Genomic DNA, 56,519 nt, shown 5'->3' with positions numbered 1-56,519 from the left:
GCGTGATGAACGACATCCGCAGGCAGGTGAACGACGAGGCGAAGCGCTTCGGCATCGAGATCGTTGATGTCCGCATCCGTCGCGCCGACCTGCCGGAGGAGACCAGCCAGTCGATCTTCGCCCGCATGCGGTCGGAGCGTGAGCGCGAAGCCGCCGAGGCCCGCGCCCAGGGTCAGGAGCAGTCGCAGCAGATCCGCTCCCGCGCGGATCGCGAGCGCACCGTCATCCTGGCCGAAGCGCAGCGTGATTCGCAGATCCTGCGCGGTGAAGGCGACAACCAGGCGCTGAAGATGATCGCCGAGGCGACGTCGCAGGACCCGCAGTTCTACAGCTTCTACCGGACGCTCGAAGCCTACCGGAAGTCGCTGAACAAGGACGACACCACCATGGTGCTGTCCCCGACCGGCGAGTTCTTCCGCTACTTCGGCGACATCACGGGTGGCGGCAACGGCCAGCCGGCGCCGGCCTCGGGCAACGGCCCCGTGCCGCAGCGGGCTCCGGCCCCGGCGACCGCCCAGCAGCAGTAAGACGTCGCGCTCGCTTCCCCTTCCCCCTTGTCCCGGGGGAGGGGATGGGGTGGGGGTTCCCGTTCTCCCACCCCAATTTTATCTTCCCGCCCCGCATTCCTTCTCTGAAATGCCGCCCGACCAATGACGGATTTTCTCACCGCGCTGGCCCTGGTCCTGGTGATCGAGGGCGTGCTCTACGCGCTGTTCCCGTCCGCGATGCGGCGTCTGATCGTCGAAGCGCTGACGATGCCGGAGAACCGGCTGCGCGCCGTCGGGCTGGTGACGGCGATGGCCGGGGTCGGATTCGTCTGGCTTCTGCGCGGCGCCTGACACCCTTTTGCCGCGCGCGCGTCGCTGGACCGCGCCGCCATTTTCCGGCCATACTCCGACTTCTATACTCGCGCGTCCTCCGTGGCGAATGGGACCCGTGCGCCTTTGCTTGAAGCGGTGACGCGCGGGGATTACATCCGGCACACGGATCGGTGAAGCGCCCCCTCGGACCGCGATTCGCATGAAGCCGCGAGCCGATTGGAACAGATGGCCGATTGGAACAAGAAGGTGCCGGATGTCCGGCAGGGAGAGCTGAGTTGAACCCGAACCACCCCATCCACCGCGCCGAGCCCGGCCGCGAAGCGGACATCCGGTCGCTGGGCCGCCGGCTGCGCGTCGTGCCGCTGATCGCCGCTCTCCTGTTGGGGCTGTCCGCCGCCGTCGGCACCCCCGCCATGGCCCAGTCGCGCCCGGCGCCGACCAGCTTCGCCGACCTTTCGGAAAAGCTGCTGCCCGCTGTGGTCAACATCTCGACCAGCCAAGCGGTGGCGCAGCGCCAGCAGGGCGCCCGTCCCGAGATGCCGCAGTTTCCGCCGGGCTCACCGTTCGAGGAGTTCTTCCGCGACTTCTTCGACCGCCAGCAGCAGGACCAGCCGCAGCAGCCGCGCAAGTCGACCTCGCTCGGTTCCGGCTTCATCATCGACGCCAAGAACGGCTACGTGGTCACCAACAACCACGTCATCCAGGACGCCGACGAGATCACCGTCATCCTGCAGGACGACACCAACATCAAGGCGGAACTGATCGGCAAGGACCCGAAGACCGACGTCGCCCTGCTGAAGATCACCACCAACCACCCGCTGGTCGCCGTGCCCTTCGGCGATTCGGACGCCATGCGCGTGGGCGACTGGGTGCTGGCCATCGGCAACCCGTTCGGCCTCGGCGGTTCGGTCACCGCCGGCATCATCTCGGCCCGCCAGCGCGACATCAACGCCGGCCCCTATGACGACTTCCTGCAGACCGACGCCTCGATCAACCGCGGCAACTCCGGCGGCCCGATGTTCAACCTGAACGGCGAGGTCATCGGCATCAACACGGCGATCTTCTCGCCGTCGGGAGGTTCGGTCGGCATCGGCTTCGCCATCCCGTCCAACCTCGCCAAGCAGGTGGTCGCGCAGCTCCGCGAATACGGCAAGACCCGCCGCGGCTGGCTGGGCGTGCGCATCCAGGGCGTGACCCCGGAGATCGCCGAGAGCCTGGGCCTGCAGGGCCACAAGGGCGCGCTGGTCGCCTCGATCACCCCGAACGGTCCGGCGGCCAAGGCCGGCATCCAGGCGGGCGACGTGGTGACCAAGTTCGATGGCAAGGAAATCAACGAGATGCGCCGCCTTCCGCGCGTCGTCGCCGAGACGCCGATCGACAAGGCCGTCCCGATCGAAGTGTGGCGCAAGGGCAAGTCGCAGCAGCTTCAGGTGAAGGTGGGCGAGCTTGAGGCCGCCGAGGAATCGGGCCTTCTCGCCGCCAATCCGGAGGAGCAGCGCCGCCAGCCGCAGCAGGCTCCGGCTCAGAAGCCGACCGAGACGCTGGGCCTGAAGCTGACCAACATCACCCCGGAGCTGCGCCAGCAGTTCGAGATCAAGCCCGAGCTGAAGGGCGTCGTGGTGACCGAGGTGGCGGGCAACTCCACCGCGTCGGAGAAGGGCATCCGCGCCGGCGACGTCATCATCGAGGTTGGCCAGGAGGAGGTCCGCAAGCCGGAAGACGTGACGGCGAAGATCCAGAAGGCCAAGGAGCAGGGCAAGAAGTCCATCCTGCTGCTGGTGGACCGTCACGGCGACCTGCGCTTCGTCGCCATCCCGCTCAGCCAGGGCTGATCCGGGGGGCTATCCCCAAACGAAAAGGGCACCGGCGGGAGACCGCCGGTGCCCTTTCGCTTTGTGAGGTTGCGGAGGTGTGCCCGTCAAGGGTGGGGGATCAGCCCTCCACGAACTCCCCGATCCGGTAGCCCTGGGCGAACAGCAGGGCGGTCAGGTCGCCGTGATCCACGCGGGCGCGGGCCTGGGCGGCCACCGTCGGCTTGGCGTGGAAGGCGACGCCCAGCCCGGCGGCCAGCAGCATCGGCAGGTCGTTGGCGCCGTCGCCGACGGCCATGGTCTCGACGGTCGGGACGTGGCGCTCCCCGGCGTAGGCGAGCAGGGCCTCCAGCTTGCTGTCCTTGTCGAGGATCGGCTCGACCACCGCGCCGGTCATGACGCCGTCCACCACCTCCAGCACGTTGCCGCGGTCGTCGTCGAAGCCGACCCACTGGCGCACCCGCTCCGTGAAGCAGCGGAAGCCGCCGGACACCAGCACGCAGGTCGCCCCGTTGGCGCGCATGGTGGACACCAGCGTCCTGGCGCCGGGCATCAGCGTGGCGCGCTGCCACACCTCGTCGACGACGCTCTCGTTCAGGCCCTTGAGCAGGGCGACCCGCTCGCGCACCGCGCCCTTGAAGTCGATCTCGCCGTTCATGGCGCGGGCGGTGATCGCGGCGATGTGGTCCTTCAGCCCGACGTAATCGCCCAGCTCATCCAGCATCTCCTGCTCGATGATCGTCGATTCCATGTCGGCGACCAGCAGGCGCTTCCTCCGATTGCCCGGCTTCTGGGCGATGACGTCCACGGCCAACCCGTCCAGCGCGAGATTGGCAAGCGCGCGGCGGACGGCGGCCTCGGCCTGCTCGGGCACGAGCCCTTCCTCGGCGATGTCGCAGGCGCGGTCCGGCGCCAGCCAGTCCGGCTTGGCGGTGTCGGCCCCCAGCGCGGTCAGGGACGCGCGGGCGGCCTGCACGGCCTGCTCGTCGAGAACGGCGGAGGCGGCGGCGATCAGCGTAACGACAGCGCTCATGGCGGGGCGATCCTGGAAGAGCCGTGGGGAAGGGCGCGCGCGCTCCCTAGCACAGCCGGGGGGAGCGCGCCAACCGTCGTGCGTCGAGCCAACGCCCGTGAGCCGTCTTGCATTGATGGGCCTTCCCCTGCCATACGCTGTAGCCGGAGGAACGTCAGGCAAGGCGACATGGTTAAGGACAGCCCGCGGAACCGGGATGTGCGGCACCGGCATGTGGTGGTGATCGGTGGCCCGACGGCCTCGGGCAAGTCGGGCATGGCGCTCGACATCGCCCTGGCGCGCAACGGCACGGTCATCAACGCCGACAGCATGCAGCTCTACGCCGACCTCGACGTGCTGACCGCCCGTCCGGGGGCGGACGATCTGGCGCAGGCCCCGCACCGGCTCTACGGCGTGCTGCCGGCGGCGGAGCGCGGGTCCGCGGCCCGATGGCGCGACATGGCGCTGGCCGAGATCGCCGAGGCGCACGCCGCCGGGCGCCTGCCCATCGTCGTCGGCGGCACCGGCCTCTACCTGCGCACGCTGATGGAGGGACTAAGCGCCGTCCCCGCCGTCCCGGACGAGGTGCGCAAAGCCGCCCACGCCCGTTTGCGGGACCTGGGCGGCGAAGCCTTCCGCGCGGAGCTGGTGGGCCGCGACCCGGCCTCGGCGAAGCTGAACCCCGGCGACACCACCCGCCTGACCCGCGCCTGGGAGGTGCTGGAGGCCACCGGCCACCCACTGTCCCATTGGCAGACCCAACAGGCCGAGGGCGCGCCGGAGGGGCTGCTGTTCTCCGTGCTGGTGATCGACCCGCCGCGCGACGCGCTCTACGCCAATTGCGACCGCCGCTTTCGCGTGATGATGGGGCAGGGGGCGCTGGAGGAGGTGCGGCGGCTCGACGCGCTCGGCCTCGACCCCGACCTGCCGGCGATGAAGGCGCTGGGCGTGCCAGAACTGCGCGACCATCTGCGTGGCGCATTGACCCTCGACGAAGCCATTGCGCTGGCTCAGCAATCGACACGCCGCTACGCGAAGCGGCAGGTCACCTGGTTCCGCCACCAGCTCGCGGCGCGGCCTCCGGCCTCCGCGCTGCATGGCTGCCATACGATCAATTCGCTCTACACAAGACCACTTAGTGAAGCAATACTGACCTATCTTGAAACGACGTTGCGTCGTTGACCCTCAGGAGGATTGAAAGTGACGGTCGATTGGGGAAACGTGTTTGCCGGTCGCGTCGCCGGTATGGGGGCTTCGGAAATCCGGGAGCTGCTGAAGCTGCTCGAGCGGCCGGAAATCATCTCCTTCGCCGGGGGCATCCCGGACCCCGATTTCTTCCCGACGGCGGCCATCGCCCGCGCCTATGAGAAGATCTTCCAGTCCAACAGCGGGGCCGGCGGCGCTCTTCAGTACACCATCAGCGAGGGCTTCACGCCGCTGCGCGAGTGGATCTGCGCCTACATGGGCCGCCGCGGCATCCAGGCCGGGCTGGACGAGGTGCTGGTGACCAGCGGCTCGCAGCAGGCGCTGGAGTTCGTCGGCAAGCTGCTGATCGGTCCGGGCGAGAAGATCCTGGTGACCCGCCCGACCTATCTCGGCGCGCTCCAGGCCTTCTCGCCCTACGAGCCGCAATACCTCTCCGTCCCCGGCGACGCGGAGGGGCCGGATTTGGCCGCGGTTGAGGCGGCGCTGGAGCAGAAGCCGAAGTTCTTCTACCTCGTCCCCGATTTCCAGAACCCCAACGGCACGACGATCTCGCTGGCCCGCCGCGAGGCTCTGCTGGACCTCTGCGCCAAGCACGGCGTGCCGATCGTCGAGGACGCCGCCTACACCGAGCTGCGCTACGAGGGCGAGGCGATCCCGTCCATCGCCGCGCTGGACGCCGCCCGCAACGGCGGCAAGATCACCAACGTGCTCTTCTGCGGCTCCTTCTCCAAGACGATGGTGCCGGCCCTGCGCGTGGGCTGGATCAACGGCCCGGCCGAGGTCGTCAACCGGCTGGTGCTGATGAAGCAGGCCGGCGACCTGCACACCAGCACCATCAACCAGATCGTGCTGCACGACGTGGTGTCGCAGAGCTTCGACAGCCACATCCGCCGCCTGCGCGCCGGCTACAAGGAGCGCCGCGACGCCATGCTGACCGCGCTGGCCGAGTTCGCTCCGGCCGGGGTGACCTGGACCAAGCCGGACGGCGGCATGTTCGTCTGGATCGAACTGCCGGAGGGCACCGACGGGGTGGACCTGCTGGCCCGCGCCATCAAGGAGGCCAACGTCGCCTTCGTCCCCGGTTCGGCCTTCCACGCCGACCGCTCGGGGAAGAACACGCTGCGCCTCAGCTTCTCCAACAACAACCCGGAGCGCATCCGCGAAGGCATCCGCCGCCTCTGCGGCCTGCTCCAGACCGTCGCGGCGTAACCTCCGCCACGTCTTGCGCAACGGCCTGCCTCCGCACCCGCGGGGCAGGCCGTTCGCGTTTGCGGCGGCTTCGCGGGGAGGGCGGTCTTTCCAGCTTGCGAAATATTTGGAAAAACTGCGGCAAAAAATCTTTTCGATCATTCGCAAAATGGGTTGACCGGTGACCGGCGGATTGTCTAGTTTGCCGGTCCCGGCCTTCGCCTTTGGGGATAACCCCTTGTTTTCCCAGCAGGCCATCGCCGGGGTTTGAGAAGGAACAGGGCCGCCCGTGAAAAGAGGGGCCCCCATTGGAAGGTCGTGAGCTATGCCCGAACAGAAGCTGACCGGCGCGCAGATCGTCATCAAGGCCCTGAAGGACCAGGGCGTCGACATCATCTTCGGTTATCCGGGCGGCGCGGTACTTCCGATCTACGACGCCATCTTCCAGCAGAACGACATCAGGCACATCCTCGTCCGGCACGAGCAGGCCGCCGTGCACGCCGCGGAAGGCTACGCCCGCTCCACCGGCAAGGTGGGCTGCGTGCTGGTGACCTCCGGCCCCGGCGCCACCAACGCCGTGACGGGTCTGCTGGACGCGCTGTGCGACAGCATTCCGCTGGTCTGCCTGTCCGGGCAGGTGCCGACCCACCTGATCGGCAACGACGCCTTCCAGGAGGCCGACACCACCGGCATCACGCGCCCCTGCACCAAGCACAATTACCTGGTGAAGGACGTCAACCAGCTCGCCCGCACCATGCACGAGGCCTTCTACGTGGCGCGCAGCGGCCGTCCCGGCCCGGTGCTGGTCGACATCCCGAAGGACGTGCAGTTCGCCGACGGCACTTACGTCCCGCCGACCGAGGTGAAGCACAAGACCTACCGCCCGCAGGTGAAGCCCGAGATCGCCCGCGTGGAGGAGGCCATCGAGCTGATCGCCACCGCCAAGCGCCCGATCTTCTACACCGGCGGCGGCGTGGTGAACGCCGGCCCGATCGCGGGCAAGCTGCTGACCCAGTTCGTGAAGATGACCGGTTTTCCGATCACCTCGACCCTGATGGGGCTGGGCGCCTTCCCGGCGTCGGACCCGCAGTGGCTGGGCATGCTGGGCATGCATGGGACGTACGAGGCGAACCTCGCCATGTACAACTGCGACGTCATGATCAACATCGGCGCCCGCTTCGACGACCGCGTGACCGGCAAGCTGTCGGAGTTCGCTCCGGGCTCGAAGAAGATCCACGTCGACATCGACCCCAGCTCGATCAACAAGAACGTCGCGGTGGACATCCCCATCGTCGGTGACGCCGGCGCCGTTCTGGAAGACATGATCCGCATCTGGAAGGCCCGCCAGAAGCGCGCCGACCAGACCGCCCTGAAGGAGTGGTGGGGTCAGGTCGAGGGCTGGCGCGCCCGCAACTGCCTGAACTACAACCGCACCGAGGCGGTAATCAAGCCGCAGTACGCGCTGGAGCGGCTGCGCGAGGCGCTGCGCGGCAAGAACCATTACGTGACGACCGAGGTCGGCCAGCACCAGATGTGGGCCGCCCAGTTCCTGCCCTTCGACGAGCCGAACCGCTGGATGACCTCCGGCGGCCTGGGCACCATGGGCTATGGCCTGCCGGCGGCCATCGGCGCGCAGCTCGCCCACCCCGACGCCATCGTGGTGGACGTGTCGGGCGAGGCGTCCTTCCTGATGAACATGCAGGAGATCGGCACGGCGGTGCAGTACCGCGCCCCGGTCAAGATCTTCATCCTGAACAACAAGTACATGGGCATGGTGCGCCAGTGGCAGGAGCTGCTGCACGGCTCCCGCTACTCCAACAGCTACTCCGAGGCGCTGCCCGACTTCGTGAAGCTGGCGGAAAGCTGGGGCTGCGTCGGCCTGCGCGCGACCACGGTGGCCGAGGTGGACGAGGTCATCGAGAAGATGCTGGCCGTCACCGACCGCCCCTGCATCATCGACATCGCCGTGGACCCGAAGGAGAACTGCTTCCCGATGATCCCCGGCGGCAAGGCCCACAACGAAATCCTGTTCGGTCCGGAGGACAGCCCGTCCGACGCCACGCCGGAGGACGGCATGGTGCTGGTCTGATCGCGGCGACCAAGACGAACGGTTGAAGGCCCTCTGGCGGAGTACGGATCGTGGAAGAGAAGATCGAGAAGCACACCATCGCCGTGCTGGTGGACAACGAGCCGGGCGTGCTGGCCCGCGTCATCGGCCTGTTCTCGGGCCGCGGCTACAACATCGAAAGCCTGACGGTGGCGGAGGTGAACAACGCCGACCACCTGTCGCGCATCACCCTGGTCACCTCCGGCACCCGCATGGTGGTGGAGCAGATCAAGGCCCAGCTCGACCGCCTCGTGCCGGTGCACAAGGTGCACGACCTGACGGACGAGGGACCGTCGGTGGAGCGCGAACTGGCGCTGGTCAAGGTCGCCGGCACCGGTGAGCGCCGCATCGAGGCGCTGCGTCTGGCCGACATCTTCAAGGCGAAGGTGGTGGACGCCACCCTGACCTCCTTCGTGTTCGAACTGACCGGCACGACGGCGGAGGTCGACGACTTCGTCGGGCTGATGGCCCAGCTCGGCCTCGTCGAGGCCAGCCGCACCGGCGTCGTCGCCATGTCCAAGGGAGCCACCGGGTTCTGATCCTGGCCTTATGACGGCCAGGGATGACAGGGGGCCATGAGTTTGAAGCGACCCAGCCCGCCGTCCTTTATCCGTCTACCGAACAGTGTTCTGCTTGACGCGGCCCTTTCGCCGGTGGAGTAATTCCGCTGCGCAAAACCCGCACCACCAGATCGAAAAATCCAAGGAAGACCACCATGCGCGTCTATTATGATCGTGATGCCGACGTGAACCTGATCAAGGGGAAGAAGGTCGTCATTGTCGGCTACGGCAGCCAGGGCCACGCCCACGCCAACAACCTGCGTGACAGCGGTGTGAAGGACGTGCGCATCGCCCTCCGCCCGGGCTCGGCCACCATCAAGAAGGCTGAGAACGCCGGCTTCACGGTCATGTCCCCGGCCGAGGCCGCCGCCTGGGCCGACGTGGTGATGATCCTCACCCCGGACGAGCTGCAGGCCGACCTGTACCGCGACGACCTCGCCAAGAACCTGAAGGAAGGCGCCGCCCTGGCCTTTGCGCACGGCCTGAACGTGCACTTCAACCTGATCGAGCCGCGTGCCGACCTCGACGTGTTCATGATCGCGCCGAAGGGCCCCGGCCACACCGTCCGCGGCGAATACCAGCGCGGCGGCGGCGTGCCCTGCCTCGTGGCCGTGCACCAGAACGCCTCGGGCAACGCGCTGGACATCGCCCTGTCCTACGCCTCGGCCATCGGCGGCGGCCGCGCCGGCATCATCGAGACGACCTTCAAGGAAGAGTGCGAGACCGACCTGTTCGGCGAGCAGGCCGTGCTCTGCGGCGGCCTGACCGAGCTGATCAAGGCCGGCTACGAGACGCTGACCGAGGCCGGCTACGCCCCGGAGATGGCCTATTTCGAGTGCCTGCACGAGGTGAAGCTGATCGTCGACCTCATGTATGAGGGCGGCATGGCCAACATGCGCTACTCGATCTCCAACACCGCCGAGTACGGCGACTACAAGACCGGCCCGCGCATCATCACCCCGGAGACCAAGGCCGAGATGAAGCGCGTTCTGGAGGACATCCAGACCGGTCGCTTCGTCCGCGACTGGATGCTGGAGTGCAAGGCCGGCCAGCCGTCCTTCAAGGCGACCCGCCGCCGCAACGCCGAGCATTCGATCGAGCAGGTCGGTGAGAAGCTGCGCGCCATGATGCCGTGGATCGCCGAGCGCCGTCTGGTCGACAAGTCCAAGAACTGATCGGTTCGCAGGGGGAGGAGAAAATTCCCTCCCCTGCGAAGCGGGGGAGGGTTAGGGTGGGGGCAAGCGCCGCAGCACGTTCACACATCCCCCCGCGACCGGTCCGCCTTCGGCCGCTCGTCGAGCAGCGGCCGGCCGGTGTGCACGAAATGCACCACCTCCGCGATGTTGGTCGCGTGGTCGCCGATGCGCTCCAGGCTCTTGGCGATGAACAGCAGGTGCATGTGGGCGGTGAACATCTCCGGCAGGCGGGCCGCCGACTGGTTGATGCTCTCGCACAGGCTGGTGTAGAGCGCGTCCACCTCGTCGTCGGTGCGCCAGACGCGCAGCGCCAGCTCGACGTCGCCGTCCACATAGGCGTCCACCGCCGTGGTCAGGCGCTGGCGCACCAAGCGGCCCAGGTTGGGCAGTGTGCTCATCGCCGGGGATTCGGGGAATTCCGCCACGGAAACGGCGCGGCGGGCGGTGTTGGCGGCGTGGTCGCCCACGCGCTCCAGGTTGCCGGCGATCTTCAGGGCGGCGATCACCTCGCGCAGGTCGTCGGCGACCGGCTGGCGCAGCACCAGCATGCGCATGCAGTTCGCCTCGATCTCATGCTCGTAGCTGTCGAGCCGCGCGTCGGACTCCACGATGGCGCGGGCCTGCTCCGGGTTGCGCTGGGTCAGGCAGGTCAGCGCGCCGTCGAGCTGCGTTTCCGCGGCGCCCGCCATCTGCACGATGCTGGCCTTCAGCCGCTTCATGGCGTCTTCGAAGGCGGTGACGATGTGCGGGGCGGGGTGCTTCATGGGTGCGGGCCTTGTCGGTATCGGTGCGGCGGACGGCCGGGAACGTTACAGTTTCGCGGCCCCGCAGGCCAGTCCTCTTGCCGTGGGACGATGCGGCGCGGGCGGCATGGGAACGGTTGATTTCGCAAGTGCGAAATGGCAAGAGTCCGGCGCTCCTACCCCTTATGACCAAGCACGGACGCCGACCCTCATGATCGAACGCCGTTTCGAACAGATCATCTTCGCCAGCCGCTGGCTGCTCGCCCCCTTCTATCTGGGGCTCGTCGTGTCGCTGGTGCTCCTGCTGGCGAAGTTCACGCAGGAGATCTTCCACATCGTCCCGCATGTGCTGGAGATGCAGGAAAAGGACGTGCTGCTGGCCGTGCTGACCCTGATCGACCTGTCGCTGGCCGGCAACCTGCTGCTGATGGTGATCTTTTCGGGATACGAGAACTTCGTGTCGAAGATCGACGTGGCCGATCACAAGGACCGTCCGGACTGGATGGGCAAGGTCGACTTCGGCGGGCTGAAGCTGAAGCTGATCGCGTCCATCGTGGCGATCTCCGGCATCCACCTGCTGAAGAGCTTCATGAACATCGACAACACCAGCAAGGAGAACCTGATGTGGATGGTCATCGTCCACATGACCTTCGTGGTGTCGGGCGTGCTGCTGGCCCTGATGGACCGGCTGGAGGGGAGCCATCACGGAGCGCACGGCAAGGCTGCGGCGTCGGCGAAATCCGATCATCCTTGAGGCAGCCGGAAGGGGCCGGCTCCGGGGCGCCGGAGCGGTTTCAAGCCCGACACAAAGCCGTTGCGGCGGGTTGGGAATCAGCCTAAGGATACCCCCGACGCGAGCGGGGCGGTTGGCCGGACGCCGGAGGTTTTCGCCTCCTGTTGACGGAAAATTAACCCTGACGCGGCAGTGTGGCGAGCACCGGAGGACGGCGTTCCGCCAGGACTTCGGGGACTGGACATTCCGCCGGGACCGGCCTTGCCTCAAGGACCGTCTCCCATCGACCAGAGCGCCGGACCGGCGCCGGCACCCGCCCCACGGGCGCCGGCAACAGGGTTCGGCAAGGCGTGCCGGCTGCACTCTCCGCTTGAGCGCGAAGGGGCATTCGTCTATGGAACCGTTGGCGGGCGTGGCCCTCCGCACCGGAGCGGGCACATCGCCGGCAAGGCCGTCTCAACCGCAATGAAGAGTTAGTCGGGTCCATGCTTTCCAAACTCCTCGGCGTGCTTTCCGCCGACATGGCGATCGATTTGGGGACGGCCAACACCCTGGTCTATGTCAAGGGGCGCGGCATCGTTCTGAACGAACCCTCGGTCGTGGCGATCGCCAACGTCCGCGGCAAGAAGCAGGTGCTGGCCGTCGGCGACGAGGCGAAGATGATGCTGGGCCGCACGCCCGGCAACATCCAGGCCATCCGCCCCCTCCGCGACGGCGTCATCGCCGACTTCGAAGTCGCCGAGGAGATGATCAAGCACTTCATCCGCAAGGTGCACAACCGGCGCAGCTTCGCCAGCCCGCAGGTCATCATCTGCGTGCCGTCGGGCTCCACCGCCGTGGAACGCCGCGCGATCCAGGAATCGGCGGAGGCCGCCGGCGCCCGCCGCGTCTTCCTGATCGAGGAGCCGATGGCCGCCGCGATCGGCGCCGGGCTTCCGGTGACGGAGCCGACCGGCTCCATGGTCGTGGACATCGGCGGCGGCACCACCGAGGTGGCCGTGCTGTCGCTGGGCGGCATCGTCTATTCCCGCTCCGTCCGCGTGGGCGGCGACAAGATGGACGAGGCGATCATCGGCTACATCCGCCGCACCCACAACCTGCTGGTCGGTGAAGGCTCGGCGGAGCGGATCAAGAAGGAAATCGGCTCGGCCTGCCCGCCGGAAGACGGCGAGGGCCGCATCCTGGAAATCAAGGGCCGCGACCTGATGAACGGCGTGCCCAAGGAACTCATCATCTCCGAGCGGCAGATCGCCGAATCGCTGGCGGAGCCGGTGTCGGCCATCGTCGAGGCGGTGAAGGTCGCGCTGGAGCACACGGCGCCGGAACTGGCCGCGGACATCGTGGACAAGGGCATCGTGCTGACCGGCGGCGGCGCCCTGCTGGGCAACCTGGACTTCGTCCTGCGCCACGCCACCGGCCTTCCGGTGTCGATCGCCGACGACCCGCTGTCCTGCGTCGCGCTGGGCACCGGGCGGGCGCTGGAGGAGATGAAGACGCTGCGAAACGTCTTGGTCAGCGCCTACTGATTGGTGTATTGCTCGCTTGGGTTCCCCCGGTGGCACGTCCATTCGCCGGCGTAGCCGGGGGCGGATCGCGTACCTGGACGGGATGATCCTGTGAAGCCTCGCAATTCCGGTTCCGTCGTGCGCCTCGCCGCCCCGCTGCGGGCGCTCGCCCAGCGCTTCTCCTTCCTCCTGCTGGTGCTCGCCTCCGTCGCGCTGATGATGGTGGGCCGGATCGACGCGCTGTCGGTGGACAGCGCCCGCGCCCGGGTGACCGACGCCTTCGCCCCGATCCTCGACGCGATCTCGCGCCCCGCCGCCACCGCCGCCCATGTCGTGGAGTCGGTGGTCGAGGTGCAGAACGCTTTCGAGGAGAACCAGCGGCTGAAGGCGGAGAACGCGCGGCTGCTGCAATGGAAGCAGGCGGCGCTGCGGCTGGAGGCGGAGAACATCAGCCTCCGCTCCCTGCTGAAGGCCACGCCGGAGCCGTCCTCCTCCTTCATCACGGCGCGGGTCATCGCCGCTCCGGGCAGTTCCTTTCTGCGCACGCTGGTGGTGACCGCCGGCCGCCGTGACGGGGTGCGCAAGGGGCAGGCGGCCCTCGCCGGCAGCGGGCTGGTCGGCCGGGTGATCGAGGTCGGGGAGTGGTCGGCCCGCATCCTCCTGCTGACCGACATCAACACGCGCATTCCCGTGGTTCTGGAGCGCTCGCGCCAGCGGGCGGTGATGGCGGGCGACAATTCCGACCAGACCCGGCTCCTCTACCTGCCCCCGGAAGCGCCGGTGCAGGTGGGCGAGCGGGTGGTGACCTCCGGTCATGGCGGGCAGTTTCCGCCGGGCCTGCCGGTGGGCGTGGTGTCCTCGGCTGGTGAACGTGGCGTCCGGGTTCAGCCGAACGTCGACCTGTCGCGGGTGGAACACCTGCAATTGGTTGAGTTCACGCTGCCGGGAAGCGAGGCGGAACCGTCGTCCGAGTCGAAATGACGCTGACCCTGTGGCAGCGGCTGGACAAGACGGGGCGGAATCTTGCTCCGTTCGCGGTGACGGTCATGCTGGCGCTGGCCGGGATGATCCCGGTGCCGCTGCCCGGCTATGCGTCGGTGGCGCCTTTCCTGACCGCAATCGCCGTCTATTATTGGGCGATCCACCGGCCCGACCTGATGGGGCCGGGCACCGCCTTCCTGATCGGGCTCCTGCAGGATTTGCTGACCGGCGGGCCTCTGGGGGTGAACGCGCTGGTGCTGGTGCTGGTCCATTGGGCGGTGTCCAGCCAGCGGCGCGTGCTGGCGTCGAGCACCTTCGCCCTGATGTGGTTCGGCTTCGGGCTGGTCATGATGGGGGTTGCCTGCATCCAGTGGCTGGCCTTTTCGGTGCTCCAGGCGACGGTGCTGCCGTTCAGGCCGGCGCTGTTCCAGGCGCTGCTGACCATGGCCTTCTTTCCGGCGATCGCCTGGACGCTGATCCGTGTCCATCGCGCGTTCCTCAGGGATGACGGGCAGGGATGAGGCGGCGAGGGATGATGTGGCAGGGGATGTGAGCCTTTGACTGCGATGGATCGCGACACCGACCGCTACCGCCTGCTGACCCGCCGCGCCGCCGTGCTGGGCGGGCTGAAGCTCGCCGGTCTGTCCGCGCTGGTCGGGCGGCTCTATTACCTGCAGGTGGTGGAATCCGCGCGCTTCACCATGCTGGCGGAGGAGAACCGCATCAGCCTGCGGCTGGTCGCCCCCTCGCGCGGCACCATCGTCGACCGGTTCGGCGCGCCGCTGGCCGTGAACCAGCAGAATTACCGTGTCGTCGTGGTGTCGGAGCGCACGCGCAACATCCAGGACACGCTGGACAAGATCTCCAAGATCGTCCCGCTGACCGACGGCGACCGCCGCCGCGTGATGCGCGAGCTGCACCGCAAGCGCCGCTTCGTGCCGGTCACCGTGCGCGAGAACCTGACCTGGGAGCAGGTCGCCACCATCGAGATGAACACGCCGGACCTCCCCGGCGTCGCCATCGAGGTCGGCGAGATCCGCCACTACCCGGAGGCGGAGGCGACCGCCCACATCCTGGGCTATGTCGGCGCGGTGTCGGAGGCGGAGCTGAACGGCGACCCTGTGCTGTCGCTGCCCGGCTTCCGCATCGGCAAGGCCGGGATGGAGAAGTATCACGAGAAGGCGCTGCGCGGCACGGCGGGGACCAGCCAGCTCGAGGTCAACGCGGTCGGGCGCGTCATCCGCGAGCTGTCGCGCGACGAGGGGCAGCCGGGCCGCGAGGTCCAATTGACCATCGACATCGGGTTGCAGAAATTCGTGCAGCAGCGGTTGGCGCAGGAGGTCAGCGCCTCCAGTGTGGTGATGGATGTGCACACCGGCGGCATCTACGCCTTGTGCTCCCACCCCAGCTACGACCCCAACCAGTTCACCATGGGCATCAGCGCCGAGCTGTGGGAGGAGCTGCTGTCCAACCAGGCGACCCCGCTGAACAACAAGGCGGTGGCCGGGCAATACCCGCCGGGCTCCACCTTCAAGCCGGTGGTGGCCCTGGCGGCGTTGGAGTCGGGGGTGATCAGCCGCAACCACACCGTCTTCTGTCCGGGCCACATGGACCTCGGCGACCACCGCTTCCATTGCTGGAAGAAAGGCGGGCACGGCACGGTGGACGTGGTCGGCGCGCTGCGCCATTCCTGCGACGTGTGGTTCTACGACGTGTCGCGGCGGATCGGCATCGACCGCATCGCCGAGATGGCCAACCGCTTCGACATGGGGCAACTGACCGGGCTGGACCTGCCGCACGAGCGGCCGGGCCTGATCCCGTCCATCGACTGGAAGAAGGGTGCTCTGGGCAAACCCTGGGCGCAGGGCGAGACCTTGATCGCGGCGATCGGGCAGGGCTACGTGCTGTCCACCCCGATGCAGCTCGTCGCCATGACCGCGCGGCTGGCCAACGGCGGTTTCGCGGTGAAGCCCCACCTGACCAAGCAGATCAAGGCGCTGTCGGGCGAGCAGACGAGCTGGCCGCCGATCGGGGTGAAGAAGGAGAACCTCGATCTCGTCCTGCGCGGCCTCTACGAGGTGACCAACGCGCCGAACGGCACCGCCTACAAGTCGCGCATCACCGAACCCGGCTATGAAATGGCCGGCAAGACCGGCTCCGCCCAGGTTCGCCGCATCACCATGGCGGAGCGCAGCACCGGCGTGAAGAAGAACGAGGATCTGCCCTGGCGGGAGCGCGATCACGCGCTGTTCATCTCCTACGCGCCGGTCAGTTCCCCGCGCTACGCCTGCGCGGTGTTCGTGGAGCATGGCGGCGGCGGCTCCACCGCGGCGGCGCCGATCGCGCGCGACATCCTGCTGGAATGCCAGAAGCGCGACCCGGGCCGCGCCGCCGTGGCGGAGAGCGCTCCGCCGCCCCCGCCGCCGGGCGATACCCGGGGCTGAGGGGCGTTCCGAACGCGCGGATGCCTATGCCGCGCGTACCTCGGCCAGGAACTGGTCCACCTCGCGCTTCAGGCCGGCCGCACGTTCGGCCAACTGGTCGGCGGCTCCCTTCACGCTGTGGGTGGCGGCGCTGGTCTCCGCTTCCGCTTGCTGGATGCCGACGACGTTGCTGGACACTTCAGCGGTGCCGTTGGCCGCTTGCTGGGCGTTGCGGCTGATCTCCCCGGTCGCCGCGCTCTGCTGCTCGACGGAGGCGGCCATCTCCGCGGTGGAGCGGTCGATGTCCTCGACCTGGGTGATGATGGCGCGCATGGCGTCCACCGTCCGGCCGGAGGCGCTCTTCACTGCGGCGATCTGGTTGCCGATCTGCTCCGTCATCGCGTGGGTCTGGTTGGCGAGGTTCTTCACCTCCTGCGCCACCACCGCGAAGCCCTTGCCGGCCTCGCCCGCGCGGGCGGCCTCGATGGTCGCGTTCAGCGCCAGCAGGTTGGTCTGGGAGGCGACGGAGTTGATGGCGGCGACGATCTGGTCCACCTGCTCGATGGCGCCGGACAGGGAATCGAGCTGGGTCTGCGCCAGATCGGCTCCCTCCGCCGCGGCCTTGGAGCGGGCGGCGGCGCGGGACACGCGCTCTGCCAACTCGTGAATGGAGGCGGACATTTCCTCCGACGCCGCGGCGACGGTCTGCACGTTGGCGCTGGCCTCTTCCGACGCACCGGCCACGGCGCCGCACTGGGCGCTGACTTCCTCGACCGCGGCGGAGAGCTGGGAGGCGGTGGCCTGAAGCTCCGTCGCGGCGCCGCCGACGTCGTTGACGATGACCCCCACCCGCGCTTCGAACCGGCCCGCGAGGTCGAGCATCGCCGCTCGCTTCTCCGCCTGGGACCTGGCCGCGGCCTCCTTGGCCTCGCGCTCCATCGCGCGGTTGCGGATCAGGTTGGTCTTGAACACCTCCGCTGTGGCGGCGATCTCCCCAACCTCGTCCTTGCGTCCGGTGCCGTACAGCAAGGTGTCCAGGTTGCCGTCGGCAAGGCCGCGCAGGCAGCCGACGATGGCCTTGACGGGCCGGACGATGCCGAACTGGGACACCGTCCAGCCGAGCAGAAGCCCCGCCAGGATGCCGATGGAGGCGGCGGTGACGAGCTGGACCGACCGGGATTCCGCCAGGGCGGACGCATCCTGCGACAGCCGCGACGCCTTTTCGTCGGTGTAGCTGGTGTAGGCGATGGTCAGATTCTGAAGTGCCCGCGCGGCGGTCGCGCTTGCATCCACCGACGCCAGGATGTCGCGCTGATTTTGGGTCAGATCGCTGCCGCCCTTGATCCGGCGCGCAACGGCGATCGTGTCTTCAAGTTCCTTGTAATAGCGCGCCAGGGCGCTCTCGAACGAGGACAGCATACGGCTCTGCTCCGCGTCGCTGGTTCCCTTGACCTTGGCAAGCAGCCCGTTCACGGCCTCGCGCGTCTTGCCGATGGACGGGAGAATCTGCTCCAGATCGCCGGGATTGGCGGCCAGCCGGTACTCGTCGCGGTTCAGTTCAACAACCATCCGGTTGATGCGCGCGCCCAACTTCATTTCTTCGCCGGCCAACTGGATTTCGTCGGTAGCGCGGCTCAGCGCGTCCAGACCGGCGATCGACGTGGCGGTGATGCCACCACAGATCGCAGCCAGAAAAACGATGATGGAGAGGATCTTGGTGGAAATCTTCAGATTGCCAAGCTGCATTTGGGAATTCCGCCATTAAAGCCCGGATGGCCCGCACAGGATGGGGCCTGCAAAAGGGCAGGTATGGAAGGGATTCTTATAAAATTCAGGGCGTCTGCGCTTTGATGTCGGTCAAACAGGAAAGGAGAAGGTGGTACCCCTCTCTTTCGCCCCATTGACGGGCCAGGAACCGTCTGCCGTTGAACCCTGTTCCAGAGGGACAAAAAATTGGATGGACTGAAATGGCGGACGGGCTGACCAATTGGCTGGTGGATGTGATGCACACGATGAATTACGTGGGCATCTTCCTGCTCCTGGTCCTGGCGCGGGTGATTCCGCCAGTTCCGGCCGAGTCGGTCATTCCATTGGCCGGCATCGCGGCGGCGCAGGGCGAGTACAACCTGCTCGGTGTCGCTTTGGCCGGTGGGCTGGGTTCGCTGGCCGGGCAGCTGGTCTGGTTTCTGCCCAGTCGGCTGATGGGCCGGGACCGGCTGGAAGCCTTTTTAAAACGCTACGGCCACTGGCTGACGATCCACCCCAAAAAGGTCCGACGAAGCACGGAGTGGTTTGGAAAGCATGGCGGGATCGCCGTTTTCCTGACCCAGCCGGTTCCGGGGGTGCGGACGCTGATCTCGATCCCGGCGGGGGCCTGCCGGATGTCGATCCCGCTGTACTGCCTCTATTCCGGAGCCGGATCGATCCTGTGGACTCTGCTGCTCGCCTGGACCGGCTACATGCTGTCCCGCTGGCCCTTCGCGCACAGTCTGGTGGGCTACTTCACCGTGGGCCTGCTGGTGGTCCTGGTCGGGCTGTACCTGTACCGGCTGGCCAGCCACTTCCACGGCATCCGCCGCGCCCAGAAGTCGTCCCGTGGGCCGGACGGCGATCCGCCGGTGGCGGGGGCGCCGCTCAGCCCTTAGCCGCTCAGACTTTAAGGGCTCACCCCATGGCCCAGCCGGCCATGCCGGTGACGGCCATGCCGAGCGCCCAGAGGCCGAAGGCCGCCAGCGCCACCCCCGTGCAATGGTTCAGCCGGGTCAGCCCGCGATCGGAGATGCGGTGGCGCACGGCGGCGACGCCCATGGACAGGGTGAACCACCACAGCGAGGCGCCGATGAAGACGCCGGCCACCAGCGTGGAGGCATCCACCCGACCCAGATTTCCACCCAGCCCGAAGCCGGCGAAGATGGCAATGAAGGCCATGATGGTCGCCGGGTTGGTCAGGGTCAGCGACAGGCCGGTCATGAAGCCGCCGAGGAAGGACGGAGTGTCGGGCGCGCTGGCGGCCTCGCGCTCCTCGTCCTCCGGCTTCTGGCGGAAGGTGCGGATGGCGACGACGATCAGGAAGATGCCGCCGACGAGCTGGAAGGCGATCTCATGCCCTTGCAGGAAGTCCAGCGCGGCGGACACGCCGAAGGCGGCGATGGCGCCGTAGATGGTGTCGGCCACGGCGGCGCCGAAGCCGGTGAAGAAGCCCATCAGCGGCCCGTGCTGCAGCGTGCGCCGGATGCAGAGCAGGCCGATGGGACCGACGGGGGCGGCGATGGCGATTCCAAGGACGATGCCCTGCAGCAGCACCACCAGACCATGCACGCCGATCACCTCATCCAATCTGCGATTCCCTCCTCCGGGCCCCTCCTCTGGGCAATGGCGGGCGTGATAGCGGGCCATCGCCCTTCCGTCAACCGGCCCGTCATCCGGCGGCGCGGGAGGATGTCCCGTAATGGCCGTGACCTGCGGCGAAAATCCCTCTTCCATGTGCCCTCTGTCACCGGGTGGGAGGAGCGGCTATCCTGGCTGCCAGGACCCGGCAAGCGGGCGCACCGGAATGGGGAAGCGGAGCGATGACGATGACGCGCATTCTGACCATCCTGGCCCTGTCGCTGACGGCGGCGACCGTTCCCGCCGCGGGCTCCGCCCTGGCGGCGGACGAATTCATGCCGGCGGTGGTGTTCGACCAGGGCGGCAAGTTCGACAAATCCTTCAACGAAGCGGCCTACAACGGGGCGGAGCGCTTCAAGAAGGAGACCGGGATCGTCTACCGCGAGTTCGAGGTCACCAACGAGGGCCAGCGCGAGCAGGCGCTGCGCAACATGGCGCGGCGCGGCGCCACCGTCATCACGGCGGTCGGCTTCTCCCAGTCCGCGGCCGTGGACAAGGTGTCGCGGGAGTATCCCAACACGAAATTCTGCCTGATCGACGATAAGCTGGACCTGCCCAACGTCCAGTCGGTGACCTTCAAGGAGCATGAGGGCTCCTTCCTCGTCGGCATGCTGGCGGCGCTGGCCTCGCAGAGCGGGAAGGTCGGCTTCATCGGGGGCATGGACATCCCGCTGATCCGCAACTTCCTCACCGGCTACGAGCAGGGCGTTCGCCATGTGAAGGCGGACGGGGAGGTCTTCACCAACATGACCGGCACCACCCCCGCCGCCTGGAACGACCCCACCCGCGGGGCGGAGTTGGCCAAGAGCCAGTTCGGGCGCGGCGCCGACGTGGTCTTCGCGGCGGCCGGGGCGACCGGGCTGGGCGTGCTCCAGGCCGCTGCGGACGCCGGCAAGCTGGGCGTCGGAGTGGACAGCAACCAGAACTGGATTCATCCGGGCAAGATCCTGACCTCGATGGTCAAGCGGGTGGACGTGACCGTCTACGACTGCATGAAGTCGGCCAAGGACGGCGGCTGGACGGCCGGGCACCGCGTCGTCGGGCTGAAGGAGGAGGGCGTCGGTTACGCGCTCGACGAGAACAACCGCAAGCTCGTCACGGCGGAGATGGAAAAGGCCGTCGAGGACGCCAAGCGCAAGATCATCGCGGGCGAACTGGTGGTGAAGCCGTATCAGCCGTGAGGGTTTGATCAGCGAACGGTTGCCCCCTCCCTAACCCTCCCCCGCTGTCGCAGGGGAGGGGATAAGCTCCCTCTCCTGCGAAGCTCTCGCGCAAACCAAAGGTTTGCGCTGACGCGGCAGGCGGACCTTTGGTCCGCCGAGAGCGGGGGAGGGAAGGGGCCCGCGGCGAAGCCGTGGGAAGGGTGGGGGCAAGAACCTCTTCATAAAAGACACCCCATGCCCCGACACCCTCCCGCCCTGGAAACCCGCGGCGTCAACAAGTGGTTCGGCGCCAACCATGCCAACCGCGACGTGTCGCTGGCCGTGCCGAAGGGCACCATCCACGGCGTGATCGGCGAGAACGGCGCCGGCAAATCGACGATCATGAGCATCGTCTACGGCTATCTGCCGGCCGACGGCGGCACGATCCTGGTGGACGGCAACCCGGTGGCGCTGCGCAGCCCGCGCGACGCCCTGGCCGCCGGGATCGGCATGGTCCACCAGCATTTCATGCTCGTCGATCCCTTCACGGTGCTGGAGAACGTGCTGCTGGGGGCGGAGGGCGGCGTCACCCTGGCCGCCGGGATGGCGCGGGCGCGGGCGGAGCTGACCCGGCTGGCCCGCGACTACGGGCTGGAGGTGGATCTCGACCGCCCGGTCGGCGAGCTGCCGGTGGGCGCGCAGCAGCGGGTGGAGATCCTCAAGGCGCTCTACCGCGGCGCCGACATCCTGATCCTCGACGAACCGACCGGCGTCCTCACCCCGCAGGAGACCGACCACCTCTTCCGCATCCTCCGCGCGCTGCGGGGGCAGGGGAAGACGGTCGTCATCATCACCCACAAGCTGCGCGAGATCATGGAGCTGACCGACAACGTGACGGTCATGCGCCGCGGGCAGGTGGTGGCCAACGTCGCCACCGCCGGCACCAGCCGCGAGGCGCTGGCCGAGCTGATGGTCGGGCGCAAGGTGCTGCTGCGGGTGGAGAAGGCGCCGGCCACGCCCGGCTCGGCGGTGCTGGAGGTCTCCGGCCTGCGCGTGCGCGACGGCGCCGGGGTGGAGCGGGTGAAGGGCGTCGGCCTGACCGTGCGCGCCGGGGAGATCGTCGGCATCGCCGGTGTCTCCGGCAACGGCCAGTCCGAGCTGCTGGAGGCGCTGGCCGGCATGCGCCCGCCGGCGGGCGGCTCCGTCCGCCTGCGTGGGGAGGAGCTGACCGACCAGCCCGCCCGTTTCACCGCGCGGGGGCTGCGCGCGCTCGGCGTCGGCCATGTGCCGGAGGATCGGCAGCGGGTCGGCCTCGTCACCGGTTTCGAGGCGCAGGAATGCGCGATTCTCGGCCATCAGGGCGATCCGGCCTTCAATGGGCGGCTCCTGATGGACCGCCGCGCGCTGTTCGACCGCTGCGCGGCGGAGATGGACGCCTACGACGTGCGCCCGCGCGACCCGCGCCTGCCCGCCGCCAACTTCTCCGGCGGCAACCAGCAGAAGATCGTGCTGGCCCGCGAGATCGAGCGGAACCCCGACCTGCTGCTGGTCGGCCAGCCCACCCGCGGCGTGGACATCGGCGCCATCGAGTTCATCCACCGCCGTCTGGTGGCTCTGCGCGACCAGGGCAAGGCGATACTGCTGGTGTCGGTGGAACTGGACGAGATTCGCGCTCTGTCCGACCGCATCCTGGTCATGTTCGACGGCCGTCTGGTCGGCGAGGTCGCCCCGGGCGAGGCGGACGAGCGGCGCCTCGGCCTGATGATGGCCGGGGTGGCGGAGGCAGCGTAAGGCATTCCCCGAACGCTCCCGCTTGCGCTGGTCCCGTGCGCGGGGCACTTTCCTGTGGGCAGGGACGTTCGAGCCGTCCGGCCTGTGAACGGAAATCACCACGGATGGAGCCGGGATGGCGCAGGACGCGGCGCAGGAGGTGACGGGCCGGGGCTTTGGCCGGCCGGGCGCGGTGCCCGGCTGGGTCGGCTACGCGCTTCTGCCGCTGCTGAACCTGCTGGCCGCCCTCGTCCTGTCCGGGCTGGCCATCCTGGTGATCGGCGAGAATCCGTTGGACGTGCTGGCGCTGCTGGTGACCGAGGCGGTCGGCTATCCCGAGGCCATCGGCTACACCCTTTACTACACGACTAGCTACATCTTCACCGGGCTGGCGGTCGCCATCGCCTTCCATTGCGGGCTGTTCAACATCGGCGGGGAAGGGCAGGCCTATCTCGGCGGGCTGGGGGCCGGGCTGGTCGGGCTGGCCCTGACCGGCTGGCCCTGGCCGGTGGCGGCGCTGGGCGCGGTGGCCCTGTCGGCGCTGTTCGGGGCGGTCTGGGGGGCGGTTCCCGGCTGGCTCCAGGCCAAGCGCGGCAGCCACATCGTCATCACGACGATCATGTTCAACTTCATCGCCGCCGCGATCATGACTTATCTGCTGGTCGACGTGCTGATCCGCCCCGGATCGCAGTCCCCGGAAACGCGGGAGTTCGATCCGGGCGTCTGGCTGCCGACCATGGACCGGGCGCTCGGCTGGGTCGGCGTCGCCATCCCGGCCTCGCCGCTGAACCTGTCCTTCCTGTGGGCACTGGCCTGCGGCGTATTTTTTTACCTGTTCCTGTGGCGGACCCGCTGGGGCTACGAGATCCGCACAGTCGGGCGGAACGAGCGGGCGGCGGTCTATGCCGGCATCTCGCCGGCGCGGAACATCATCCTCGCCATGGCGATCTCCGGGGCGCTTGCCGGCTTCGTCGGGGTGAACGAGATCATGGGGGTGCAGCACCGCATCCTGTTGAACTTCACCGGCGGGGTGGGCTTCGTCGGCATCGCCGTGGCGCTGATGGGGCGCAACCATCCGGTGGGGATCGTCCTGGCGGCGCTGCTGTTCGGCGTGCTGGCGCAGGGGGGCGGGCAGGTGTCCTTCGAATACCCGACCGTGAACCGGGAGCTGGTGATGGTCATCCAGGGCCTCGTCATCCTGTTCGCCGGGGCGCTGGAAAACCTGTTTAAGCCGCGCGTCGAGGCGCTGTTCCGCCGCCGCGGCGGAGGAGCGGCGCATGGATGACGCCCTGCTCGTCGTCCTGCTGCTGGCCGACGCCACCATCCGCGTGGCGACCCCGCTGGTGCTCGCCGCCTTCGCCGCGCTCTACAGCGAGCGGGCGGGGGTGGTGGACATCGGGCTGGAGGGCAAGATGCTGGCCGGCGCCTTCTTTGCCGCCGCCGTCGCGTCGTCCACCGGCAACCCCTGGCTGGGGCTGGGCGCCGCCGTCGCGGCCTCGGTGGCGCTGGCGCTGGTCCATGGCTTCGCCTGCATCACCCACAGGGGCAACCAGGTGGTGTCGGGCATGGCGATCAACATCCTGGTCGCCGGGCTGGCGCCGACCCTGGCCTACGCCTGGTTCCGCCAGGGTGGCCAGACTCCGCTGCTGCCGGGAGAGGCGCGGCTGCCGCAGGTCCATTTGCCGGGTATGGAGGCGCTGTCCGGGATTCCGGTCCTCGGTCCCGTCTACCGGGAACTGATCGACGACGCCAACGTGCTGATCTGGCTGACCATCCTTCTGGTGGTGGCGACCCATTGGGTGTTCACCCGCTCGCGATTCGGGCTGCGGCTGCGCGCGGTGGGGGAGAACCCCTCGGCGGTCGACACGGCGGGCCTGTCGGTCACGCGGCTGCGCTATCAGGCGGTGATCATCACCGGGGTGCTGACCGGCATCGCCGGCGCCTATCTGTCCACCGCCCACGGCGCGGGCTTCGTGCGCGACATGACGGCGGGCAAGGGCTATCTGGCGCTGGCCGCGCTGATCTTCGGGAAATGGCGACCCTGGCCGACGCTGTTCGCCTGCCTGCTGTTCGCCTTCACCGACGCGGTGCAGGTGCGCCTGCAGGGCGTGCCGCTTCCGGTGGTCGGAGTGGTTCCGGTGCAGTTCATCCAGATGCTGCCCTATGTGCTGACCGTGCTTCTGCTCGCCGGTTTCGTCGGCCGGGCGGTGGCGCCCAGGGCCAGCGGCGTCCCCTATGTGAAGGAGCGGTGATGAGCGACCCGCCGGATTCCCTGATTGCCGCCGCCCGCGACGCGATGGCGCAGGCCTACGCGCCCTATTCTCATTTTTCGGTCGGTGCGGCCATCCTGGGCGAATCCGGGCGCATCCACGCCGGGGCGAATGTGGAGAACGCCGCCTACCCGCAGGGCCAGTGCGCCGAGGCCTCGGCCATCGGGGCGATGATCCTGGCCGGGGACCGGACCGTCCGGGAAATCGCGGTGATGGGCGGTCAGGCCGGCGACGGCCGACTCTGCACGCCTTGCGGCGGCTGCCGCCAGCGCCTGCGCGAATTCGCCAAACCCGACACGCCGATTCATGTCTGTGGACCGGAAGGGCTTCGCCGCACGTTTACGTTGGAGGAGTTGCTGCCGCACTCCTTCGGCCCCGACAATCTCGATTTCTGAGGGGAACTGACCGCCATGACCGCCGCACGCGCCGCCGCGGAAATCCTGCACCGGGTCCCCGGCTTCCGCCCGCGGGTTGGGATCGTGCTCGGCTCCGGCCTGGGCGGGGTCGCCGATCGGATCGAGGGGGCGACCGTCATGCCCTACGGCGACCTGCCCGGCTTCCCGCTGCCCAGCGTGGAGGGGCATATGGGCCGGCTGGTGCTGGGCCATCTCGGCGGGCAGCCCGTCGCCTGCATGCAGGGGCGCGTCCACGCCTATGAGGGCAACGGTTTCGACGCCCTGAAGACGGCGGTCCGCGCGCTGAAGCTGGCCGGCTGCGACACGCTGGTGCTGACCTGCGCCGCCGGCTCCCTGCGGGTGGAGGTCGGGCCGGGGCGGCTGATGGCGATTTCCGATCACATCAACATGCTGGGTGCCAACCCACTGACCGGCCCCAACGAGGACAGCTTCGGCCCGCGCTTCCCCAGCATGACCGACGCCTGGGACCCCGCCCTGCGCGCGCTGATGCGGCGCCGGGCGCTGGAGCTGAACATCGATCTGGTCGAGGGCGTGTACGCCGCTTATCCCGGCCCTTCCTTCGAGACGCCGGCCGAGGTCCGGATGTTGAAGGTCCTGGGGGCGGACGCGGTCGGCATGTCCACGGTGCCCGAATGCATCGTCGCGCGGCATTGCGGCCTTCGGGTCGTAGGCTGCGCGGTCATCACCAACCTGGGTGTGGGACTCGGCGACGGGCCGGTGGACCATGACCAGACCCTGCGCGCCGCCTCGGCCGCCGCCTCCGACCTGGAGCGGCTGCTGACCGGCTTTCTCGACGGGCTGAACATAGACGAAGGACGCCGGTCATGAAACTTCCCGCCGATCTGCAACGGGCGCTCGACAGCGCGACCGCCGTCAAGGCCGACGCCAAGGGGGCCGGCCGCGCCGTTGGCCTGCTCGACCTGACCAGCCTGAACGACGACGACACCGACCAGACGGTGGAGGCGCTGTGCAAGCGCGCCGTCACCCCCGCTGGCAAGGTCGCCGCGGTGTGCGTCTGGCCGCGCTTCGTCAAGACCGCGCGCAAGGCGCTGAAGGGCAGCGGCGTGAAGATCGCCACCGTCGTCAACTTCCCCTCGGGCGAGGCCGACGCGGCGGCGGTGGCGGCGGAGACCAAGGCGGCCATCAAGGACGGCGCGAACGAGATCGACGTGGTGCTTCCCTACCGCGCCTTCATCGACGGCGCCCGCACCCAGCCGATGAACGTGATCCGCTCCTGCCGCGAGGCCTGCGGGACCGACGTGACGATGAAGGTGATCCTGGAATCCGGCTGCTTCCCCGATCCGGAGCTGCTGGCCTGGGCCGCCCGCGACTCCATCGCCGCCGGGGCGGATTTCCTGAAGACCTCCACCGGCAAGGTGCAGCCGGCCGCGACGCTGGAGGCGGCGGCGCTGCTGCTGCACGTCATCCATGAATCGGGCAAGCCGGTGGGCTTCAAGGCGGCGGGCGGCATCCGCGACGCCGATGGGGCGGCAGCCTTCCTGGCGCTCGCCACCGTGATCCAGGGCAAGGGCTGGGCCAAACCGGAGACCTTCCGCTTCGGCGCGTCGGGGTTGCTGGACTCGCTGCTCGCCGTCGCCGGCCATGGTGGCGGCAAGGGAGAGGGGAAGGGCGAAGGCAAGGACGGGAAAGACGGCAAGGGCGACGGCAAGGGCGGTGGGGCGGTTGCCCAGCCGGCCACCGCCGGCTATTGATCCGCGCGACAGACTCGACCACGGAACGGACGCACGGATGCTTCCCCAGGAACTGATTCGCAAGAAGCGCGACGGCGCACGCCTGGACGCGGCGGAGATCGGCGCCTTCGTGCGCGGCATCACCGACGGCTCCGTCAGCGAAGGGCAGGCGGCGGCCTTCGCCATGGCCGTCTTCTTCCGCGGCATGACGCTGGAGGAGCGGGTGGCCCTGACGCTGGCCATGCGGGATTCCGGGACGGTGATGCGCTGGGACCATCTCGACCTGCCCGGCCCGGTGGTCGACAAGCATTCGACCGGCGGCGTCGGCGACAAGGTCAGCCTGATCCTCGCCCCGGCGCTGGCCGCCTGCGGCGGCTTCGTGCCGATGGTGTCGGGGCGCGGTCTGGGCCACACCGGCGGCACGCTCGACAAGTTCGAGAGCATCCCCGGCTACCGCGCCAAGCCCGACCGGGCGACGTTGGAGCGGGTGGTGAAGGAGGTCGGCTGCGCAGTGATCGGCGCCACCGACGACATCGCCCCCGCCGACCGCCGGCTCTACGCCATCCGTGACGTGACGGCGACGGTGGAGACCATCGACCTGCTGACCTCCTCGATCCTGTCGAAGAAGCTGGCGGCCGGGCTGGACGCGCTGGTGATGGACGTGAAGTTCGGCTCCGGCGCCTTCCTGCCCGACATTGCCAAGGCGCGTGAGCTGGCCGACAGCCTCGTCACCGTGGCCGAGGGCGCCGGGCTGCCCACCGTCGCCCTGCTGACCGACATGAACGAGGTGCTGGGCCTGACCGCCGGCAACGCGCTGGAGATGCGGGAGTGCATCGACATCCTGCGCGGCGGCACGGCCGACCCCCGGCTCTACGAGGTCACCGCCGCCCAGGCCGCCGAACTGCTGGTGCTGGCCGGGCTGGTCCCCGACGCCGCCGCCGGCCGCGCCCGCTTCGACCAGGCGATGGCGAGCGGGCAGGCCGCCGAGCGCTTTGCCCGCATGGTCCACGCGCTGGGCGGCCCGGCGGACCTGCTGGACGCGCCGGACCGCTATCTGGACGCCGCCCCCGTCGTCCAGCCGGTCTTCGCCGAGCGGGCGGGCGTGGTGGCGGCCATCGATGTGCGGGCGGTCGGCATCGCCGTGGTGGCCCTGGGCGGCGGGCGGACCAGGACGACCGATCCCATCGATTTCGCCGTCGGGCTGGCCGACGTCGCCGGGCTGGGCGCTTCGGTGGAGCCGTCCGGGCGCCCGCTCGCCGTCGTCCACGCCCGCAGCGCGGCGCAGGCGGAGGACGCTGCGGCGCTGCTCCGCCGCGCCTTCACCGTGGCCGACGCCGCCCCGCCGGCCGGGCCGCTGATTGCCGACCGCATCCGGCTGTAAAAGGCGGCTTTACGCGGCGCGGCACTGGTCCTCGGCTTGCCGCGCCCGCACCGGCCCGACCAGAACCTCCGCGGCGAGGCGGCCCGAGATGACGCAGGCCTCCACCCCCGGACCGGGAAAGACCCCGCCGCCGGCCAGCAGCAGGCCGGGCACCGGCGACTTGGCGGGAAGTGCCGGATCGGTGCCGTAGATCGCCCCCTCCGTGGTGTGGGCGTAGCGGGCGAAGGTGGCGGCGCTGGCCTCTTGCCGGTGCAGGATGTGGCGCTCCAGATCCGGGATCACGGCGGCGGCGGCGGCGATCATGGCGTCGCCCTCCCGCGTCTTCCGCGCGCGGTAGTCGGGGGCGGAGCGGTCCCAACCGCCGCCCGCCGGGTCCAGCCGCATCAGCGTCAGCGAGGCGCAGCCCGGCGGCGCCAAGTTGGCATCGTGGGCGGAGGGAAGGGCCAGTGCCATCCCTGCATCCCTCAGAAAAGTCATGGCGGGCAGGTCGGGACGGATGTCCAGCGCCAGCGTGACCAGGAAGGCGGAGGTCGAGGGGCGCAGCGCCCGGCATCGCTCCACGCAACCGGCGGGCAGATGCTCCTCCCCCACCAGTTCCAGCAGGGTCCGCCGGGCGTCGGCGTTGGAAATCACCGCGGTGGCGGCAAGGCGCTCCCCGCCCATGGTTTCGACCCCGGCTGCCCGGCCGTCGGCGACCAGGATGCGGCGCACGGCGGTGCGCAGCCGCACCTCGCCGCCCTTGGCGCGGATCGCCTCGACCAGCGCGTCGGCCAGCCGCTGCGATCCGCCTTCCGGATAGGCGCCGCCGTCGAAGACATAGCCGAAGATCGGCGCCATCTGGGTGGCGCCCAGCCGCTCCGGCCGGTCGGACAGATAGCCGGTCAGGCTGGACAGCAGGGCGCGGGCTCCGGCGTCCGGCACGTAATGCTCGAGCATCTCCAGAAAGCCGCGGTCCTGCCAGCGGAAGGCCTGCGGGCACTCGAGCGGATAGGCGCGCATCGCCGCGACGCTGCGCGGGATGTGGGGAAGGCCGGTTTCGGCGCAGCCGCGGTAGAGGTCGCGGTAAACCCCGCGCATCTCCTCCAGAAAGGCGGCGGCTCCGGCGGCGCTGCCGGGATGCTCCCGCGCGATCAGGGCGGCCAGCCCCGCAGCGTCGCCGGGCAGCGGCCGAAGGGCGCCGTCCCGGACGATGCCGCGGGTCACCGGGTGCCAGCACACGCGGTCCGCCACGCCTACCGTGCGCAGCAGATGCCCGACCGGGCCATCCGGGCGGGTGCCACTGATGTCGTGCACCCCGGCGTCAAAGGTGAAACGCCCCACCGTCCCGTCGCGCAGATACACTTTGCGGTCCCAGGAGGAGCAATAGCCGCCCGGACGGTCGTGCGCCTCCAGGACGGTGACGCGAACTCCGGCCTCCGCCAGCAGGGCCGCCGCGGTCAGCCCGCCGATGCCGGCGCCGACAACGACGACACCATCCTTTTGTCCGAGGACGACGGGCGCGGGCCAGGGGTGAGGCTCCCGCTCGGCCAGACTGCGGGCGACGGACCGGTTGACCAGCCAATCCGGCAAGCGGCGGTTCCCCAGCAGGCCGGCCAGGGTGGCGAGGGCGGAGGTGACGGCGCCGACCTCCGTCGCGACGGCGAAGCCGGCGGCGCCGGCCAGGAAGAGCACGCCCCACAGCGCGGTGACCGCCTTGTTGACGGCGACGAACTGCGGCAGGTGCCACAGGCCGGGCGGCGTCGTCTCGCGGGCGTAGGGCAGGGTGAAGGGACGGCCCAGCGCGAGCGAGGCGAAGGCCATGCCAGCCAAGGCGAGATGGACGGTCACCCCCATGCGCTCGAGCGGTCCGATGAAGAACAGCACGACGAAGAAGACGGCGGCGACCAGCTCCGGCGCCTTCGGCGATCCGCCCCGCCAATCATGGGCGCAGAGCGTCAGGCTGAGCAGCAGCGCCGCCAGCGCGGCCGCCGCATGGCCCGCCGGCTGCAGAACGCCGAAGGCAACCCAGGGCGAAAAGCCGACAAGGATGCGGATCGATTGGGGCATAGGCTTTGGCAGGAGCATGGCGGACCTTTGCTGTGGTGACGCCCGCCAGACTGTCCAAGGCACCGGACGGGGCCAGCGCCGATCCGCGAAAGGCCGGGGTCGCTTCGCCAAACGCTCACCCGTCGATTCACGAAGCGTGAAACGCCGGCACCCCTCCGAGCGGCGCCGCGCGGGCCAGACCTGCGGTTGCGGCATTGGGCAGCATCATGGTTGCTCAGATACTGTGCAATCATGACCCAAGCCGCCGCTCTTCCCGCCGTTGACAGCGATGACACACGCCGCGCCATCGGCTGCTTCGTGTTGGCCATCTTCCTGTTCGCGGGCATGGACACGCTCATCAAATATCTGAGCGGCGGCTATCCGGTGGCGCAGCTCATGTTCGCTCGATCGGTGGTGGCGCTGGTCCTGGTCGGCGGCATTTCGGTGGCGCATGGCGGCTGGGCCGGGATGCGCACGCGGCGGCCCTTCGCCCACGTCTTCCGCTCGCTGGCCGGGCTGCTGTCGATGGGCTGCTTCTTCTACGCCTTCAAGCATCTGCCGCTGGCCGAGGTCTATGTGCTGAGCTTCGCCGGTCCGCTGTTCATCACGGCGCTGTCGATGCCGCTGCTCGGCGAGCCGGTGGGCTGGCGACGCTGGGCGGCGGTGCTGGTCGGGTTCGGCGGCGTGGTGGTGATGGCCCGCCCGGAGGCCGACGCGCCGCTCCTGCCGATTGTCGTCGGCGTGGCCGCGGCCTTCTTCTACGCGCTGGCGATGATCGCGGTGCGCGGCCTGTCGCGGACGGAGAGCAACACGGCCATCGTCGTCTATCTGCTGCTGACCACCACGGTGGTGAGCGGCGTGGCGGCGATCCCCGACTGGGTGCAGCCGGGCGGGTTCGACCTCGGGCTGATGCTTCTGGTCGGCACGCTGGGCGGAGCGGCGCAAGTGCTGATGACCCAGGCCTTCCGCCTGGGCCGCGCCGCGGTGGTGGCGCCCTTCGAGTATACGGGGATGATCTGGGCGACCCTGCTCGGCTTCCTGGTCTTCGGCGACGTACCGACCCCCACCGTGCTGGCCGGGGCGGGGATCATCATCGCCAGCGGGCTCTACATCCTCTATCGGGAAACGCTGCGCCGCGGCGACTGACGGGTCAGGCGGCGGCGGGAAGCGCCACCCCGTCGTCGATGGCGAGCGGAGAGACCGTCAGGGCGATGATCCGGCTGCGTTCCAGAACGCGCCGGATCCGTGGCGGGTGATTCTCGAAGGCGATGGCGCCGCCACGGTCGAGCACCGCGTTGCGGAGCGCCAGCAGAATGCCGATGCCGCAGGAATCGAGGAACTCCACCCGCCCCAGATCGACGCGCAGGGTCAGGGCCGGCGCGTCCGCGACGCGGCGGAGCAGGGGCGTCAGGCCGGGCAGGGCTGCGTGGTCGACCCGCCCCGACAGGACGGCGCGCAGCCCGCATCGGCCCGGCGCCGTGGCGAAAGGGTGCAGGGTGACGGTGCTGTGCGACGGAGTGGGCCGCATCCTTCGTGACGACTTTCCTAGTGGAACGACGGTCCGGCCGAGGCCGGGAGCGGCGGAAGGAACCACGGGAAGCGCGACTCTGCGGTGTCTGTTGCGTTGCGAAATTGTGAAAAGGCGCCGGGCCGCCGCTTGACAGCCGCGCGCCGGGCTCACACTGTGCACACGAACGGCTGGGGTGCCTGCCGCAAGGCGGGCTGAGACCACACCCATCGAACCTGATCTGGGTCATGCCAGCGAAGGGAGCCAAGCGTTCGAGGCTGTGCCGCCGCTACACCCCTGGCCTCCTCGTCCTCGCGCGGTTCTTCGCCGGGCAGGAGGAGACACATCCATGCGGCGCTTCCTTTCCATCCTCTCGGCAACGGTCTTTACGGCGGCCTTTTCGTCGTCGCTCCTGCCCGGCTCGGCGCTGGCGGGCGAAGCCTCGGTCCCTGTGCTGGTGCCGCTGACCGGCTTCCTGTCGCTGGAGGGGACGAGCCAGCGCAACGGCGCGGTCCTGGCGCTGAAGGACGCGCCCGCGGGTGTCGCGGTGCGGTCGGAGGTGATCGACACCGGCACCTCGCCGGAGGCCGCGGTCACGGCGCTGGAGCGCGCGGCGGGCGGCAAGGTCACGGCGGTGGCGGCCAGCATGCTGGGCACGCAGATGCTGGCGATGCTGCCGCTGGCCCAGGATTACGGCATTCCGCTGGTCACCGTTTCCGGCACGGCGAGCATCACCGAGCAGGGCAACCCGTGGGTTTTCCGCTTCTTCCCCGGTGACGCCGTGACCAAGGAGGCCCACGCCCGCTACGTGACGGAGGAGTTGGGGAAGAAGCGCCCGGCGGTGATCTACCAGACGACGGCCTACGGGCAGAGCGGCAAGGCCCATTTGGAACAGGCCTTCAAAAAGCTCGGCGTCGAGCCGGTGTTCGAGGAGGGGGTGGAACCCGCCGCGAAGGACCTGCTGCCCGTCCTGACCAAGGCGCTGGCCGCCAAGCCCGACGTGCTGGTGCTGCACCTGCATTCCGGTCCGACCGCCCTGTTCATCCGGCAGGCGGCGGCCAACGGGGTGGCCGTGCCGATCGTCGCCGGCTCCGCCATGCACCAGCCGAGCACGGCGGCGCTTTTGGAGCCGGCCGAGTTGAAGGGTGTCTGCGCCGAGACGGCGGCCTCGCCGATCTCCGGCGGCAGCCCGGAGGTGGAGGCCTTCACCGCCGCCTACCGCGCCGCCTTCAACGCGGAGCCGGACGCCTTCGCGCTCGGCCAGTATGACGGCATCCGCATGGTGCTGGAGGCCGTGAGGAATGGCGCTGGCAGCGCGGAGGAGGTGCGCAAGGCCCTGTCCGCCGGGACCCACCAGGGTCTCGCCATGACCTACCGGTCTGACGGCAAGGGCAACATGGCGCATTCGGCGGTGGTCGTCTGCTACGACGGCGCCTCGCGCGTGCCGGCGATCGCCAAGCGGTACGACAACCTGACCGGCGTGGTGACCGGCATGGTGAAGTGAGCGGGCCTTGATCACCCTGCAGCTTCTCGTCAATGGCCTCGCCCTGGGTGCGGCCTACGCGCTGGTCGCGCTGGGCTTCGTGCTGGTGCTGAACGCCACCGCGGCGGTGAATTTCGCGCAGGGCGATCTCGTGATGGCCGGCGGGCTGCTCGGCGTGGCGCTGGCGCCGCATCTGCCGGCCTATATGCCGTTGCCCGGACTGCTCCTGCTGCCGGTGGTGCTGGTGCTGATGGCCGGGCTGGGGTTGGCGCTGGCGGCGGCGGCCTATCTGCCGCTGCGCCGCCGCCCACCGGTGGCGGTCTTCATCAGCACCATCGCGGCGGGGATCATCCTGCAAAACGGCGCCTCCGTCCTGTTCGGGCCGGAACCACGGGCGGCACCGCCGCTGCTGAGCGGGGGGGCGCTCGACCTCGGCGGGCTGGTGGTGGCGGAGCAGTCGCTGGCCATCATCGCCGTCGCCGCTCTGCTGATCGCCGGGCAGCAATGGCTGTTCGGGCGGACCCAGCTCGGCCGCCGCCTGCGCGCCACGGCGCAGGACCCGGAGATGGCGCGGGCCTGCGGCGTGCCGGTGACGGCGATGATCCTGATCACCTTCGCGCTGGGCACCGCCTTCGCCGGGGCGGCGGGACTGCTGCTCGCCAACCGCTACTTCGTCACGCCGACGGCGGGCGGCGACCTGATCCTGAAAGCCTACATCGCCGTGACCATCGGCGGCTGGGGCTCGGTCCCCGGGGCGGTGGCCGGCGCGCTGCTGATCGCGCTGTTCGAGGTCGGGGTGTCGTCGGTGCTGTCCTATCCGGTGGCGCTGGGGCTGCTCTACGCCACGCTGCTGGTCATCCTGGTCGCCCGCCCGCAGGGGCTGTTCGGGGAGGCGGCGCGGCGCCGTGCGTAAGGGCGTCCACAAGCTGTGGGCGCTGGCCCCCACCCTGACCCTCCCCCGCTTCGCAGGGGAGGGGATGATGGTTGCGGCCTTGCTGGCGTACGCGCTGCTGTACGCGTCGCCCTATGGGCTGCGCGTGCTGACCGTGGCGGGGGTGTATGCGCTGGCCGCCATCGGGTTCCAGATCGTCTTCGGGCTTGGCGGGGCGCTGTCGCTGGCCCATGGCGCCTTCTTCGGGATCGGGGCCTACGCCACAGGCATCCTGGGCAGCCAATGGGGCTGGAGCTTCGCCGCAACCTTCCCGGTGTCTCTTCTGGTGCCGCTGCTGCTGGCCCTGCTGGTCGGACTGCCGGTGCTGCGGCTGGAATCCCATTACTTCGCGCTGGCGACTCTGGGCATCGCGCAGGTCGTCCATCTGCTGGCGGTCAACAGCCCCGGCCTGACCGGCGGCGCCAATGGCCTGCCGGGGGTGCCGGGCATCGTCCTGTTCGGCTGGGCGGTGCCGCGCGGCCTGCCGCTGGCGGCGGTGGTCTGGAGCTTCGTGGCGCTGGGCGGGCTGCTCGCCTGGAGGCTAGCGCGCGGGCGCTGGGGACGGGCGCTGACGCTGGTGCGCGACAACCCGCTGGCGGCGGGAACGCTGGGTCTGGACGTCGGCGGGCTGCGGCTGGCCGCCTTTGCGCTGAGCGCCGTCTATGCCGGAGCGGCGGGCGCCTTGGCGGTGCACACCCAGCGTGTCGTCTCGCCGGAGGTGCTGGAGTTCCCCGTCATGGTGTCCGTCCTGACCATCGCCGTGGTCGGCGGGCGCGGGCGGGTGGGCGGGGCGATCCTGGGGGCGGTGCTGCTGCTCCACCTGCCGGAATGGTTCCGCTTCCTGGAGCGCAGCTATCTGATCGTCTATGGCGTGGCGCTACTCGCCACCATCGTGCTGGCCCCGCATGGGTTGACCGGCCTGCTCGATCGGCTGTTCCCGGCCCGCCCTGCGCCGATGCCCAAGCCCGCCGTCCCGCCGGAGACGGCCATCCCGACGGGTCCCCTGCTGCGGGTGGAGGGGTTGACCAAGGGCTTCGGCGGGGTGCGGGCGGTGGACGGCGTGTCGCTGACGCTGGAGGCCGGGACCATCACCGGGCTGATCGGCCCCAACGGCTCCGGCAAGACGACGCTGGTCAACCTGATCTCCGGCCTTGAGAGTCCGGATGGCGGGCGGGTGCTGATGGGCAATGCGGATTTGGCTGGACAGCGGCCCGACCGCATCGCCCGCACCGGGGTCGCCCGCACCTTCCAGGCGGTCAGCCTGCCGGAGGGCGCCAGTGTCCTGACGGCGGTGGCCGCGGCGCGGCTGGAGCGCGACGGCTCGATCGCCGAGGCCGAGGCGCACGCCTTGTGGGCGCTGGAGCGGCTGGGCGCTGCGGACCTCGCCGCCAAGCCCTGCGCCGGCCTGCCCGCGGCGCTGCGCCGCCGAGTGGAACTGGCCCGTGCGCTGGCCCGCCAGCCCGCCGTCCTGCTGCTCGACGAACCGGCGGCGGGGCTGACCGACGGGGAGAAGGCGGAACTGGCCGGTCACCTGCGCGCCATCGCCGCCACCGGCACCGCGCTTCTGGTGGTGGAGCACGACATGGGCTTCCTGCTGCCGCTCACCGGTCATGTGCTGTGCCTGGACCAGGGGCGCCCGCTCTATGCCGGCCCGCCGGAGGGGGTTCGCAGCGATCCCGCCGTGGTTGCCGCCTATCTGGGGGAGGGCGCTTGATGAGCGACCCCCTGCTGCATGTCGAGGGGCTGACCGCCGGCTATGGCGGAGCGGTGGCGGTGGACCGGCTGTCGCTCTCCGTGGCGGCGGGGGAGGCGGTGGCCCTGCTGGGCGCCAACGGGGCGGGCAAGTCCACGCTGCTGAAGGCCATCCTCGGCCTCGTCCCGGCAACGGCCGGGCGGGTCCGGCTGGCCGGGGAGGAAATCGGCGCCCTCGCCCCGGAACGGCGGGTGCGCCGCGGCCTGGGCTATGTGCCGGAGGGGCGGCGCGTCTTCCCCGGCATGAGTGTGCGCGACAATCTGGAGGTGGCGAGCCGTCTGGGCCGGGCCGAGCGCGCCCGCGACCTGGAGCGCGCCTTCGCCCTGTTCCCGGCGCTGGAGGGCAAAGCGGAGGAACGGGCGTGGCGCCTGTCCGGCGGGCAGCAGCAGATGCTGGCGGTGGGCCGCGCGCTGATGGGCCGCCCGCGGGTCCTGCTGCTCGACGAGCCGTCGCTCGGCCTGTCGCCCAAGCTGGCCGGGGAGGTCTTCGCCGCCGTCCGCGCCATCGCCGCCGCGGGAACGGCGGTGCTGGTCGCCGAGCAGAGCGCCGCCCGCGCGCTGTCCGCCGCCGGGCGCGTCGTGCTGCTGCGCCTCGGCCGGGCGGTCCATGACGGTCCGGTGGAAACCCTGCCCGCCGAGGCGCTTCGAGACGCTTTTCTGGGAGGCTGATTTCGTTGCCGAGGGTAGCGCCGGACGCAATTCGGCATTGCGGCAACAGGCCGGGATCTTTGTCGTGACTTTCTCGTCTTGCGCTTGCCGATCCCAGATGGCGGGGCTAGCTTCCGGCGTCGCCCTGCCCGTAAGGATTACCTCTGCCATGCTGGACAAAGCCGTCGCTGCTGCACTCTCCTCCCTTCTTCTGCTGGGCGCCGCCGCTGCCCACGCCGATGGGGCGCAGGTGGCGGAACTGGTCCCCGTCAACCCGCCGACCATGTATTATCCGGCACCATCCTCCGGGCCGTCGCCGTCGCCCCGTACCGTCGCGCCGGCGCCGGCCGCCGCTGATCCGGCCGAGAAAAGCGGGCCGGCCGAGCTTGAGGACGGCTGGGAAGGCGGCCCGTCGCGCGACCGGGACGGCAAGTTCGCCTACTGCGCCATCGAGGGCCGCTTCGACACCGGCCATGTCCTGATGATCGCGCGCAACGTCAAGGGCGAGGTCAATCTCGGCATGGGCATCCCGGGTGCCGAGCTGCCGGGCGGCGAGCAGTGGAAGGTCAAGGTCGTGGTGGACGGCAAGCTGACGCGCGAACGGCGCGCGCTGGCGCCCAAGCCGGACATGCTGGTCATCCCCAATGGCAAGGACGAGGAACTCTACACCGCCTTGATGAACGGCAAGGAGGTGGTCTTCGCCTCCGACGCCGACCGCATGGCCTTCGCGCTGAAGGGCACCAAGAAGGTGCTCACCGACCTGAAGACCTGCGTGGACAAGGCCGGCGCCGTTCCGCCCATCGACACCCGCACCAAGAAGGTGGCGACCCGTCCCGACGAGCTGCCGGAAGGGCTGGCCGACCTGCTGAAGGCGGCCGGCGTGCGCGACGTCAAGCGCGTGTCGCTGGAGAATGTGCCGAAGGGTGAGCGCCCCGCCGACATGGCGTGGCGCATCGGCCCGATCGTCGGCGGCATCCGCGAGCGGATGGTGGAAGAAGGGTCCAAGCTGGAGGATCTGTCCGCCGGCTACGTCGACGCGATGAAGAAGCGCTGCGAGGGCGGCACGCCGACCGCGTCGCTGAGCGCCGTCGAGGACCTGCCCGGCCTGATGCTGCGCACCGGTTCGGTCGATTGCGCGCTGAAGGAGGGCAAGATGCACGTCTCGCTGACCTTCTTCCTGTCGCCGGGCCGCCTGTTCACGATCCTGTTCCACGAGGCGCAGGAGGCCGACATCGGGTTGGCCGACAAGGTGCGCGACAATCTGGCGGAGGTGCTGCGCCGCCTCGCCGTCAACCCGCCGTCTGCCCAGCCTTCGGCTCAGCCGTCCGGCGCCTCTCCGGCTGCGGCCCAGAAGGGCAAGCCCTAAAGGGTTAGGGCCGCGCCGCGCGGTTGACGGCGCGAAGGCAGGGCACACATTGTCCGGCATGCCGGATGACATGACGGGAATCCGGGGCGCCGCGGGGGAAGCGGCCGGCGCCCTGACCAAAGCGCGAAACCCCGGCCGGCGGTTCCTCAGGGTGCTGACACGGCGGAGCCTGCGCGACAGCGTGCTGGGCGTGCTGATGCTCGCCGGGGCCATTGGCGCCGGGGTCGGGCTGGCCGTGGCCCTGCTGCACGAGGCGGTGGTCTGGACGCAGTCCGTCGTCTTCTCGGTGGCCCACGGGCAGGATCTGGGCGAGGCCGCGCTGGCAGACCCCTGGCGGACCCTGCTGGTTCCGGCCGTCGGCGGCCTGCTGCTCGGCGTGATGGTGAAGCTGGTGCGGCGCTGGCGCTCCAACGACATCGTCGATCCCGTCGAGGCGAACGCGCTCTACGGCGGCAAGATGTCCCTGATCGACAGCCTGCGTCTGACCCTGGCAACCCTGCTGTCCAACGGCTCCGGCGCGTCGGTGGGGATGGAGGCGGCCTACACCCAGGCGGGGGCGGGCATCGCCTCGACGCTCGGGCAGAAGCTCCATCTGCGGCGGGCGGATTTGCGCACGCTGGTCGGCTGCGGGGCGGCAGCGGCCATCTCCGCCGCCTATGGCGCGCCGTTGGCCGGCGCCTTCTACGCCTTCGAACTGGTCATGGGCGGCTACACCATCGCCACGCTGGCCCCGATTGGGGCGGCGTCGGTCGCTGCGGTGGCGGTGGCCCATTGGCTGACCGACCCATCCCCGGCCCTGTTTTTCGGCCGCCCGGTGGCGGTGGAGGGCTGGGACTATGTGGCCTGCGGGGTCCTCGGCTTCCTGGCGGGTTGGCTCAGCATCCTTGCCATGCAGGCGGTGACGGTGGCCGAGCGCGGCTTCCGCGCGCTGCCCATCCCCGTCTGGGCACGCCCGGCGCTGGGCGGGCTCGCTTTGGGCGCGCTGGCCCTGGCGGTGCCGCAGGTGCTGGGGGCCGGTCCCGGCGCCGATCCGTCGCAACTGGCCCGCGGGCTGGAGGCCATGGCCGTCCTGCTGGTCGCCAAGATCGTCGCGTCGGCCCTGTCGCTCGGCTCGGGCTTCCGCGGCGGGCTGTTCAGCGCCTCGCTGCTTCTCGGCGGTCTGTTCGGTGGGCTGGCCTATGGGGTGGTCGAGCTGCTGGTGCCGGGGCTGGGGCTCGACCGGATGCTGCTGGTGCTGGCCGGCATGGGCGCGGTGGCGGCGGGCATCATCGGCGCGCCGGTCACCATGGTGCTGCTGGTGCTGGAGGCGACGCAGGATTTCTGGGCGGCGTCCGGCGTGCTGATCGGCGTGGTGGTGTCGACCACCGTGGTCCGGCAGGCCTTTGGCTATTCCTTCGCGACGTGGCGCTTCCACCTGCGCGGCGTGCCGATCCGCGGCGCCTACGACGTCGGCTGGGTGTCGGAGCTGACCGCGATGCGGCTGATGCGCGGCGACGTGAAGACGATCCTGACCACCCAGACGCTCGACACGCTGCGCCGCCTGCACCCGCTGGGCGCCGCCAAAACCGTCTTCGCGGTGGAGCCGGACGGCTCCTACGCCGGCATCATCGACATGGGCGCCGTGCACGACCCGTCGCTCGGCGAGGAGGACGCGAAGACGCCGGTCGGCGAACTGGCCAAGCACGCCGACGATTTCCTGCGGCCGGGCGACGACGTGCGCAGCGTGCTCCAGCGCTTTTGCAGCGCCGAGGTGGAGTCCCTGCCGGTCGTGACGTCGCCCACCGACCGGCGGATCGTCGGCTACGTCACCGAAGCCTACGCCCTGCGCCGCTACAGCCAGGAGCTGGAGCGGCAGCGTGGCGAGGAGCTGGGCGAACGCAGCCTTTACGGGCGGGATTGAGCGTCCGGCCCTGGGAAGATCGCGGTTGAAGTCCCCTCTCCCCAGAGGGGAGAGGGTTAAGAAGGCTGAATGCGAAAGCCTTGTCAGTACACCTCCGGCACCCAGTTCTGCTTCGACTTCTTCGGCCGCTTGTAGCCATCGTCGCTCTGCCGCGGTGGCAGGTCCAGCTCGACCGGGGCGATGTCCTGGTAGGGGATCTGCTGCAGCAGGTGGCTGATGCAGTTCAGCCGGGCCTTCTTCTTGTCGTCGGCGTCGACGATGTACCAGGGCGTCAGCCTCTTGTCGGTGTGCTCCAGCATGGCGTCCTTGGCCTTGGAATACTCCACCCAGTGCTTGCGCGATTCGAGGTCCATCGGGCTCAGCTTCCAGCGCTTGATCGGGTTGCGCATCCGCTCCGTGAAGCGCTTCTCCTGCTCCTCGTCGCTGACCGAGAACCAGTATTTGATCAGGATGATGCCGGACTGGACCAGCATCTCCTCGAACAGCGGGCAGGCGCGCAGGAACTCCTGGTACTCCGCGTCGGTGCAGAACCCCATGACATGCTCGACACCGGCGCGGTTGTACCAGCTCCGGTCGAACAGGACGATCTCACCCTTGGCGGGAAGCTGCGCCACGTAGCGCTGGAAGTACCATTGCCCGCGCTCCTTCTCGGTCGGCGTTCCGAGCGCCACGATCCGGCAGACGCGGGGGTTGAGGCTTTCGGTGATGCGCTTGATGACGCCGCCCTTGCCGGCGGCGTCGCGCCCCTCGAACAGCACGCAGACCTTCAGGCCGTTGACCCGCACCCATTCCTGCAGCTTGATCAGCTCGAACTGCAGCCGGGCCAGCTCGTCGATGTATTTGACCTTCTTGCCGCCCTTCGCCGCCTTGCCGCCGCTCAGCTCGCGCCAGTGGGATTCGATGGCCGCGACTTCCTTGGCATCGCGCAGCACCTCGCCGCCGGTGGCCGGCACACCGAGCCCGAGGTCCTTCAGCTTCAGCGCTTTGCGCTTCTTCCGCGGCTTGTCCTCCGCCCCGGCCTCGGCACCCGTCTTGACCTCGTCCATCGAACGCACCCTGCTTATTGTTTTACCCGCGAACCAACGCTAGGAGATGCCGGCGCGTCAGGCAACCGCCCGCACGCCCACCGCGACGAAGTGACCGAGGCCAAGGGCGGCGGCGGTCAGTCTTTCTCCTTGGCGTCGAAGGTCAGGTGGACGCCCAGAACCTCCGCGGCGATCCGGGCGACGGTCAGGTCGATGGGCGGCGGGGCGACGTTGACGCCCCGGCTCAGCGCCTCCGTGACGATCTCCATCACCTTCAGGCGGGCGTGCCATTTGGAGTTGGCGGGAACCGCCCGCCAGGGCGCCGTCTCGGTCGAGGTCTTGTCGAACATCGCCTCGATGGCCTTGCTGTAGTCGTCCCAGCGGGCGCGGTTGCGCAGATCCTCCTCGGTCAGCTTCCAGCGCTTGTAGGGGTTGCTCAGCCGCTCGCGGAAGCGGTTGAGCTGTTCGTCGGGCGTGATGTGCATGAAGATCTTGATGATGCGGACCCCGTCGTCGGTCAGCATCTTTTCGAACTGGTTGATCTCGTCGTAGGCGCGCTTCCACTGTTCCTTGTCGGCGAAGCCCTCCACCCGCTCCACCAGCACGCGGCCGTACCAGGAGCGGTCGAAGATGGCGAAGGTGCCGGGGGCGGGCAGCTTGGTCCAGAAGCGGTAGAGGTAGTGCTTGCCCTGCTCGTCCGCCGCCGGGGCGCCGATCGGCCAGACATGGAAGCCGCGGGGGTCGAGCGGTTCGGTCAGGCGGCGGATGCAGCCGCCCTTGCCGGCGGCGTCCCATCCCTCGAACACCAGGATGGCCCGGCGCTTCTCGTGCCAATAGGTCTGCTGGATGTGCAGCAGGTCCTTCTGGAGTTTGGCGAGGCGGCGTTCGTAGTCGTCCTTGCTGCCGATGCCCTCCGCCGTCATATCGAGCTTGTCGAGCCGGATCTTGCCGTTTCCGTTGCCCATGCACGCACCTTTCGAAATGTCTGGCCCAAGTCTCAGGTTTCGGAACCTTCGCGCTTCGCAGGGGTTGAGCGCGTGCGCCCCGCAGGGCGCGCGTTGCAACCTCGCGATGGTCCTTCCGGTGATGGTCCTTCGGCCGGTGACGGTCTTCTGGACGATCCATGGGAGGCGCCACGCTTGTCAACCAGCGGCGACCGGCTGGCGTGCCGCTGCCGACCAGGAGGATTTCCCCGATGGCCACCGCCGGACCGCGAATCTACAACCTGTTTCCCACGCTTGTCGGCCCGATGCGCGACTGGGCCGGGCACCTTCCCCGCATCCAGGGCATGGGCTTCGACTGGCTGTTCCTGAACCCGATCCATTATCCGGGCTTCTCGGGCAGCCTCTACGCCGTGAAGGACTATTACCGGCTGCACGACCGCATCCAGGGCGGCGCGCCGGAGCATCCGGACGAGCTGCTGCGCGGCTTCATCGCCGAGGCGGGGCGGCACGGCCAGTCGGTGATGCTCGACCTCGTCATCAACCACACCGCCAAGGACGCCATCCTGGTGGGCGAGCATCCGGACTGGTACCGGCGCGATTCCAGCGGCGACCTCTACAGCCCGCGGGCCGTCGACCCGGTGGACCCGTCGCGGGTGACCATCTGGGGCGACCTCGCCATGCTCGACTACGAGCGGGCGGATGTCCGGGCGGGCCTGACCGACTATTGGACGCGCTACCTGCGCCATTGCATCGGTCTCGGGGTGAAGGGCTTCCGCTGCGACGCCGCCTACCAGATCCCGGCGGAGGTGTGGAAGACGCTGATCGAGCGTTCCCGTGAGGCCGATCCGGAGGTCAAGTTCTTCGCCGAGACGCTGGGCTGCACGGTGGAGCAGGTGCGCGATCTGTGCGGGGCGGGCTTCGACTTCCTGTTCAACAGCGCCAAATGGTGGGACTTCAAGTCCGACTGGCTGCTCGACCAGTATGACGAGTTCCGCTGGATCGCCCCCTCCATCGCCTTCCCGGAAAGCCACGACACCGACCGTCTGGCGGCCGAGGTCGGCAGCCAGGACACCGAGCGGCTGGCCGCCCAGCTGAAGATGCATTACCTGTTCGCCGCTTCCTTCTCGACCGGCGTGATGATGCCGGTGGGGTATGAGTACGGCTTCACCCGCAAGCTGGACGTGGTGAACACCACGCCGGACGATTGGGAGGACCCGAAGCTCGACCTGACCGGCTTCATCGGGGCGGTCAACGCCATGAAGGCGGACAGCCCGGCGCTGAACGTCGAAGGGCCGCAGCGGCGCGTCACCTCTCCCCACAATCCGGTGATCGGGCTGATCCGCGACACCGGCGGATGGGCCAACGGGAGCGGAGAGGGTTGCAACATCCTGCTCATCAACCCGGACGAGAACCAGCCGCACGCCATCGACCCCGGCCCGCTGCTGGCGAGCACCGGCGGCGGCTTCGCCGACTTCGAGGACGTGACCCCGGAGGCCGAGCCGCTGCCTTTCGAGCCGGGCCGCGACCTGCGCCTGCGCCCGTTGGAGATGCGCGTCTTCCGCGCCCGCCCGGCGCAGAGCCGCCCCATCGAGCTGAACCATCTGGGCGAGCGCGGGGCGGAGCATGACGCCGGCACCCGCGCCTGGATGGACGAGTTGGCCTCCCGCCGCGTCACCATCGAGAACGTCTATCCGGAGCTGGACGGCGGGCGCTTCCCGGTCAAGCGGGTGGTCGGCGACGTGATGGAGGTGTGGGCGGACATCTACACCGACGGCACCTTCGTCCTCGGCGCCGCCGTCACCTACCGCCCGGTGGACGAGGAGGAATGGCGCGAGGCGCCCATGACCTTCGTCGACAACGACCGCTGGGTGGGCAAGCTGCCGCTGACCCGCAACACGCGCTACCGGTACAGCATCCTGGCGTGGCGCGACGTCTGGGAGAGCTGGCGCGCCGACTTCAAGAAGAAGCACGACGTCGGGATGGACGTGAGCCTGGAACTGATCGAAGGCCGCCGCTTCGTCGAGCACGCGGTCGGGCAGAATGAAGGCGAGGGCCGCGCCGCGCTGGAGCGGGTGGTGGAGCGGATGACCAGCCTCCATGGGCCGGAGCTGATCGCCTACGCCCTGTCGGACGAACCGCGCCACGCCATGGCGAAGTACGGGGAACGGCAGTATCTGTCCCGCTACGGCTGTGACCTGGAGGTCTATGTGGACCGCACCGCGGCCCGCTACTCCGCGTGGTTCGAGATCTTCCCGCGCTCGGCCTCGCCGGACCCGTCGCGGCCCGGCACCTTCGACGACGTGTCGACCATGCTGCCCTTCATTCGGGGCATGGGCTTCGACGTTCTGTATTTCCCGCCGATCCACCCGATCGGACGCAGCTTCCGCAAGGGGCGCAACAACACGCTGAACCCCGGCCCGAACGATCCCGGCGTGCCCTACGCCATCGGCGCGACCGAGGGTGGGCACGCCGACATCGACCCGATGATCGGCGACTTCGAGGGCTTCCGCCGGCTGGTCAAGGAGGCGCGGCGGCACGGCATCGAGATCGCGCTGGACTTCGCCGTCCAGTGCTCCCCCGACCATCCCTGGATCAAGTCGCACCCGCAATGGTTCTACTGGCGTCCCGACGGCACCATCCGCTACGCCGAGAACCCGCCGAAGAAGTACCAGGACATCGTCAACGTCAGCTTCTACCGCGAAGCCTATCCGGACCTGTGGTACGCGCTGCGCGACGTGGTGCTGTTCTGGTGCGACGAGGGGGTGCGCATCTTCCGCGTCGACAACCCGCACACCAAGCCCTTCCCCTTCTGGGAATGGATGATCCGCGAGGTGCAGGACCGCTTCCCCGACGCGCTGTTCCTGGCCGAGGCCTTCACCCGGCCCAAGCTGATGCGGCGGCTGGCGAAGATCGGCTTCACCCAGTCCTACAGCTACTTCACGTGGCGCAACACCAAGGCGGAGCTGACGGAGTATCTGACGGAGCTGACCCAGGGCGAATCCAAGGACTACATGCAGCCCAACTTCTTCGCCAACACGCCGGACATCCTGCCGCCGATCCTGGTGCATGGCGGGCGGGCCGCCCACATGATGCGCGCCGTGCTGGCCGGCACCCTGTCGAGCGTCTACGGCCTCTACGCCCCGTATTTCGTCTGCGAAGCCGACCCCTATCCGGGCAAGGAGGAGTACAACCATTCCGAGAAATACGAAATCCGGCACTGGGACTGGAACAAGCCCGGCAACATCGTCGATTACGTCACGCGCTTGAACAAGATCCGCGCGGAGAATCCGGCGCTCCATAAGTTCACGAACCTGAAGTTCTACAACGCCTATGACGACAACATCCTGCTCTACGGCAAGATGACGGAGAGCAAGGACAACGTCATCCTGATCGCGGTGAATCTCGACCCGCACAACGGCCATGGCGGCACCATCGAGGTTCCGCTGTGGGAACTGGGGCTGGATGACGGCGCCCATGTCCAGGTGGAGGATCTGTTCACCGGCCAGCGCTTCACCTGGATCGGCAAGTTCCAGCATGTCTGGCTCGACCCGCAGCAGAACCCGGCGGCGATCTGGACCTACGGTCCGCCGAGAGCGGGGGGAGGGTTGGGTGGGGGCTCGTAGCAACCACTCCCCTCACACCACCGCCTCACCGAAACGCTGGCATTCCCGCCCAACCCAAGCTAGAACCCGGCCGGTCCGTGACGGTTCTTCCTTGTGGGGGACGGGTGCAGTACCGACTCGACGACGAGGCGTCCCTGTGTTCGATCGACATCCTGGCTCAGGCGGTCGAACGCATCTGCGTCAAAGGCGTGCTGGAACTGCGCATGCTGCGCAACGCGCTCCGCGAGGCCTCGGCCAGCCCGACGCCGGGCGCGGTGAAGTTCGCCTTCGCCATGTTCTCGCGGGTGGACCGCGACTATCGCCGCCTGATCGCGCACGAGGCGCTGACCCTCGCGACCGAGCAACGGGGGCGTTACGCCTCCCCCCGGCCGCGGGCGGTGCGCCGCCCGCGGATGCTGTGATAGGCCAGCGTTCTCAGGCCACCGCCGGTTCGAAATCCATGGCGGGCGACACCAGCTGTTCCACCGCCGGACGGGCGAACAGATAGCCCTGCATCAGCGTGATCCCCAGGTCGCGCAGCGCCTTCGCCTCGCCGGGCGTTTCGATACCCTCTGCCACTGGGGTGATGCCGAGATCGCGGCACACGGTGAGGATGGCGCTGACGATGCTGCGGCGGGCGCGGTCGGTGTCGATGGAACGGGTCAGCTCCATGTCCAGCTTGATGATGTCCGGCTGGAATTCGGCGAGCAGGTTGAGGCCGGAATAGCCCGACCCGAAATCGTCGATGGCGGTGTGGAAGCCCTGGCGCTTGTATTCGGTGAAGATGGCCTTCAGATGGGCGCCGTCGACCACCCGCTCGTTCTCCGTCACCTCGAAGATGATGCGCTCCGGCGGGAAGCCGGTGCGCTTGGCGGCGGCCAGCGTGGCGCGGATGCAGGCTTCGGGCTGGTAGACGGCGTTGGGCAGGAAATTGATCGACAGCCGGGTGTCGGGCTGCTGGCCCATGCCGAGGCTGGCGGCCAACTCGATGGCCTTGACCCGGCAGGCCTGGTCGAAGGCGTAGCGGTTGGCCTCGGTCACCTGACCCAGCACCCAACCAGCCCCCTGGCCGTCGAGGCCGCGCACCAGCGCCTCGTGCGCCCAGGGCCGCCCGCTGGCGACCCCGCCGCCGACATCGACGATCGGCTGGAAAGCCATGGTGAAGTCGAACCCCAAACCCTCGGTGCACAATCCGCCGCACCCACCGCCCCTGATCCGCTCCGCCGTCATGCCCGTTTCTTTCTTGGGGTGATTCGATGTCTAACTCTTTATAGTGCTTATCTTGTCTCAAATTTATTCAAAGCAAGGTGTGACATCGGGTCTGGAAATAGGGCCTATGACGTCACTACTCCGTTCCTCATCGTTTGTGTCTTGGTTACTCCGCGGCGGCTTTTCTGCGCGTCTGGATCGCGGTCCATACGGACAGTGGGGTCGCCGGCATGTCGATGTGGTCGATTCCATAGTCCGACAGCGCGTCCACCAGGGCGTTGATGACCGCGGGCGGCGCGCCGATGGCCCCGGCCTCGCCGGCGCCCTTCATGCCCAGCGCGTTGGTGGTGCTGGGCACGCAGTTCAGCTTGATCCGGATGTCCGGCACATCCACCGCGCGCGGCATCTGGTAGTCCATGAAGGACCCGCTGAGCAGCTGGCCGCTGTCCGGGTCGAAGACCACCCGCTCCTGAAGCGCCTGCCCGATGCCCTGGGCGACGCCGCCATGGACCTGCCCCATGACCAGCAGCGGGTTCACCACCGTCCCGAAATCGTCCACGACGGTGTAGCCGACGACCTCGACCACGCCGGTGTCGGGATCGACCTCGACCTCCGCCACGTGGCAACCGTTGGGGAAGGTGTTGGCCGGCGGGGTCCAGCGGGCCACCTCGGTGAAGGCGATGGGGCCTTGCGCGGCGGCTTTGGCGGCCACCTCCTTGAAGGAGACGCTGCGGTCGGTGCCGACGACGCTGAAGCGGCCCTCGACGAACTCAACGTCCACCGCGGCGGTCTCCAACAGATCGGCGGCGACCTCGGTCGCCTTGGTCACCACCCGCGCCGCCCCCTCGGCCAGCGCCGCCCCGCCCACCGGGACGGAGCGAGAGCCGCCGGTGCCGGCCCCCCAGGACACTCGGTCGGTGTCGCCCTGGATCACCTCCACATCCTCCGGCGGGACGCCCAGCCGGTCGGCGATGATCTGCTTGTAGGCGGTCTCGTGGCCTTGGCCGTTGGTCTGGGTGCCGATCATCAGGACGATGCGCCCGTCGCCGTTGACCTGGACTGTGGCCTGCTCCGCGCCACCGCCCGCGCAGGCCTCGATGTATGTGGCGATCCCGGCCCCGCGCAGCTTCCCGCGGGCTTTCGCCGCCGCCTTGCGGGCGGGCAGGCCGGCGTGATCGGACAGCTCCAGCCCGTCGCGCAGATTCTGCTCGAATTCGCCGGTGTCGTAGGTCTGGCCCATCGGGGTGGCGTAGGGCATGGCGGTGGGCGGGATGAAGTTGCGCCGCCGGATCTCCGCCGGGCCGAGGCCGGTGACGCGCCCGGCATGGTCGATCAGCCGCTCCAGCAGATAGGCCGCCTCCGGCCGTCCGGCGCCGCGGTAGGCGTCCACCGGCTGGGTGTTGGTGAAGACGCCCTTCACCCGCACATAGACCGCCGGCGTGGTGTAGGAGCCGACGAGCATCGCCGACCCGGCGTCGGTCGGGATGAAGGGGCCGTAGTTCGACAGATAAGCCCCCAGGTTGGCGACGGTATCCACCCGCAGCCCGAGGAAGCGCCCGTCGCCGTCCAGCGCCAGCCGGGCGCGGCTGACATGGTCGCGTCCGTGGTCGTCGCTGAGGAAACCCTCCGTCCGTTCCGCCGCCCATTTCACCGGCCGGTTCAGGCGCCGTGCCGCGAACAGGCAGACCATGTATTCCGGGTAGTTGAACAGCTTCATGCCGAAGCCGCCGCCGACGTCGGTGGTGACGACGCGGAAGGCCTTCTCCGGCAGGCCGAACAGCTGGGCGAACTGCTTGCGCAGCCCGTGCACGCCCTGGCTGGTGACGTAAATGACCAGCCGTCCGGTCTCCGCCTCCACCGCGGCGAGGCAGGCGCGGCCCTCCATCGGGTTGGCGACGACGCGGTTGTTGACGATCTCCAGCTCCACCACGCGGGCGGCCTTGGCAATCGCCGACTCCACCGCCGCCTCCTCGCCCTGCTCCCAGTCGAAGCAGAGGTTGCCCGGCGCCTCGTCCCACACCTGCGGGCGGCCCGCCTCCAACGCCTCCGCCGTGCCGGCGATGGCGGGCCGGTCGTCGTAATCGACCATCACCAGTTCCGCCGCGTCGCGGGCGGCGTCCAGCGTTTCGGCCACGACCACGGCGACCGGATCGCCGACGTGGCGCACCCGTCCCTTGGCCAGCGCCGGGCGGGGCGGGGCGACGTAGGGAGAGCCGTCGCGCTGGGTCAGCGCCGCGGCGCAGGGGATCGGCTGGATGCCGTCCGCCTCCAGGTCGGCGACGGTGAAGACGCCGAGCACCCCCGGCTGCGCCGCCGCCTCCGCCGCGTCGATCCCGCGGATGTCGGCATGGGCGTGGGGAGAGCGCACGAAGACCGCGTAGGTCTGGCCGGGAAGCGACACGTCGTCGGTGTAGCGCCCGCCGCCGGTCAGCAGGCGCGCGTCTTCGGTGCGGGGGACCGGCTGGCCGATGCCGAACTTCATCATGGGGCGGGGCTTTCCTGTCACGTGGAGAGACACCCGGAGAAGATAGGCGGAGCCTTGGCCGGCGAAAACCCTCGGTAGGGCATAAGCTGGCGGTGGCGTGGGAACGCCGGGCCACCTATTCTTAGGCCATGTGCGGACGCATGATACTCGCCACGCCGGCTTCGGAGGTTCAGCGGCTGTTCGGCTTTCCCGAACTTCCGAACCTCCAGCCGCGCTGGAACGTGGCCCCCACCCAGCCGGTGCCCGCCGTGCGGCGGGAGGAGGATGGGCGCCATCTGGTGACCCTGCGCTGGGGCCTCGTGCCCTTCTGGGCGGACGACCCGTCCATCGGGGCGCGGCTGATCAACGCGCGCGGCGAGACTCTGGCCGAGAAGCCGTCCTTCCGCGAGGCGTTCCGCAAGCGGCGCTGCCTGATTCCCGTGGACGGTTTCTATGAGTGGAAGGCCGAGGGCAAGCGCAAGCAGGGCTACGCCATCCGCCGCCGCGACCGCGCGCCCTTCGCCTTCGCCGGCCTGTGGGAGCGCTGGAACGGCCCGAAGGGCGGCCCGGCCCCCGCGGAGCCCCTGGAGACGCTGACCATCGTCACCACCACGGCGAACGCGGTGCTGAAGCCGCTGCACGAGCGCATGCCGGTGATCCTGGACGAGACGGACTGGGACCTGTGGCTGGACCCCGCGGCCCCGTTGCCGGTGCTGGAGGGGCTTCTGAAGCCGGCGCCCGACGCGTTGCTGGAGGCCCATCCGGTGGGGCCGCGCGTCAACAACGTGCGCAACGACGACGAGGCGTGCGCGGCTCCTTTGGACGACGCACCGCCCGATGACGCGCCGACCTTGTTCTGAGTGGTTCGCTCCTTTGGTGGCGCTTCTCATCCTGTGCTCAACCGGAACGGTGTATGCCCAGGGAGGGGCGACCAAAGGCAAGGTCGCCAACACCCCCAATGAAACGTTAAAAGGGCAGGGCGTGGCCATGGAAGGCGATACGCTGTCCATCAAGGGCACGCCGGTTCGCCTGATGGGAATCGACGCCCCCGATGTCGGGCAGAAATGCCGGAACCGTTACGGGCATGAGTTGGACTGCTTCCGCATCGCCACCGCCGTGCTGGCCAGCCTGATCAAGGACCAGGAGGTGACCTGCACCATCGCCGAACGCGACCGCAATGGCCAGCAATTGGGCGAATGCCGGGTGCTCGGCGTCGATCTGGGGGCGGCCATGGTGGCGCGCGGCTGGGCCTTCGCCTACCGCAGCCTGTCGCCGGCCTACGCCTCCAGCGAGGCCTTCGCGCAGAGCCGCCGGCTGGGCCTGTGGGCCGGTCAGGTGGAGAAGCCCTGGCAATGGCGATCGCGCCAGCAGCGTGAGCAGGCGCGGTAGGCCCAGCGATGCGGTTCGGCCATCTGGCCTCTGCCAACGGGGGAAGGGGGACTCGGCCTTTTTTTCGGTTCGCCCTCCTTGGGGGGCGTGATAGTGTTTCAGAGTGTTAACAAGTTATTAATTAAGCCGACCGGCCAGCGCCCCTCGGTGCCGAAGGCCGGACGGACCCACCCACCGGCGCGGAAGAACGGGTCATGCGAGTCTACGCACGCCAGCTTTACGATCATCTCCCCTACCTGCGCCGCTACGCGCGCGCGCTGACCGGAGCGACCGAACGCGGTGACGAACTCGTGACGCGCTGCGTCGAGGTCGCCGTGATGGCCCCCTCCCGCTTCGGGCTGGAAGCCGGGGCGCGGGTGCCGCTCTACGCCCTGCTGAATCTGCTGTTCGACGAGGACGGGGACGGGCGGCCGACCCCATCGCCGCACCCCATCGAACGGGCGCTGGCCTCCCTGCCGGAAGGCGAGCGGCGCATGTATCTGCTGATCACGCTGGAGGGGCTGACGGTTCCCGAAGCCGCCCAGGTGCTCCAGATTCCCGCGCCGGAGGGCCAGGACCGGTTGACCGTCGCCCGCGACAAGGTGCGCAACGCCCTGACCCAGCGCGTGCTGGTGGTCGAGGACAACCCGATCCTGGCGATGGAGATCGGCTCGCTGGTTACCGATATGGGCCACGTCGTCTGCGGCACCGCCAACAACGAGCAGGAGGCCCTGGAACTGTTGGAGGCCGAGAAGCCGACGCTGGCCCTGCTCGACGTCCGGCTTGCCGACGGCGGCAGCGGGGTCGAGGTCGCCCGCCGGCTGCGCCAGAAGCGCGCCATGCGGACCATTTTTGTCACGGCCTTCGACGGTGACCTGGAGGAGGCGGACGCCCGCCATCTCGGCCAGATCGTCCGCAAGCCCTTCACCAACGAGGCGATCCAGGCCGCGATCTCCCGCGCGGTCTTCATGCCGAGCCCGGTGGCTCTGGCGTAAACTTAAACTGCGGGTCGGATTGGACATGCGAAAAGGGCGGCCCCGTCGGGCCGCCCTTTGCATGTGTGCTGCCGTGTCCCCGTCGGTCAGACGGTGGTGCGGCGACCGGCGATCATGCGGTAGATGGCCAGGATGACGATGGCGCCGACGATGGCGCCGATGAAGCCGGCGCCTTCGCCCGCCCGGTACCAGCCGACGGCCTCACCCAGATAGGTGGCGACGAAGGCACCCGCGATGCCGAGCAGCGTGGTGATGATGAAGCCGCCCGGATCGCGGCCCGGCATCAGGAACTTTGCGACGATGCCGGCCAGGAAGCCGATGATGATCGTCCAGAGAATACCCATAACCTCTCTCCCTCCAGTATCGATGTCCTCGATCCCACGCAGCCATAACGCCCGAAACGGCGTTTGGTTCTGCCCGAAGGAGGACCCCCTTGCGGATAAACCCACCTGGAGCATGGCCGGGAGGGAGAGGGTTAGGGCCGGAGATCAGCTCCGCAGCCCGCGGATGTTGGCGGCGTAGCGGTCCGGCCCGCCGGTGAAGGTGGCGGTTCCGGCGACCAGCACGTCGGCCCCCGCCTCGATGGCGATGCGGGCGGTCTCGCCGTTGATCCCGCCGTCCACCTGGAGGTCGATCGGCTTGCCCAGCGCGTCGATGCGGCGGCGCAGCTCGTGGATCTTGGGAAGCTGGTTGGCGATGAAGCTCTGCCCGCCGAAGCCCGGGTTGACCGTCATGACCAGCACCAGGTCGAGGTCTTCCAACAGATAGTCGACGGCTTCCAGCGGGGTGGCCGGGTTCAGCGACAGGCCGGCCTTCTTGCCCAGCGACTTGATGAGCTGGATGGTGCGGTGGACGTGCGCGCCGGCCTCCGGATGGACGGTGATGATGTCGGCGCCGGCGTCCGCGAAGGCGGCGATGTAGGGGTCCACCGGGGAGATCATCAGATGCACGTCGAAGGGCTTGGCCGTGTGCGGGCGCAACGCCTTCACCACCGCCGGGCCGATGGTGATGTTGGGGACGAAATGGCCGTCCATCACGTCGATGTGGATGTAGTCGGCGCCCGCCGCATCGATGGCGCGCACTTCCTCGCCCAGCCGGGCGAAATCGGCGGAGAGGATGGACGGGGCGATCTTGACCGGGCGCATGGCGGAAATCCTTGGCGTGAACGGTGCGGGAAGGGCGGTGGAAAATCCGCCTTCCCATATCATGGCTCCCCCGCCGCCCCAACCCCTCTCGCCGCCCGTCTTCGCCGTCAGGCCGGTTTGCAGCCGGGCTTCAATCCCGGGTCGCCGGAAAAATGGGGCGGGAGACTGACCGTCCCCCGCCCAAAAAGGCCCCGCCCAAAAAGGCAAGGCGCGGATCAGAAGCCGGCCAGCACGATCTTGCCCTTGGCCCGCCCGCTTTCGAGCAGGGCGTGGGCGCGCGTCAGGTTGGCGGCGTTGATGGTGCCGAACGTCTCGGCCAGCGTCGTGCGGATCGTGCCCGCGTCCACGAGGCGCGACAGCTCGCTGAGCAGAGCGTGCTGGGCGGCGATGTCGGCGGTGCCGAACAGCGGGCGGGTGAACATGAACTCCCAGTGCAGCGACACGCTCTTGCGCTTCAGCACCATGACGTCCAGCCCAGCCGGATCGTCGATCAAAGCAACGCGGCCCTGCGGAGCGATCAGGGCGGCGATCTCCGGCAGATGGGCGCCGGTGTCGTTGGTCGAGAAGACGAAGGCCGGGGCGCCGATGCCCAGAGCCTCCACCTGGGCGGCCAGCGGCTTGCGGTGGTCGACGACGTGATGGGCGCCCAGGTCACGGCACCAGGCCTGCGTCTCCTCGCGTGAGGCGGTGGCGATGACCGTCAGGTCGGTCAGTTGCCGGGCGAGCTGGATGGCAATGGAGCCGACGCCGCCGGCCCCGCCGACGATCAGGATGGCGTTGGCCCCCCCCGGCACCGGGCGCCGGACGTCCAGCCGGTCGAACATCGCCTCCCACGCGGTGATGCTGGTCAGCGGCAGCGCGGCGGCCTGGGCGAAATCGAGGCTGGCCGGCTTCGGCCCGACAATGCGCTCGTCCACCAGATGGAACTCGGAGTTGGTGCCGTCGCGGTCGATGGCCCCGGCGTAGAAGACGGCGTCGCCCGGCTTGAACAGGGTGGCCTGCGGTCCGGCGGCGACCACGGTGCCGGCGGCGTCCCAGCCCAGCACCTTCATAGCGCCCGGCGCGGGCGGCATGTTGCGGCGGACCTTGGTGTCCACGGGGTTGACCGACACGGCCTTGATCTCGACCAGCAGGTCGCGGCCCTGGGGCTCGGGGCGGGGGCGCTCCACGTCGATCAGGGCGTCGGGAGCGTCGATGGGCAGGGATTGGGTGAAGGCGACGGCGCGCATGGCCTCAAGTCCTTGTGCTTGTTGTTGCGTGCTTGTTGCGGCGTGTTGATCTCTGCCGACAGACTTGCGCCTTGCAGCACCGGGGCGCAAGAATGCACATGAAGCGCACATAGTGTCGAAAAGGATACCGTCATGGCCCGCGTTCCCCACGCCAACCTGGACTGCTCGCCGGGCTGCCCGGTGGAGGGCGTTCTCGCCCTCATCGGCGGGAAGTGGAAGGGGCTGATCCTTTACCACCTGCTGGACGGCACGCTGCGCTTCAACGAGATCCGCCGCCGCGTGCCGAACGTCACCCAGCGCATGCTGACCACCCAGCTCCGCGAACTGGAGGCGGACGGGCTGCTGGTCCGCACCGTTTATGCGGAGGTGCCGCCGCGCGTCGAATACAGCCTGTCGCCGCGCGGGCGGAGCCTGGAGCCCATCATCCTGGCGCTGAAGGCCTGGGGCGAGGAGCATCTGCGCCCCGCCACCGCCGCTTCTGCTGTCGTCGCCGCATGAGCGCCTTCGTCCCGCCGCCCCCTCAGCGTCCGTGGGGGCACCGCCTGTTCTTCCCCGCCGCCGCCCTCTACGGGGCGCTCAGCGTGCCGCTGTGGGTGGCTGGCTATTTCGGTTGGCTCGGCATCGGCTGGACCCCGGCACTGCACGCGCACGAGATGCTGATGGGCTACGCGCTGGCGGTGGTCGGCGGCTTCCTGCTGACGCGGCCGTCCAGGCTGGCGCTGACCATCGCCTTCGCCGCGTGGCTGGCCGGGCGGCTGGCGGTGCTGGCCGGGCTTCCGCCGGAGGTCGCGGGTCCGTTGGCGCTGGCCTATCCGGTGGCGCTGTTCGTGGTGGCCGGCGTGCCCTTCCTGCGCGCCGCCAAGAGTGGCCACAACATCCTGTTCGGCCCGGTGATCGGCGCCTTCGCGCTGGCCGAGACTCTGGTCTGGTGGGGCGGCGACGGTGGGCGGACGGGCGCCCTGTTCGCGCTGCATCTCGTCGGCATCCTGATGCTGGTGATGGGCGGGCGAATCATCCCGTCGGCCACGGCGGGAGAAGTCCGCAAACAGGGCGGGACACTGGTGGAGCGGGTGCAGCCGCGCCTGGAATGGGCGGGCGTCGCCGGGGCGGTGCTGGCCGCCCTGACCGTGGCCACCGGAGTGACGACCGGTCCGCTGCCCTGGATCGGGGCGGCGGGCGCCGCGCTGGCCGGGGTGACCGCCTGGGCGCGTCTGGCGCGTTGGCGGACCGGCGCCGTGCTGAAGCGTCCGGACCTGTGGAGCCTCCATCTCGGGTACGGCTGGCTCGGGCTCGGCTGGCTGTTCCTGGGGGTGGAGCGGCTGGCTCCGCTGACCGGCGGGGCGGGCTGGCACGTCATCGGGGCTGGCGCGCTGGGCACGCTGGCCGCCTCCATGATGGTGCGCGCGACCCTGCAGCGCGAGGCGATGCCGCCGGACTTCTCCCGGCCCGCCACCGCCGCCATCGCACTGGTCGGGCTGTCCGCCGCGCTGCGCGTCGCCGCGGCCAGCACGGCGCCGGACCTGCTGATGCCCGCGGCGGCGTTGGCCTGGATGGGAGCGCATCTGCTGGTGCTGTGGGTGCTGCTCCGCGTGCCGAAGCGGATACGGGCCTGAGCCATCCGCCACTTGACGCTCTCCGCCGCTCCTCCGACACTCCGAGGCAACGGCCAGTCGCAACGGGCCACGGAGAGACGCAAGCGCGTCCGCAGGGGGGATCATGAGCGACGCATTGGAACCGGCCCGCAGCGCGGGCGTCGTCGGGCTCGGCTCCATGGGCATGGGGGTGGCGCTGTCGCTGCTCCGCGCCGGCTTCCGGGTCGTCGGCTGCGACCTCGACGCCGCCAAATGCATGAGCCTCGTCACCCATGGCGGGGAGGCCGCGGGATCGCCCGCCGACGTCGGGCGGCGGGTGGACCGCGTCATCGTCCTGGTCGCCACGGCGGAGCAGGCGGAGGAGGTGCTGTTCGGCGCCGAGGGCGTGGCCGGCACCCTGCCGAAGGGCGGCGTGGTCGTCCTGTCCACCAGCGTCCCGCCGGACATGGCCGTTGCCGTCGGGCGCCGGCTCGCCGAACGGGACCTGCTGATGCTGGACGCGCCGGTCGGCGGCGGCCCGGTGCGGGCGGCGGAAGGGCGCATGGTGGTCATGGCCTCCGGCCCCGAGGACGCCTTCGCGCGGGCGGCCGACCTGATCGCCGCCGCATCGGGCACGCTGCACCGCGTCGGCACCGAACACGGGCAGGGCTCCGCCGTGAAGGCCGTGGAGCAGATGCTGACCGGCATCCACGCCGCTGCGGTGGCGGAGGCCACGGCCTTCGGCGTCCGCGCCGGGGTCGATCCGCAGCGGCTGGCCGAGATCCTCGCCGCCGGTCCCTTCCACATCCCGTCGCAACGGCCGCTGGGCATCGTCGGGACCGATCTGGGCACCGTGATGGACGCGGCGCGGCGGCTGACCGTACCGACCCCGCTGGCCGCCTCCGCCCTGCAACTCTTCACCATGGCCGCCGCGGTCGGGCTGGGGCGCGAGGGCGACGGCGCGCTCGTCCGGATTTTCGACCGGTTGGCCGGCAACCCGCAGGAGGGCTGA

50 protein-coding genes and 1 riboswitch (1 of these 51 only partly in view) are annotated in these 56,519 nt (G+C 69.4%); of the genes, 37 read left to right on the top strand and 13 right to left on the bottom strand.

All coding sequences use genetic code 11. From position 1 onward, the window contains the following. From hflC to AC1DVI_RS21080, 3 genes are all read left to right on the top strand, one after another. Positions 1–527: the 3' portion of a protease modulator HflC gene (gene hflC, locus AC1DVI_RS21090; RefSeq protein WP_476959637.1), read on the top strand. 421 nt of this gene lie to the left of the window's left edge; 527 of the gene's 948 nt are visible here — the last part of the coding sequence; the start codon falls outside the window, past its left edge; the stop codon is at positions 525–527. A gap of 123 nt (positions 528–650) precedes the next feature. Then, a complete protein-coding gene (locus AC1DVI_RS21085; RefSeq protein ID WP_476959636.1) occupies positions 651–839 on the top strand; it encodes a DUF2065 domain-containing protein in 189 nt (62 codons plus the stop codon). Positions 840–1,096: 257 nt separating this feature from the next. Beyond that, complete coding sequence (locus AC1DVI_RS21080) at positions 1,097–2,653, top strand: DegQ family serine endoprotease (protein ID WP_476959635.1); 1,557 nt, start codon at positions 1,097–1,099, stop codon at positions 2,651–2,653. Between the two features lie 100 nt (positions 2,654–2,753). Here the strand turns inward: AC1DVI_RS21080 and serB are convergent, their stop codons facing one another. Beyond that, positions 2,754–3,665 carry a phosphoserine phosphatase SerB gene (serB, locus tag AC1DVI_RS21075; protein ID WP_476959634.1) on the bottom strand — a complete coding sequence of 304 codons (912 nt, stop codon included), beginning with the start codon at positions 3,663–3,665 and terminating at the stop codon, positions 2,754–2,756. 168 nt (positions 3,666–3,833) lie between these two features. Here serB and miaA point away from each other — a divergent pair, with 168 nt between their 5' ends. The 5 genes from miaA (at position 3,834) to ilvC (ending at position 9,880) form a co-directional block, all read left to right on the top strand. Beyond that, on the top strand, positions 3,834–4,826 hold the full coding sequence (gene miaA / locus AC1DVI_RS21070; protein ID WP_476959633.1) for a tRNA (adenosine(37)-N6)-dimethylallyltransferase MiaA: 993 nt from the start codon (positions 3,834–3,836) through the stop codon (positions 4,824–4,826). Between the two features lie 18 nt (positions 4,827–4,844). After that, positions 4,845–6,059, top strand: a complete 1,215-nt coding sequence (locus AC1DVI_RS21065) for an aminotransferase-like domain-containing protein (RefSeq protein WP_476959632.1) — start codon at positions 4,845–4,847, stop codon at positions 6,057–6,059. A gap of 304 nt (positions 6,060–6,363) precedes the next feature. Further along, positions 6,364–8,127 (top strand): acetolactate synthase 3 large subunit, encoded by a 1,764-nt coding sequence (locus AC1DVI_RS21060; protein WP_476959631.1) that lies wholly within the window; start codon positions 6,364–6,366, stop codon positions 8,125–8,127. Positions 8,128–8,177: 50 nt separating this feature from the next. Then, positions 8,178–8,684, top strand: a complete 507-nt coding sequence (gene ilvN, locus AC1DVI_RS21055; RefSeq protein ID WP_014239995.1) for an acetolactate synthase small subunit — start codon at positions 8,178–8,180, stop codon at positions 8,682–8,684. A 176-nt stretch (positions 8,685–8,860) separates the two neighbouring features. Continuing rightward, entirely contained in the window at positions 8,861–9,880 is a 1,020-nt protein-coding gene (ilvC, locus tag AC1DVI_RS21050) for a ketol-acid reductoisomerase (protein WP_035672698.1), read from the top strand. Positions 9,881–9,960: 80 nt separating this feature from the next. Here ilvC and phoU read toward each other — a convergent pair whose 3' ends face one another. Further along, a complete protein-coding gene (phoU, locus tag AC1DVI_RS21045; RefSeq protein ID WP_035672701.1) occupies positions 9,961–10,665 on the bottom strand; it encodes a phosphate signaling complex protein PhoU in 705 nt (234 codons plus the stop codon). Positions 10,666–10,855: 190 nt separating this feature from the next. On the opposite strand from phoU, the gene AC1DVI_RS21040 reads away from it, so the two are divergent. From AC1DVI_RS21040 to mrdA, 5 genes are all read left to right on the top strand, one after another. Further along, positions 10,856–11,398, top strand: coding sequence for a TIGR00645 family protein (locus AC1DVI_RS21040; RefSeq protein ID WP_476959630.1), 543 nt, complete (start codon positions 10,856–10,858; stop codon positions 11,396–11,398). Positions 11,399–11,862: 464 nt separating this feature from the next. Beyond that, the gene (locus AC1DVI_RS21035; RefSeq protein ID WP_014240000.1) at positions 11,863–12,903 is read left to right on the top strand and encodes a rod shape-determining protein; all 1,041 of its coding nucleotides are present in this window, start codon (positions 11,863–11,865) and stop codon (positions 12,901–12,903) included. 90 nt (positions 12,904–12,993) lie between these two features. Continuing rightward, entirely contained in the window at positions 12,994–13,863 is an 870-nt protein-coding gene (mreC, locus tag AC1DVI_RS21030) for a rod shape-determining protein MreC (protein WP_476959629.1), read from the top strand. Next, a complete protein-coding gene (gene mreD, locus AC1DVI_RS21025; protein ID WP_149167911.1) occupies positions 13,860–14,384 on the top strand; it encodes a rod shape-determining protein MreD in 525 nt (174 codons plus the stop codon). The genes mreC and mreD overlap by 4 nt, the downstream gene beginning before the upstream one ends. Before the next feature lie 45 nt (positions 14,385–14,429). After that, the gene (mrdA, locus tag AC1DVI_RS21020; RefSeq protein ID WP_476959651.1) at positions 14,430–16,307 is read left to right on the top strand and encodes a penicillin-binding protein 2; all 1,878 of its coding nucleotides are present in this window, start codon (positions 14,430–14,432) and stop codon (positions 16,305–16,307) included. Positions 16,308–16,331: 24 nt separating this feature from the next. Here mrdA and AC1DVI_RS21015 read toward each other — a convergent pair whose 3' ends face one another. Beyond that, a complete protein-coding gene (locus AC1DVI_RS21015; RefSeq protein WP_476959628.1) occupies positions 16,332–18,032 on the bottom strand; it encodes a methyl-accepting chemotaxis protein in 1,701 nt (566 codons plus the stop codon). Between the two features lie 221 nt (positions 18,033–18,253). Here AC1DVI_RS21015 and AC1DVI_RS21010 point away from each other — a divergent pair, with 221 nt between their 5' ends. Then, complete coding sequence (locus AC1DVI_RS21010; RefSeq protein WP_476959627.1) at positions 18,254–18,931, top strand: DedA family protein; 678 nt, start codon at positions 18,254–18,256, stop codon at positions 18,929–18,931. A gap of 19 nt (positions 18,932–18,950) precedes the next feature. Here AC1DVI_RS21010 and AC1DVI_RS21005 read toward each other — a convergent pair whose 3' ends face one another. Next, positions 18,951–19,613, bottom strand: coding sequence for a LysE family translocator (locus AC1DVI_RS21005; protein ID WP_247876521.1), 663 nt, complete (start codon positions 19,611–19,613; stop codon positions 18,951–18,953). A 242-nt stretch (positions 19,614–19,855) separates the two neighbouring features. On the opposite strand from AC1DVI_RS21005, the gene AC1DVI_RS21000 reads away from it, so the two are divergent. The 8 genes from AC1DVI_RS21000 (at position 19,856) to deoA (ending at position 28,343) form a co-directional block, all read left to right on the top strand. Next, positions 19,856–20,854, top strand: a complete 999-nt coding sequence (locus tag AC1DVI_RS21000; protein WP_476959626.1) for a BMP family lipoprotein — start codon at positions 19,856–19,858, stop codon at positions 20,852–20,854. A gap of 216 nt (positions 20,855–21,070) precedes the next feature. Then, entirely contained in the window at positions 21,071–22,606 is a 1,536-nt protein-coding gene (locus AC1DVI_RS20995) for an ABC transporter ATP-binding protein (protein ID WP_476959625.1), read from the top strand. Between the two features lie 115 nt (positions 22,607–22,721). Beyond that, the gene (locus AC1DVI_RS20990) at positions 22,722–23,870 is read left to right on the top strand and encodes an ABC transporter permease (RefSeq protein ID WP_476959624.1); all 1,149 of its coding nucleotides are present in this window, start codon (positions 22,722–22,724) and stop codon (positions 23,868–23,870) included. Next, a complete protein-coding gene (locus AC1DVI_RS20985; protein ID WP_476959623.1) occupies positions 23,863–24,837 on the top strand; it encodes an ABC transporter permease in 975 nt (324 codons plus the stop codon). The genes AC1DVI_RS20990 and AC1DVI_RS20985 overlap by 8 nt, the downstream gene beginning before the upstream one ends. Continuing rightward, a complete protein-coding gene (gene cdd, locus AC1DVI_RS20980; RefSeq protein ID WP_476959622.1) occupies positions 24,837–25,250 on the top strand; it encodes a cytidine deaminase in 414 nt (137 codons plus the stop codon). Before AC1DVI_RS20985 ends, cdd begins: the two co-directional genes overlap by 1 nt. 15 nt (positions 25,251–25,265) lie before the next feature. Next, positions 25,266–26,099 (top strand): purine-nucleoside phosphorylase, encoded by an 834-nt coding sequence (locus AC1DVI_RS20975; RefSeq protein ID WP_014240013.1) that lies wholly within the window; start codon positions 25,266–25,268, stop codon positions 26,097–26,099. After that, a complete protein-coding gene (gene deoC, locus AC1DVI_RS20970; RefSeq protein ID WP_476959621.1) occupies positions 26,096–26,983 on the top strand; it encodes a deoxyribose-phosphate aldolase in 888 nt (295 codons plus the stop codon). The genes AC1DVI_RS20975 and deoC overlap by 4 nt, the downstream gene beginning before the upstream one ends. 37 nt (positions 26,984–27,020) lie before the next feature. Next, positions 27,021–28,343, top strand: coding sequence for a thymidine phosphorylase (deoA, locus tag AC1DVI_RS20965; RefSeq protein WP_476959620.1), 1,323 nt, complete (start codon positions 27,021–27,023; stop codon positions 28,341–28,343). A gap of 9 nt (positions 28,344–28,352) precedes the next feature. Here deoA and AC1DVI_RS20960 read toward each other — a convergent pair whose 3' ends face one another. Then, positions 28,353–30,407, bottom strand: a complete 2,055-nt coding sequence (locus AC1DVI_RS20960; protein ID WP_476959619.1) for a phytoene desaturase family protein — start codon at positions 30,405–30,407, stop codon at positions 28,353–28,355. Between the two features lie 213 nt (positions 30,408–30,620). Between AC1DVI_RS20960 and AC1DVI_RS20955 the strand changes: the two genes are divergently transcribed. Then, on the top strand, positions 30,621–31,514 hold the full coding sequence (locus AC1DVI_RS20955) for a DMT family transporter (RefSeq protein ID WP_476959618.1): 894 nt from the start codon (positions 30,621–30,623) through the stop codon (positions 31,512–31,514). 4 nt (positions 31,515–31,518) lie between these two features. Here the strand turns inward: AC1DVI_RS20955 and AC1DVI_RS20950 are convergent, their stop codons facing one another. Continuing rightward, complete coding sequence (locus tag AC1DVI_RS20950; RefSeq protein ID WP_476959617.1) at positions 31,519–31,896, bottom strand: STAS domain-containing protein; 378 nt, start codon at positions 31,894–31,896, stop codon at positions 31,519–31,521. 161 nt (positions 31,897–32,057) lie between these two features. Beyond that, a riboswitch (TPP riboswitch) is annotated at positions 32,058–32,155 on the top strand. 69 nt (positions 32,156–32,224) lie between these two features. On the opposite strand from AC1DVI_RS20950, the gene AC1DVI_RS20945 reads away from it, so the two are divergent. From AC1DVI_RS20945 to AC1DVI_RS20920, 6 genes are all read left to right on the top strand, one after another. Continuing rightward, positions 32,225–33,379, top strand: coding sequence for an ABC transporter substrate-binding protein (locus AC1DVI_RS20945; RefSeq protein ID WP_476959616.1), 1,155 nt, complete (start codon positions 32,225–32,227; stop codon positions 33,377–33,379). Between the two features lie 7 nt (positions 33,380–33,386). Then, a complete protein-coding gene (locus AC1DVI_RS20940) occupies positions 33,387–34,271 on the top strand; it encodes a branched-chain amino acid ABC transporter permease (protein ID WP_476959615.1) in 885 nt (294 codons plus the stop codon). Beyond that, positions 34,264–36,003 carry a branched-chain amino acid ABC transporter ATP-binding protein/permease gene (locus AC1DVI_RS20935; RefSeq protein WP_476959614.1) on the top strand — a complete coding sequence of 580 codons (1,740 nt, stop codon included), beginning with the start codon at positions 34,264–34,266 and terminating at the stop codon, positions 36,001–36,003. Before AC1DVI_RS20940 ends, AC1DVI_RS20935 begins: the two co-directional genes overlap by 8 nt. Then, on the top strand, positions 36,003–36,710 hold the full coding sequence (locus AC1DVI_RS20930; protein ID WP_476959613.1) for an ABC transporter ATP-binding protein: 708 nt from the start codon (positions 36,003–36,005) through the stop codon (positions 36,708–36,710). The genes AC1DVI_RS20935 and AC1DVI_RS20930 overlap by 1 nt, the downstream gene beginning before the upstream one ends. A gap of 148 nt (positions 36,711–36,858) precedes the next feature. Next, positions 36,859–38,055 carry a hypothetical protein gene (locus AC1DVI_RS20925; protein ID WP_476959612.1) on the top strand — a complete coding sequence of 399 codons (1,197 nt, stop codon included), beginning with the start codon at positions 36,859–36,861 and terminating at the stop codon, positions 38,053–38,055. A gap of 151 nt (positions 38,056–38,206) precedes the next feature. Beyond that, positions 38,207–39,955 (top strand): chloride channel protein, encoded by a 1,749-nt coding sequence (locus tag AC1DVI_RS20920; RefSeq protein WP_476959611.1) that lies wholly within the window; start codon positions 38,207–38,209, stop codon positions 39,953–39,955. An 83-nt stretch (positions 39,956–40,038) separates the two neighbouring features. Here the strand turns inward: AC1DVI_RS20920 and ppk2 are convergent, their stop codons facing one another. Next, positions 40,039–41,001 (bottom strand): polyphosphate kinase 2, encoded by a 963-nt coding sequence (gene ppk2, locus AC1DVI_RS20915; protein ID WP_476959610.1) that lies wholly within the window; start codon positions 40,999–41,001, stop codon positions 40,039–40,041. Between the two features lie 116 nt (positions 41,002–41,117). Then, complete coding sequence (locus AC1DVI_RS20910) at positions 41,118–41,945, bottom strand: polyphosphate kinase 2 family protein (RefSeq protein ID WP_476959609.1); 828 nt, start codon at positions 41,943–41,945, stop codon at positions 41,118–41,120. Positions 41,946–42,175: 230 nt separating this feature from the next. Between AC1DVI_RS20910 and AC1DVI_RS20905 the strand changes: the two genes are divergently transcribed. Together AC1DVI_RS20905 and AC1DVI_RS20900 are read left to right on the top strand one after the other, a co-directional pair. Beyond that, a complete protein-coding gene (locus AC1DVI_RS20905) occupies positions 42,176–45,547 on the top strand; it encodes a maltotransferase domain-containing protein (RefSeq protein ID WP_476959608.1) in 3,372 nt (1,123 codons plus the stop codon). A gap of 104 nt (positions 45,548–45,651) precedes the next feature. Beyond that, complete coding sequence (locus AC1DVI_RS20900; RefSeq protein ID WP_476959607.1) at positions 45,652–45,948, top strand: hypothetical protein; 297 nt, start codon at positions 45,652–45,654, stop codon at positions 45,946–45,948. A gap of 13 nt (positions 45,949–45,961) precedes the next feature. On the opposite strand, the gene AC1DVI_RS20895 is transcribed toward AC1DVI_RS20900, so the two are convergent. Together AC1DVI_RS20895 and AC1DVI_RS20890 are read right to left on the bottom strand one after the other, a co-directional pair. Continuing rightward, a complete protein-coding gene (locus AC1DVI_RS20895; protein WP_476959606.1) occupies positions 45,962–46,684 on the bottom strand; it encodes an EAL domain-containing protein in 723 nt (240 codons plus the stop codon). A 217-nt stretch (positions 46,685–46,901) separates the two neighbouring features. After that, positions 46,902–49,220, bottom strand: coding sequence for a xanthine dehydrogenase family protein molybdopterin-binding subunit (locus tag AC1DVI_RS20890; RefSeq protein ID WP_476959605.1), 2,319 nt, complete (start codon positions 49,218–49,220; stop codon positions 46,902–46,904). A 140-nt stretch (positions 49,221–49,360) separates the two neighbouring features. Between AC1DVI_RS20890 and AC1DVI_RS20885 the strand changes: the two genes are divergently transcribed. The 3 genes from AC1DVI_RS20885 to AC1DVI_RS20875 all read left to right on the top strand — a co-directional run bounded on the left by AC1DVI_RS20885 (position 49,361) and on the right by AC1DVI_RS20875 (position 51,562). Next, entirely contained in the window at positions 49,361–50,059 is a 699-nt protein-coding gene (locus AC1DVI_RS20885) for an SOS response-associated peptidase (protein ID WP_476959604.1), read from the top strand. Between the two features lie 127 nt (positions 50,060–50,186). After that, entirely contained in the window at positions 50,187–50,588 is a 402-nt protein-coding gene (locus AC1DVI_RS20880; protein WP_014240031.1) for a thermonuclease family protein, read from the top strand. 194 nt (positions 50,589–50,782) lie between these two features. Continuing rightward, on the top strand, positions 50,783–51,562 hold the full coding sequence (locus AC1DVI_RS20875; RefSeq protein WP_476959603.1) for a PhyR family response regulator anti-anti-sigma factor: 780 nt from the start codon (positions 50,783–50,785) through the stop codon (positions 51,560–51,562). An 86-nt stretch (positions 51,563–51,648) separates the two neighbouring features. On the opposite strand, the gene AC1DVI_RS20870 is transcribed toward AC1DVI_RS20875, so the two are convergent. From AC1DVI_RS20870 to AC1DVI_RS20860, 3 genes are all read right to left on the bottom strand, one after another. After that, positions 51,649–51,906: a GlsB/YeaQ/YmgE family stress response membrane protein gene (locus tag AC1DVI_RS20870; RefSeq protein WP_109072137.1), complete on the bottom strand. Its 258-nt coding sequence runs from the start codon at positions 51,904–51,906 to the stop codon at positions 51,649–51,651. Positions 51,907–52,050: 144 nt separating this feature from the next. Then, positions 52,051–52,707 (bottom strand): ribulose-phosphate 3-epimerase, encoded by a 657-nt coding sequence (gene rpe, locus AC1DVI_RS20865; protein WP_476959602.1) that lies wholly within the window; start codon positions 52,705–52,707, stop codon positions 52,051–52,053. Between the two features lie 215 nt (positions 52,708–52,922). Beyond that, positions 52,923–53,936, bottom strand: coding sequence for a zinc-binding alcohol dehydrogenase family protein (locus AC1DVI_RS20860; RefSeq protein ID WP_476959601.1), 1,014 nt, complete (start codon positions 53,934–53,936; stop codon positions 52,923–52,925). 132 nt (positions 53,937–54,068) lie between these two features. On the opposite strand from AC1DVI_RS20860, the gene AC1DVI_RS20855 reads away from it, so the two are divergent. From AC1DVI_RS20855 to AC1DVI_RS20845, 3 genes are all read left to right on the top strand, one after another. After that, positions 54,069–54,434 (top strand): winged helix-turn-helix transcriptional regulator, encoded by a 366-nt coding sequence (locus AC1DVI_RS20855; protein WP_476959600.1) that lies wholly within the window; start codon positions 54,069–54,071, stop codon positions 54,432–54,434. Continuing rightward, the gene (locus AC1DVI_RS20850; protein WP_476959599.1) at positions 54,431–55,549 is read left to right on the top strand and encodes an NnrS family protein; all 1,119 of its coding nucleotides are present in this window, start codon (positions 54,431–54,433) and stop codon (positions 55,547–55,549) included. The genes AC1DVI_RS20855 and AC1DVI_RS20850 overlap by 4 nt, the downstream gene beginning before the upstream one ends. Positions 55,550–55,652: 103 nt before the next feature. Beyond that, positions 55,653–56,519 carry an NAD(P)-dependent oxidoreductase gene (locus tag AC1DVI_RS20845; protein WP_476959598.1) on the top strand — a complete coding sequence of 289 codons (867 nt, stop codon included), beginning with the start codon at positions 55,653–55,655 and terminating at the stop codon, positions 56,517–56,519.

The sequence above is a fragment of the Azospirillum sp. P4_B5 genome (assembly GCF_056402275.1).
This window is presented reverse-complemented; position numbering and strand designations above follow the sequence as displayed.

Coding starts and splice junctions, on each gene's coding strand:
- AC1DVI_RS21085 (WP_476959636.1), top strand. CDS start 651: ATGACGGATTTTCTCACCGCGCTGGCCCTGGTCCTGGTGATCGAGGGC.
- serB (WP_476959634.1), bottom strand. CDS start 3,665: ATGAGCGCTGTCGTTACGCTGATCGCCGCCGCCTCCGCCGTTCTCGAC.
- miaA (WP_476959633.1), top strand. CDS start 3,834: ATGGTTAAGGACAGCCCGCGGAACCGGGATGTGCGGCACCGGCATGTG.
- AC1DVI_RS21060 (WP_476959631.1), top strand. CDS start 6,364: ATGCCCGAACAGAAGCTGACCGGCGCGCAGATCGTCATCAAGGCCCTG.
- ilvC (WP_035672698.1), top strand. CDS start 8,861: ATGCGCGTCTATTATGATCGTGATGCCGACGTGAACCTGATCAAGGGG.
- phoU (WP_035672701.1), bottom strand. CDS start 10,665: ATGAAGCACCCCGCCCCGCACATCGTCACCGCCTTCGAAGACGCCATG.
- AC1DVI_RS21040 (WP_476959630.1), top strand. CDS start 10,856: ATGATCGAACGCCGTTTCGAACAGATCATCTTCGCCAGCCGCTGGCTG.
- AC1DVI_RS21035 (WP_014240000.1), top strand. CDS start 11,863: ATGCTTTCCAAACTCCTCGGCGTGCTTTCCGCCGACATGGCGATCGAT.
- mreD (WP_149167911.1), top strand. CDS start 13,860: ATGACGCTGACCCTGTGGCAGCGGCTGGACAAGACGGGGCGGAATCTT.
- mrdA (WP_476959651.1), top strand. CDS start 14,430: ATGGATCGCGACACCGACCGCTACCGCCTGCTGACCCGCCGCGCCGCC.
- AC1DVI_RS21015 (WP_476959628.1), bottom strand. CDS start 18,032: ATGCAGCTTGGCAATCTGAAGATTTCCACCAAGATCCTCTCCATCATC.
- AC1DVI_RS21010 (WP_476959627.1), top strand. CDS start 18,254: ATGGCGGACGGGCTGACCAATTGGCTGGTGGATGTGATGCACACGATG.
- AC1DVI_RS21000 (WP_476959626.1), top strand. CDS start 19,856: ATGACGATGACGCGCATTCTGACCATCCTGGCCCTGTCGCTGACGGCG.
- AC1DVI_RS20995 (WP_476959625.1), top strand. CDS start 21,071: ATGCCCCGACACCCTCCCGCCCTGGAAACCCGCGGCGTCAACAAGTGG.
- AC1DVI_RS20990 (WP_476959624.1), top strand. CDS start 22,722: ATGGCGCAGGACGCGGCGCAGGAGGTGACGGGCCGGGGCTTTGGCCGG.
- AC1DVI_RS20985 (WP_476959623.1), top strand. CDS start 23,863: ATGGATGACGCCCTGCTCGTCGTCCTGCTGCTGGCCGACGCCACCATC.
- cdd (WP_476959622.1), top strand. CDS start 24,837: ATGAGCGACCCGCCGGATTCCCTGATTGCCGCCGCCCGCGACGCGATG.
- AC1DVI_RS20975 (WP_014240013.1), top strand. CDS start 25,266: ATGACCGCCGCACGCGCCGCCGCGGAAATCCTGCACCGGGTCCCCGGC.
- deoC (WP_476959621.1), top strand. CDS start 26,096: ATGAAACTTCCCGCCGATCTGCAACGGGCGCTCGACAGCGCGACCGCC.
- deoA (WP_476959620.1), top strand. CDS start 27,021: ATGCTTCCCCAGGAACTGATTCGCAAGAAGCGCGACGGCGCACGCCTG.
- AC1DVI_RS20960 (WP_476959619.1), bottom strand. CDS start 30,407: ATGCTCCTGCCAAAGCCTATGCCCCAATCGATCCGCATCCTTGTCGGC.
- AC1DVI_RS20955 (WP_476959618.1), top strand. CDS start 30,621: ATGACCCAAGCCGCCGCTCTTCCCGCCGTTGACAGCGATGACACACGC.
- AC1DVI_RS20950 (WP_476959617.1), bottom strand. CDS start 31,896: ATGCGGCCCACTCCGTCGCACAGCACCGTCACCCTGCACCCTTTCGCC.
- AC1DVI_RS20945 (WP_476959616.1), top strand. CDS start 32,225: ATGCGGCGCTTCCTTTCCATCCTCTCGGCAACGGTCTTTACGGCGGCC.
- AC1DVI_RS20930 (WP_476959613.1), top strand. CDS start 36,003: ATGAGCGACCCCCTGCTGCATGTCGAGGGGCTGACCGCCGGCTATGGC.
- AC1DVI_RS20925 (WP_476959612.1), top strand. CDS start 36,859: ATGCTGGACAAAGCCGTCGCTGCTGCACTCTCCTCCCTTCTTCTGCTG.
- ppk2 (WP_476959610.1), bottom strand. CDS start 41,001: ATGGACGAGGTCAAGACGGGTGCCGAGGCCGGGGCGGAGGACAAGCCG.
- AC1DVI_RS20910 (WP_476959609.1), bottom strand. CDS start 41,945: ATGGGCAACGGAAACGGCAAGATCCGGCTCGACAAGCTCGATATGACG.
- AC1DVI_RS20905 (WP_476959608.1), top strand. CDS start 42,176: ATGGCCACCGCCGGACCGCGAATCTACAACCTGTTTCCCACGCTTGTC.
- AC1DVI_RS20895 (WP_476959606.1), bottom strand. CDS start 46,684: ATGGCTTTCCAGCCGATCGTCGATGTCGGCGGCGGGGTCGCCAGCGGG.
- AC1DVI_RS20890 (WP_476959605.1), bottom strand. CDS start 49,220: ATGATGAAGTTCGGCATCGGCCAGCCGGTCCCCCGCACCGAAGACGCG.
- AC1DVI_RS20885 (WP_476959604.1), top strand. CDS start 49,361: ATGATACTCGCCACGCCGGCTTCGGAGGTTCAGCGGCTGTTCGGCTTT.
- AC1DVI_RS20880 (WP_014240031.1), top strand. CDS start 50,187: ATGGAAGGCGATACGCTGTCCATCAAGGGCACGCCGGTTCGCCTGATG.
- AC1DVI_RS20875 (WP_476959603.1), top strand. CDS start 50,783: ATGCGAGTCTACGCACGCCAGCTTTACGATCATCTCCCCTACCTGCGC.
- AC1DVI_RS20870 (WP_109072137.1), bottom strand. CDS start 51,906: ATGGGTATTCTCTGGACGATCATCATCGGCTTCCTGGCCGGCATCGTC.
- rpe (WP_476959602.1), bottom strand. CDS start 52,707: ATGCGCCCGGTCAAGATCGCCCCGTCCATCCTCTCCGCCGATTTCGCC.
- AC1DVI_RS20860 (WP_476959601.1), bottom strand. CDS start 53,936: ATGCGCGCCGTCGCCTTCACCCAATCCCTGCCCATCGACGCTCCCGAC.
- AC1DVI_RS20855 (WP_476959600.1), top strand. CDS start 54,069: ATGGCCCGCGTTCCCCACGCCAACCTGGACTGCTCGCCGGGCTGCCCG.
- AC1DVI_RS20850 (WP_476959599.1), top strand. CDS start 54,431: ATGAGCGCCTTCGTCCCGCCGCCCCCTCAGCGTCCGTGGGGGCACCGC.
- AC1DVI_RS20845 (WP_476959598.1), top strand. CDS start 55,653: ATGAGCGACGCATTGGAACCGGCCCGCAGCGCGGGCGTCGTCGGGCTC.